Origin of the sequence: Paenactinomyces guangxiensis (genome assembly GCF_016055185.1) — a bacterium.
Taxonomy (GTDB): Bacteria; Bacillota; Bacilli; order Thermoactinomycetales; family Thermoactinomycetaceae; genus Paenactinomyces; species Paenactinomyces guangxiensis.
The window spans coordinates 57672-115342 of sequence record NZ_JAECVR010000013.1; the positions used below are offsets into that span (position 1 = coordinate 57672).

Here is a 57671-nt window from a genome sequence, read left to right on the forward strand (position 1 = left end):
AACTTTATCGACGGCACTCTGAAACATTTCCAGGACATTGGCGGTATAGGCCCCACCGATAAACAGAACGAGCAGCCAGATGATCCGCTTGCTGAATAAGCTCCAGATTGAAGTTTTAAAATAGGGTTCCGACAGGGGCTGGCTCCCCCCCAGCTTTTGAAAGTCTTCGGTTGCTTCTTCCTGAATCACCTCAACCACATCGTCATAGGTAATAATCCCGATGAGCCTGTTTCGGTTGTCTACGACAGGAAGGGCATAAAAACTATAGCGGGCCAGAATGCCTGCCACTTCTTCTTGTTCCATCTCAGCGGGTACCGAGATCACATCGGTGGTGGCAATTTCCGAAAGCCGCGTATGGGGGCTGGCTAAAATAATTTCTTTCAATGAGACAATTCCCACCAGCTCGCCGCGAATGCTGGTTACATAAATATAAGAGATAATTTCTGCTTCCAGACCTACTTTACGGATGTGCCGGAGGGTTTGTTCCCCGGACCAGTGGGCCCGGGCAGAGATATAGTCTACGGTCATCAAACTGCCGGCCGTGTATTCCGGATAGGTCATCAAATTATTAATTTTAATGCGGTAATCCTCAGGCAGTAGACGAAGCATCTTTTCTGCCTGAAGAGGATGAACGGCCAGCAGCATATCAACCACTGTATCGCTGGACATCTGTTTCAGGAGGGGAGAGGCGGCAGAATCATGCAAATGGTTCAGAATCTGATACTGCAACTCCGGCTCCAGGTATTCGAGCGCTTCAGCGGCTTCGGCGACAGGCAGGTTGGAGATCAGACCTATTCGTTCCCGCTCCTCCATCTCCCGCAGAATTTCAGACAGATCATAAGGTTGTAGTTGTTGGAGAAGATCCAAAAGCTTCTCCGGACCAGTTGAAGATAATTTGAGTGCTGAGGCAATTTCCTGTTGGACCATCGCGTAATTCATGCGTTTCCCCTCCTTCTTTTTTAATATTAAAAAAACCCACTCATGTGAGAGAGGGTTCCATAGCCAAATAGGCCCAGTTGTTGAGCCGATTTACCTTATCTCCCTCATTGAGCTTTGGCACTGAACGGCATAGGTCGGGGGACCAGCTACATTAGAAAAGACCTTCTGTCCGATCTTTCCTGCTGACCCATTGGCGTCTCTCGACATTTTTGGGCAGTAGCGTCTCTCCGATCAGGAACCTCACCTAATAGAGATAGTTGAAAAATATGTTGTTTTGACAGTGACAGTATAAACGCTGGTGTCAGCGATTGTCAATTAAAATTTGATTAAAAATCAGGTTGGAATATGAGTGGCAATAATATATTGTATGCAATCGAAATGAAAAGGGACTAAGTGAGCTTAAAATATACTATAAAAACCGGCTGATTCCATATACATGGGGGCCCTCTCGTGCACCTTAATGATAAACATGACCAGCTGTCTGCAGTGTTAAAATAAAGGGATCAAGTCATGATGATGGAAGAGGTTGAAACATGTTTACCATTATGATGATTGAAGATGACCCCAAGATCTCCCGGCTGCTTCGGGACCATATCGAAAAATAGGGTTACCGGGCAAATACTTTATCTCCATTCTCGGAGTCGCATATTACAGCGGCTCTTTTTTTACATTCCTGCTGGATTTCTGCTTAAAAAACAACCATGTCCCTTCATAAAGAATATAAAAATAAGATATAATCATTTACGGAGGGGTAAAGGATAACAACAGATAAGAAAAAGAGGTAAAACAAATTGGGGGGATCTCTATTGGAAACGGTGGCACCTGAATTTGAAAAGGTGGAGCATAAAAAATTAACCAAAGGAAGACTCCTTAAAAATGGAACTTTTATCTTGTTGGGAGCAGTGCTGGTAGCAGTCGGACTTGAAATTTTTTTGGTTCCCAACCAGGTGATTGACGGGGGAATCGTAGGAATCTCCATTATGCTGTCCCATTTGACAGGCCTGAATCTGGGGCTTTTATTATTTGTTTTGAACCTTCCTTTCTTCTTTCTGGGATATAAACAGATCGGAAAGACCTTCGCACTTTCAACTCTGTTTGGTGTCGTAATGATGTCTATTGGCACAAACGTGCTCCATCCGGTACCGGGACTGACCAGAGATCCGCTGTTGGCTGCTGTTTTTGGCGGAATCATTCTGGGGATCGGAGTCGGCATGGTGATCCGATACGGCGGCTCTTTGGACGGAACGGAAATTTTGGCGATTCTTTTCAACAAGAAACTCCCCTTCTCGGTGGGACAAATCGTATTGTTTTTAAACCTGTTCATTCTGGGAAGTGCCGGGTTGGTGTTTGAAAACTGGGATCGGGCGATGTACTCTCTGATTGCCTATTTTATTGCTTTCAAGATGATTGATACCACCATAGAAGGGTTTGATGAAACGAAGTCGGTGTGGATCATTAGTGACAGACCGGAAAAGCTGGGAGAATGCATCCTGAACCGGTTGGGACGGGGAGTTACATATTTGCGGGGAGAAGGAGCCTATACCGGTGAATATAAAAAGGTACTTTTCTGTGTCATCACCCGGCTGGAGGAGGCAAAACTGAAATCGATCGTCGAGGATGTGGACCCTCATGCCTTTTTGGCAATCGGAAATATTCACGATGTGAAAGGCGGAAGGTTTAAAAAGCGGGATATTCATTAAAGTTTTCCGTATCGTAATATACCATAAAGAATACAGCAAAAAAAAGGGCAACGTAAGTCATTGATCTTTCGTTACCCTTTTTTGATTTCTAAACAGGATTACGCTGGCTCCCCTGTAGTTTTGCCATTAATTGTGCAAACTGCCGCTGGTGTTGTTGAATCGTACTGTGATGTTGAAGCAACATCTGCCTCAGTTCCTCACTTCCGCAATCAGCAGCCAGTACGGAGAAAGAAGAAGCAGTTGCTTTTTCAAATTCCGCAGCGTCAAACAACATGTCCAGATCGTTCATAAGGGCTATCTCCTTTCTATTGCGGGAATTGATTCATCATTTGCTGAAATTTTTGAGCTGTTTGCTGTTGAACCTGGCTAATTTGAGTGAACAGTTGCTTCGCTTCTGGACTGGTACAGTTTTGGGCATAAAAGGCATATTTTCTTGCTGCTAAATCCTCTTGTTTGTAAGCATCACGGGCAATGTAATAATCTTTGGCCACGAAAGTCGCCTCCCTTATATTGGAAGTCACCCTTATTTTAGCCGGAAGATTGATAGAATATGCAGGTATCATTCGGTTTGCAGAGTATTCTCATTGACTGATTTTCACTGTTTAATAGCTTAACGCCTGACTCAGCCGCCGAACTCCTGGGAAAAACACAGCCAGGAAGCACCCGATCCCCGTTATTTATACTGGTTTGATCGCTTAGGTGTACTGGTTTGGGGGTGATACGATAACATTATTGATGTGTGATAATTGTAATCACTTTAAAAGCCGGGGATTCCAGCTTTTTTTGAATCAATCTCTAAAAAGGGTCATCCTTTCCTGAGATTTTTTCACTAATGTCCCTTAAGTTTAATTGTGACAACAACGCGAATGACAAAATAGCATTTAGTTTAAATTGATAGAACTATGAAACCGCTTTACTATAAAAGTACAGGGGGGAGTGCATAGTAGGAATGGAAAGGAGTTATATATAGATGTCGAATGAAAATAGTTCCGGTTTACGTGTGAAGATTCAGCGATTCGGCAGTTATTTAAGCGGCATGATTATGCCCAATATCGGTGCCTTTATAGCCTGGGGAATGATCACTGCTTTATTTATTCCCGCCGGATGGGCTCCTAACAAAGGTCTGGCGGAGCTGGTTAGCCCAATGATTACGTATTTACTGCCACTCTTGATTGGTTATACAGGCGGTAAAATTGTCTATGAAGGAAGGGGCGGAGTTGTTGGTGCGACTGCAACCATCGGGGTGATTGTCGGATCTGACATTCCTATGTTTCTAGGTGCCATGATTATGGGGCCTCTTGCCGGATACTTGATGAAGAAGGTTGACCAATATATTCAGCCAAAAGTAAAACAGGGCTTTGAAATGTTGGTAAATAACTTTTCAGCAGGTATTTTGGCAGGTATTTTAACAATTATTGCTTATCAAACAGTCGGACCTGTTGTTTTAGGATTAAATAAGGGTTTAGCCGCAGGAGTAGAACTGATTGTGAATGCAGGTTTACTGCCATTAGCCAATATTTTCATCGAGCCTGCAAAAGTATTATTCCTGAACAATGCAATTAACCATGGGATCTTAAGTCCGCTTGGAGCAGAACAATCAGCAGAAACAGGTAAGTCCATTTTATTCCTGTTAGAAGCAAATCCCGGGCCCGGTCTGGGAATACTGCTCGCATTTATGTTTTTCGGTAAAGGAAGTGCGAGACAAACATCACCGGGTGCAGCCATTATTCATTTCTTTGGAGGAATTCATGAGATTTATTTCCCGTACATTCTGATGAAGCCGCTGCTTATTTTAGCAGCCATTGCCGGTGGAGTCAGTGGTGTGTTTACATTAAGCCTTTTAAATGTCGGTTTAGTAGCCCCTCCTTCACCGGGAAGTATCATTGCTGTACTTGGAATGACCCCTAAAGGCGGTAATCACCTCGGTGTCCTCCTGGGCGTACTTGCCGCAGCAGCGGTTTCGTTTGTGATCGCCTCCCTGATCCTGAAAACAAGTAAAGATAAAGACGGGGATATTTCGGAAGCGGCGGAAAAAATGCAACAAATGAAAGGCAAGAAAAGCTCCGTAGCAGATTCGTTTGAAACGGGCGAAACTTCAGCACCAAAAGATTTTGATGCCAAAAATGTAAAAAAAATCATTTTCGCGTGTGATGCAGGGATGGGTTCCAGTGCAATGGGAGCATCCGTATTAAAAAACAAAGTGAAAAAAGCCGAGATTAAAGGAGTAGAGGTAACGAACACTTCCATCAGTAATATTCCTTCTGATGCAGATATTGTTATTACGCATAAAGACTTAACACCCCGCGCGAAAGAAACGCTTCCACAAGCTCATCACATCTCAGTTGACAACTTCTTGAACAGCCCTAAATACGATGAATTGATCAAGGATCTGAAGTCTAAATAAATGGCAGGGAGTCTGGTTTTGTACCAGGCTCTTTTTTTGTCTCTAATTTAAAATTGTCAACAATGGGCATGACGAAAGTGCAATAAGTCATTGTTGTTATAAGGGGTAAATCGTTTTATTCTTATATTAGCAGGGTTTTTAATTTAAAATTGGCAGCAAGTCAAACAAGGATAGGATGTCATTCATTGGTGGTGTAAAGCAGATGTATATTTCTGCAAGGGAAAGAAAAATATTAGAAGTTTTGCTTCTAAAAGAAGACCTGACAACCATTAATGACCTGGCGAAAGAATTGGCGGTCAGTCCGAGGACTGTCCACAGGGACTTAAAAGGGATCGAAGAAATACTGAAGGAATACAAGTTGCGCTTATATAAAAAATCAGGAATTGGGATCGGAATTATAGGTGATGAAAAATACAAAAGCAGGCTGCAAACATTTCTTTTTAATCTTTCCCATGTTGAATACACTCCGGAAGAAAGAAAGACGATTATTTTATCCGCTTTGCTGGATGCATCGGAGCCTGTCAAACTAGTCTCCCTGGCGAATGACTTGAATGTTACGATTGCCACGATAAGTAATGACTTAAATAAAGTGGAAGACAGAATTTCACCTTTTGGGCTTTCTCTGATCAGAAAAAGAGGTTATGGGGTAGAAATAAAAGGATCGGAAACATCCAAAAGAAAAGTGATGAGTAATCTAATTCTTGATCATCTTGACGAATTTGAATTTTTAGCCCTTATCAAGGAACGCATTCAAAAAAAATCTTCCGGGGACATAAAGACAATCACAGACAAATTATTAGGATTAGTAGATAAGAAAAAACTATTGATCATTGAGCAGAAAGTGGAAAGGATCAAAGAAGAACTGCCTTATTCCGTCGCTGACAGCGCTTATATGGGACTAGTCGTTCATCTGGCTTTGGCGGTCGAAAGAATTCAGCAGGGGGAAGAAATTGACTTTGACCAACAATACCTGGAGTCAATGAAGGGGACCAGGGAATATCAGGCAGCTGCAAAAATTGTTTCCGAACTCGAAGAGGCATTTAATATTTCAATTTCAAACGGGGAAATTGGATATATTGCCATGCACTTGATGGGAGCTAAATTGCGCAGTGACCATGAAGTTCTGCTTGAGGATACAAGTTTTCGGATTGGGATTAAGGCACAAGAGCTGATTTGCGCTGTAAGCAAAAGAATAAAGAAAAATTTGACAAAAAATGCGGAACTTTTTCAAGGATTGGTAGCTCATCTGAGACCTGCCGTTTACCGAATGAGACAAAACATGTATATCCATAATCCGTTATTACCAAGGATAGAAGCGGAATATAATGAGCTTTTTACCATAGTTGAGAAAGAAGCCAAAAGAATCTTTCCCGACTTACATGTTCCAAAAGAAGAAACGGGCTACTTGGTTATGCATTTTGTCTCCGCTCTGCTTAAAAGGGAAGAGATGACGGAAAAACAAGCGTTAGTAGTCTGTTCAAGCGGGATTGGCACATCAAAGATGTTATCAGCTAAACTTCAGCGGGAATTACCCGGCTTAAAGCCAGTCAATGTGTCCCTGTTTGAATTGGATCATATGAATCCGGACGAATATGATGTGATGATATCGACGGTTCCTTTAAAAGGTTACGAAGGAGACTATATTTTGGCCAGTCCTTTCTTATCTGATGAGGATATAGAGAAGGTAAAAAAAATGATCCAAATCGGGATGAACAGGGGGCGGATTGAACAAACTCAGACATCCACAAGGGATGGACAAATGGAAAGCAATCACTTTATGCAAGAAATTGAATCAGTAAAAAAAATCTCCACATCTATCTTTCTATTATTAAATAATTTTGTAGTAAAAGAGAGAAGTGCCTCATCAATAGAAAAATTGTTACAGAAGGCCTGTGAAGAATTGGAAGACAAAGGACTGATAAAAGAAGCAGACAATGTGAAAAACCGTTTGCTTGAACGGGAAAAAACCGGCGGACTGGGAATTCCCGGGACATCGTTGGCGTTATACCATACAAAAAGTGATGATGTCCTTTCCCCATCCTTTACTGTTTATCGTCTGCATGATCATCTGAAAACTTGTGGCATGGATGGGTCAGCAATGGAAATAACCACTATATTACTTATGCTTTGTCCTGAAAAAGCAGATGATGAAACACTGGAAATTTTAAGTTATATAAGTACGCTGATCATTCGTGACCAGGAATCGATCCGTCTTTTTGAACAAGATGACCATCGGTCCGTCATGAACTATTTAACACGGCAGCTAAAAGAATTCTTTTTAAATAAAGTGAAGGAGAAGAAGCAATGAAAAACATGCCTGTACAAATATTGACTAAAGAAAATATCCAATTAAATGCCAGTATTGCAAGCAAGGAAGATGCAATTAGAAAAGCAGGGCAAATATTGGTTGACCGGGGATATGTGGATGCTGGTTATATTGAAAAAATGCTGGAAAGAGAAAATCTTGCTTCCACTTTCATGGGGAATTTTGTTGCAATTCCTCATGGAACGGAAGCTGCGAAGGAATTAGTAAAAAAATCAGGCATTGCTATCATTCAGGTGCCGGGAGGCGTTGACTTCGGAGATGGCAATCTTGTAAAAGTTCTAATTGGTATTGCCGGCAAGAATAACGAACATTTAGATATCCTTTCTCAAATCGCGATTGTCTGCTCAGAAGAAGAAAACATTGAAAAAATTGTTAAAGCAAAAGATCCGGAAACAATTTTAAACTTATTTGAAGAGGTGAACTAATTTGTTAGCTGTACACTTTGGTGCCGGAAATATTGGAAGAGGTTTTATTGGCGAGATCCTTCACGATGCCGGATATGATATTTCTTTTGTGGATATTAATGCTGAAATGGTGGACCTGCTAAATTCCAAGAAAAAATATAAGATAGTGTTTGCTGATCAAGGCAAGAACGAACAGTTTATTACAGGAATATCGGCAATAAATAGTAAGGTTGAGCCCGATAAAGTGATCGAAAGTATTGTCCGGGCGGATCTGGTCACAACAGCTGTAGGTCCGGACATATTGGTGAACATATCTGATTTACTGGCAAAGAGTCTTAAAAGGCGTTCAGAAATAACAGACAAACCGTTAAACATTATCGCTTGTGAAAATATGATTGGCGGCAGCACTTTTTTAAAAGAGAAAGTGTATGAAAAATTATCGGATGAAGAAAAAACATTATTTAACCGGTTATATGCATTCCCTGATGCTGCGGTAGACCGGATTGTTCCCAGTCAGATAAATGATGACAGGCTGATGGTTGAAGTTGAACCATATTATGAGTGGGTTGTGGATCAATCTGCTATAAAAGGAGAACTTCCGGCTATTAGCGGGATTAAATTTGTCCCTGAGCTTGCTCCATATATCGTAAGAAAACTTTTTACAGTTAATACCGGCCATGCTGCCATTGCCTATTTTGGCTATATGAAAGGCTTTGCCAGAATAGATGAAGCAATTAAAGATAAAGAAGTGTATCACGCAGTTTCCGGTGCTTTAAAGGAAACGGGGAGAGTCATTGTATCTAAATATGATTTCGATTGGGACAGCCATCAGGACTATATAAATAAAATTCTGTTGAGATTCAAAAATCCTTACATTATAGATAGTGTAACAAGGGTTGGGCGCTCTCCTCTTAGAAAGCTTGGCAAGAATGACCGCTTGCTTGGACCGGCCTTAAGTTACTATCAGTTATTTGGGAAAGTACCGGAGAATCTTTCAAAAATCATCGCAGCTGTTTTACTTTTTGATGCAGAAGACGATCAGGAAGCGCGAGCATTAAAACATTTGATCAGGAACCAAGGCGTTGAAAAAGCCCTTAGTGAAACAGTTGAGTTGGAAGAGCAACATCCGATCATTCAAAAATCAATAGAGTATTATAAACTCCACTTGAAAGAGAAGGAGATAACCATCCGGGATTCTTCAAAGAGGCTATGAAATTTTGCTCCAAACAGAGAGTGATTATATCGTAATCATTACTGTTTATAAATAGTGATGATTACGATTTTTTATTTTTTATTAATGTCCATTCTTCCTATAATTTGATATAATTAGGAATCATTCTTAAATTCCTCTGGGTGGAAAATATGCAGGCAGGCCTGTTATGTGGAGGAATATGTTTAATCTTTTTATAAGGAGCCACCAAAACGTATGAAACAAACTGTTATCAGCCGGACGGCTGCCGATTTAATTGAAATGATTCTGAAAGCCCATCAGGTATTGCACCGGGAGCAGGATTTGTCTCCCGGAAATCCGCTGATCAATGAGACATTAACGCAACTGGTTTCCAAAGTTTGTACACCGTATACAGAGACAGACATTGCTTATGTGCTGAATCACCCCAAGCGCTGTCACGTTCAGTCAAGTTTGTATGAAAAGCTGGGCGAAGCGGAAGGGGAGATGGAGCGGTACTACGCACAGCTGTTATCAGCCATTCCGCAACCCGGGTGGCATCATCTGCGGCAGTTTCTCTACTGGGACAATTATGTAGCGCTTGTGAACAAGGAAGTGGAGAAAATAGTGACATGCCACAGCGAAATGTTAAATCACCCGGATGGTGAGGTGGCATTTGTGGGTGCCGGTTCACTTCCCTTAAGTGCCATCCTGCTTTCCCGGCAAACACAGCGAAAAGTTATTTGCATCGATCTTGATCCTGACGCTTGCATGCGGGCGGAAACACTGATTCGGAATTATCAGTTGAGTCACCATATATCTGTGATACAGGCAGATGGACGGGAGATTTCGTACCAGCCGTATTCAATCATTTTTTTGGCAAGCCTGGTATTCAAAAAAGCGGACGTGATCAGGCGGATTCAAAAAACAGCTCCCCGCGCGTTGATCGCCGTCCGTTCGGCTGACGGTTTGCACCAGATTCTCTATGAACAGGTAAATGTACGGGAACTTGAAGCACTTGGCCTTTCTCTCACCGCCCGCACTGAATCTGATCATAAGGTGATCAATTCTACCCTGTTTTTTGAAAGTTGAACGGCTTATCATAGATGTGAATCGGAATCGTGTGATAAAATGTATTACTAAGTTGATATGGCAAGTCCGACGTCTAAATATCCGGTCCATGTTCCTGGCATAATTAGTAAGTTATTGGCAATGGGTGATTCAATCTGTGGTGTCCGTTCAGCGATTTGAGGGAGGGGGGAGCCGAGAATGAAGAAGATCGGAAATGTAGTCACACCGATGTTTAACAAAAGAATCAACCCCAATGCAATGGAAACACAGTTAAAACTTTTTTATAAACATCCTTTGGTCCAAACGTTTATGCAAAATCACCCGGAAGTAACTCCTGATGTATACCGGCGTTCATTCTCGCAATTGCGGCAGTTTGTGACAGAAAGGGAAAGCTGTGAAGGTTGCCGCGAACTGGATCAATGCCCGAACATGGTGAAGGGGCATTATCCCACGCTGTATGCGTACGGTGGATATTTAGACTTGCAGATGAACGAATGCAGCAAGCTGCGGGCTTATAAAGAGGAACAGCAACGGAAAAAGCTGATTCGCTGCCATCAGATTCCCAGGGAAATTCAAACAGCAACGTTTGAAACCATTGACTATGACGAAAACCGGGACGAGGCTCTTAATCATGCGCTCGACTTTTGCTTAAAAATAGCCAATAATGAGCCGGTCAAAGGGCTATATCTATACGGGCCTTTTGGAGTCGGTAAAAGTTATATCGCCGGTGCGGTTGTAAATAAACTGGCCAGCCACGGGATCGGGTCTTTGATGATCCATATGTCGGCTTTGGCAGTAGAGATGCGGGATTCTATTTCCGGCAAAATGGTGAGCAGCAAAATAGAAACACTCAGCAATGTCCCGATTTTAGTTTTGGATGATATCGGTTCGGAAAATATTTCTCCCTGGCTGCGGGATGATGTGTTAAGTATTGTTTTCCATAATCGGATGTCAAATCAGTTGCCTACCATTTTCACCTCTAATTTAACTCTGGATGAGTTGCAAGAATACTTTTCTTACACACAAAAGAGCGGGCAAGAGCCGATAAAAGCTGCGCGCATCATGGAACGAATACGCCCGTTTGTCTATCCGATCTGTGTTGAAGGCAAAAATCGCAGATATGAAAAGTAAACTCTTTTGTGTCAAGAGATGCTACACAAATATAGTATCTCTTATTTTATCCTGTTTGTTTTTTGATTCTTCCATTAATTTATGGACGGATTGCATTTATTAAAGAAAGACTTTAGTTTTGAATGAAAAAAGCAGCTCCCGACAGGTCGGTTTATGCGGATTCGACAGGTTTATTGTTTTTTTGTAAATAACAAAAACTTTGCGAAAAAGGAAGCAACAAGAAAAGGGGACGTTGATTTCTAAAAAAATTAAAGAAAATCATAGAAGAATATGGGTTGTCAATGGAAGATATAAGAGGTATTAAATAATAAAGGGACATTTATAACTATTTTAAAAAGGAAAAATAGGGAAATTTGTCTTCATTTATGATCTTTTAGAGGAGTTAAAGAGATGAGAAATCTGAAAACATTGCTGAAAAGTGCGATTGCCAATCCTATTAATAAGTCGGAAAAGGAAAAAGTGCTGATGGTTGTGCAGACGCAAAACGATTGGCTCAAAGAGATGACGGAACGTTATTCGGACTTATATCTGGTTTCTTTTGAATGTCCCAATTGTGGTCACGTACAGACCATTGCCGACTTTAACAACCTAAAAATTTACCCCGGCAGAGCTTATAAAGATTGCATCGGAAAATATGTGAAAGATAAGGGGTGCAATTGGTCGATTGATAATAACAACCCGAAGACGACAAAGATGTTAAGCAAATGCCGGATTGTTATCACTGAAGACGGAAAGGAATATAGAGTGTTTGATTTTGCCGGGTAAAAATGCAAGTGATGTTTATTGAATTCATTTTACAAATAAAAAACCCGCCTGAATAAGGCTTTTGACACAAATCCCTTGTTGGGAATGGGGGTGTCACAAGCCTTAACACAGCGGGTTTTTTATTTTAAAGTTGCCCTGCCAAAAGCCGGAGGCCGGGTAAACGATCTCGTTAGCCGGGCGGAGATAATAGAGGAAAGATGATGAATTTACTTGAATTTTATAAGAAAATTCTGTATAATTATACTACCTCCTTTTCTGTACTTACCAAGATACTCAGCAATCAACCGTTACCATTTTCTCTAACATTGCATTATATGAATCATAGACATGGATTCACCGCTGCTGACGAATATACATCACCCGTGTTCACGTTGTTGGCTTTCTGTGCCTTGGGTGACAAGCATCCTTTTCTCCTTCGTCTCATCCGATGAACTTTACTTCAAGAAGCCCAAGGGAAAAATTCCGGGTAAGGAAGGGATGCCATATGACGGACGAAATGAAAGCGCTGGAACGCGCTATTGACGAGATAACGGAGATCGCTGTCGGTTTCGGGCTTGACTTTTATCCCATGCGTTACGAAATTTGTCCGGCAGATATTATCTATACATTTGGGGCTTACGGAATGCCCACCCGATTTTCACACTGGAGTTTTGGAAAGACGTTTCACAAAATGAAGCTGCAATATGATCTGAATTTAAGCAAGATTTATGAGTTGGTGATTAACTCCAACCCCTGTTATGCTTTTCTCTTAAAAGGAAACAGTTTAATCCAAAACAAATTGATTGTTGCCCACGTACTGGCGCATTGTGATTTCTTTAAGAATAATGTGCGCTTTTCCAATACTTCCCGTGATATGGTAGAGAGTATGGCGGCGAGTGCCGAGCGGATTCGCCGTTATGAAATCGCCTATGGAAAAGATTTGGTTGAAGAGTTTCTGGACCATGTGCTGGCGATTCAGGAACATATTAACCCCAGTTTGCTTGATGCGAGAAGCAGTAACAAACCACACAAACAAAAAGAGGTTCCGGCTCACAAAAAGCGGAAGAGCCCCTATGACGACCTGTGGGATCTGGACGGTCCGAAAGAAAGGTCCGCAGAAAAGACGCAGAAGCGCCGCTTCCCGGAACGGCCCGAAAAAGACCTTCTCCTTTTCATCATGCATCATAGCAGGGTTCTGGAAGATTGGCATCAGGACATATTGACTATTTTGCGTGATGAGATGTTTTATTTCTGGCCGCAATTGGAAACCAAGATTATGAATGAGGGATGGGCTTCCTACTGGCATATTCGCATCTTAAGGGAGCTTGACCTGACGGAAGCGGAAACAGTTGAATTTGCCAAGCTGAATGCCTTTGTTTTGCAGCCATCTACAACCTCAGTCAATCCTTATCACCTGGGTTTGAAAATATTTGAAGATATTGAGCACCGTTGGGATCATCCGACGGAACAAGAGAGGAGAGAACTGGGGCGTATTCCCGGTAAAGGGCGGGAAAAGATCTTTGAGGTACGGGAGCTGGATTCAGATATTTCCTTTATCCGCAACTATTTAACCAAGCAATTGGTAGAGGATTTAGATTTATACATTTTCCAGCGTCAGGGAACTGACTGGAATGTGACTGATAAAAACTGGGAGAATGTGCGGGATCAATTAGTGGCGAGCCGGGTTAACGGCGGGCATCCGGTTATCGTGGTCAAAGACGGGGACTATCTGCAAAACGGAGAACTGTATTTAAGGCATCAATATGAGGGAACCGAGCTGGATTTAAAATATTTGGAGCGAACCCTGCCTCATGTCTACGCCTTATGGGGGCGATCTGTCTACTTGGAAACGGTGATTGAGAACCGGCCGGTTGTATTTTGTTTTAACGGAAAGAAATGCACTCGCAGGTTTTTGTGAAAAACAGGAAAACTCCCGGGTATCAGATCCCGGGAGTTTTTTAATCCCATAAAGGTTTTGATTGATCTGCCTCCGTTTCATCCTCATTGGAAGGTGAAGTGCCGGGCTCTTCATTTGAGGGGACAGAGGAAGATTGCGGCTCGGTTTCTGGTTGAGTGGTGATCTCTTGTGTGGAGTGAACATCACCAGATGTTGTATCAGTTTGTTCAGCAGGGGAAGAGTCACATTCCTCTTCACGGCCAACGGGCGAATCCGGGTGTTCTTCAGTCGCTTCAACTGCGTCTGTATTGACTTTCGAGGAAGATACAAGAATCTCTTCCTGTACTGATTCAGCGGGTGGCAATATCTCAGGTTGTGCCGGGAGCACAGGTGACTGGGAAGTCGCGATCCAGAAAAGAGTGCCTTGAATCGATTCTGTGCTATGATCGGCTCTCTGGATGCGAATGGTAAAGCTGTTGTCGGAACGGTTAAACAAGCTGGCAAAACAGTCGGGGTGGTCGGTCATGGCTACCACGATATAAGAAGATTGGGTCGGTTGAATAAAAAAGCGCATCAGCTGCTCTTTTTCGCCCGCTTTCAGCTGGAACGAATGGGCTCCCGAAAATACTGAAGGTTGAGAAGACCATAGGAATGGGTTGAAATTCAGCTTCTCGATGCCGATCGATTTATCGGCAAGCTTTTCTCCGGTAACAGAACCGCTTTGCAAGTGGTGGGATTGAATTGCCGCATCGGATATATGAGCCGAGTGAATTTGTTGTTCTTGAATATGATGAGCCTGGATGCTCCCGCTCCGCAGTTTGGAAGAAACAACCGCTTCATCAGCCAATTTTTCAGCTGTTACGGTCCTGTCATGCAGGTGATCAGTTTGAATTGCGTTTCCGGAAATTTTAGGTGCGGTAATGATCCCGTCTGCCAGATGGTGTTCCCCGATTTGTTCAGTTCGGATGTGCCGGGAAAGGACCGATTCACTGGCCAGTTGTTGGCTGTGGACCGCTTCATCGGCTAATTTGCCGGATGTAACTGCTTTGTCTGCCAGATGGCGCTCTTCGATTTGCTCATTTTGGATATGGTGAGAAAGTACTGCTTGATCAGCCAGATGTTCATGGTGAATCGATTCACTCGCAATTTTTCGTGCGGTTACTGATTTATCCTTCAAATGATGGCTGTAAATAGATTCATCTGACAACTTGCCGGCGGTTACGGAATGATCCCCCAGATGGCGCTCCGCAATTTGTTCGTTTTGGATATGCCGGGAAAGAACGGCCTGATCGGTCAGATGCTCAGATTGAACGGATTCTGTCGCCAATTTGCCCGCCGTTACAGATTGGTCAGCCAGATGGCGCTCTCCGATTTGTTCATTCTGGATATGCCGGGAAAAAATTGCCTGATCGGAAAGATGTTCAGATTGGACGGATCCTTTTGTCAGTTTGCCGGCAGTTACAGATTGATCTGCCAGGTGGCGCTCTTCGATTTGCCCATCTTGGATATGCCGGGAAAAAATTGCCTGATTGGCCAGATGTTCAGGTTGGACGGATCCTTTTGTCAGTTTGCCGGCAGTTACAGATTGATCTGCCAGGTGACGCTCTTCGATTTGCCCATCTTGGATATGCCGGGAAAGTACAGAATGGTCGGCTATATTTTCAGTGCGAACAGATTCCTGCGCCAGTTTGCCGGCGGTTACAGATTGATCTGTCAGGTGGCGCTCTTCGATTTGCCCATCTTGGATATGCCGGGAAAGTACAGAATGGTCGGCTATATTTTCAGTGCGAACGGATTCCCGCGCCAGTTTGCCGGCGGTTACAGATTGATCTGTCAGGTGGCGGGTTTCTACCTGCCCTTGGGCGATCTGCTGAGAGTGGACGGAACCTTCGCAGAGATGCTCACGATGAACCGACTCTTTTGCCAATTTGCCGGCAGTCACAGATTGGTCTGCCAAATGCCAGTTTTGTATCTGTTCCGCTTCAATATGTTTGGAGAGAATGGCTCCTTGATTGAGATGTTGGCTCAAAATACTGTAGGAAGCGATTTTGCTGGATGATACAGCTCCTTCAGATAATTTGTTGGAGGTTACAGCAAAATCAATAATTTTATCAGTCGAGATGGATTCGGGTGAAAGTTTGGATGTTGTGATTGAATGATCGGCCAGTTTAGAGCCAGGGATTGAATTGTTGGGTATATGGTTTTCATATATACTTTCATCCTGGATATGGGACCTGCCCACGGAACCTTCTTTCAGATGATGTTCCTCGACAGACCGGGAACTTAGGTGTTTTGCCTGAATCACTTGATCCTGAATCATCTCTGATTGAATGGATTGGGGAGCGATTTTTGATTGAGTGACGGAAGCATCGGCAAGATGCTCTTCACCAATAATCTGTTTTCCGAGATGGGACCTCTCAATCGAATGCTCCTGCAGGTGTTCTCTGCCGACTGAATGAGGCGAAAGCTTGCCTGCCGTAACAGCTCCCTCAGCCAGATGCTCTTCGCCGATAATCTGTTTTCCGAGATGAGATCTCTCAATTGCGTGCTCCTGCAGGTGTTCTCTGCCGACTGAATGAGGTGAAAGCTTGCCTGCCGTAACAGCCCCTTCAGCCAGATGCTCTTCACCAATAATCTGTTTTCCGAGATGAGACCTCTCAATCGAATGCTCCTGCAGGTGTTCTCTGCCGACTGAATGAGGTGAAAGCTTGCTTGACGTGACAGATCCATTTTGAAAGTGTTGTGTTTGAATAGATTCAGCACACAGGTGGCGGGAATGAACTGCTCCTGGAGCGATTTTATCCTGGGTTACTGCCTCTTTACTCAATTTTTCTGCGGTGATCGCTCCATTCTGGACCTTGGAAGCGGAAACGGAATTAGCAGTGAGCTGGTCTGTGTCGACGGAATGCTTTCTCAAGTGTGCAGTCATAATGGAGTCATTTTGTATTTTGGTGCCGCTGATTGATTCATCAGCTAAATGTTCACCCTGAATGGAACCGGGAGACATTTTTGCGGCAGTGATGGAGCGGTCTTTCAGTTTGGCACCTGTGACGGACTGGTCCCGCAGGTGATCGTTTCCAACCGCTTGTGGCGAAAGTTTGTCAGAAGTGACAGCTCCGTTTGACAGGTGCTGACCTTGAACAGATTCTGTTTTTAAATGGCGGGAATGAATTACACCGGAAGCGATTTTTTCCTGTGTTACCGCTTCATCTTCCAATTTTTCTGAAGAGACAGCCCTGTCCTGGATTTTGGAAGTAGAGATGCAAAAATCGTCTAACTTGGCATTGTTGATAACATTATTAGCTAAATGAACCGTCTCAATGGAACCGCTGATTAATTTTGATCCGCTGATGGATTGATCAGACAGATGCTCGTTCTGAATATGCCCCACTCCCAAATGATTCCCGAGGATGGATCGCTCCTTTATTTTAGCCCCGTCAATGCTCTGATCGGCGATGTGGTCTCCGGTAATGCTACTTTCTTTCAAATGCTTTCCCTGAACTGCTTCTCTCTGAATTTTTTCACTGCTGATACAACCCGCATCCAGGTGACGACCTTTGATTGCATGTTCGGCAATCTTGGAAGAGGTGACGGAGTCTTTGGCCAGTTTGGATTCGTGGATCAGTTCATCAGTAAGATTTTCAGTGGTGATTGACCCCTTTTTTATTTTTGTTCCATCTACCGCATTGCTGGCAATTTTTTCACTTGTGATGATTGCATCTGTCAAATCGCTGGTGTAAATAAAGGGTTGAGAAGTTCCTGTTGGATTGCGCATTTTTTTGACCCTGGTCACTTTGCTTTGTGAGCTGACTGAGTTTGCCTCCGGTTCCGGTGAAACTTGTTTCTTTTCTATCGTTGTTGGACTTGTTTGGGGGATTTCTCTGGATTGTTTTAATTCTTTCTGTTTTTCTTCAAGCTTGATCAGTTCTTCCAGGATGATCTCGTCCTGCATGTTATGATAAGGTGTTTTTTTGCGGTAAGAGGTCGGTTTCTTTTTTTTCAAGATGTTCCCATCCTTTCTCTGCACATACTTCTTCATATATAGGTATATTCATCAACGCTAAACGTGGAAACTGAATAACCTAAAAATGGGTTTTTCGTAACAGTTTAGTAATCATAGGGGATTTAAGAGATTGGTATCTTTTACATAATCATAATGGGCGGATTTATGTTACTATGGTGACAGCTGGGACGAGCAGCCCAGCAAAAATCGGAAGACGCAGAGGAGGATTTGATGCTTAACACCAAAAAACTGAAGAAAGTAACTGTTACTCTGGCTGCTTCATTAATTGTTACCTTTTCGATTCCAGCCGGGATCAGCCATGCTGCAACAATAACCCCTGAAAGTCAGGCGGTAAGTTCTTCTGGTTTGTTGCAGTCGATCTTTGAACGAGTCGGACTTCAATTGGATGGAAAAGCCAGCGATGTTGAAAAAATAAAGGCAAAACCAATATCTAATTATTCTGAAGATTCGGTTAATATAACACCAGTTTCTAATCCTTCTGAAAATTCAACTAATTTAACGCCGGTTTCTAATCCAACCACAACCCCGACAACATCCCCGACCGCAGATGAATCGAACAAGGAACAGACAACAAACCTTGCCCTCGCTGACCAGATTATTAAAACCGGGGAAAAATACCTGGGGACTCCGTACAAATTTGGGGCTCCATCGGGCCAGACGAATGTGTTTGATTGTTCTTCCTTTGTTCAATATGTATACGGCAAACATGGAATTGACCTTCCGCGGACTTCCCGCCAACAATCCAAAGTGGGAACCACAGTTCCGAGATCTCAACTGCAAAAAGGTGATCTCATGTTCTTTAAAACCAGTTCTTCTGGCGGAGAAGTAGGACATGTGGGAATCTATGCAGGCGATAACAAGATTCTTCACACCTGGGGTCCGGGTGGAGTACGCTATGACAGTCTGTCTACTCCATGGTTGAAGGAAGGATTTCTGGTTGCAAAACGCGTGATCAAGTAAGGAATCAAAATTGGAAACCCTTTGCTTTCTAGGCAAAGGGTTTTTTTCTTTTTCTGGTAAGTTCAACCTCTTTAGGGTTCCAGTTTCCGCCGGCCAGCCACAATGTCGGTTTGCCCGTGGGGCCTTTAAACAATCGAAAAGCAACCAGTCCACAGGAGAAGCAAAGTTTAAGGCTGCCAACATTATCACAGGCCACACGGGTGTATACTTTGTCTAAATGTCCGATCGCATGTTTAAGAAGAGCTTCCCCCACTCCTTGCTTGCGAAATCCAGGATGGACAGCAATAAATGATTCATCAATTCCATAATTGCCAAATACAATGATTCCCGTGATTTTCTTTCCTTCAAGTGCAGCAGCGACGAATGATCCGGGCGTCGACTCATCCGGATTGAATTGCCCGAACCAGCGCAGTGCGTGATGTGTAATACGTCCATCCCCGTACTTGCGCATAAAGCGGATGATGGTCGATCGTACGTGGTCCAATTCGCGGGGTGAGAGAATGCGGATATTCATGAGACGGCACCTCCGGACGATTGCTTATATCCGCTTAGATAGAGGCAGTACTGGATCAGTCTGCGCAGAGAACATGAACGAATCTCCGGCTCATCAAATTTCATCGGTTTAGCATTGGCCTCAAAGAACCACATCCGCCCATTCTTCTCCACTCCGAGGTCGATTGACATTTCCCCTAACTTTGATAACTGTTTTGCCTCAATAAACCTGGCTATGGCAAGGCCGATTTCCTCAATTCGGCCATAAACCTCATCCTTTTGTGCGCCAAAAACCTCTGTCAATACAACGTGAATATTTTCAATCCGGCCACCCATGGGAACATGAGTTGAAATCGCTGATTTTCCTGCCACCCGTATTCCTGCCCCCGTAAAGGTCCATACACCCTCTCCATTTTTCTGTAATAACATGCGGACGTCAAAAGGGCTTCCCCTGTAAAGAGCGAGTGGAATTCCCTGTTGAATAACATAGGACCTCTTTTGACATAAGGTTTGGATTTTTGGCCACAGTGAGGCTAAAGAGAGATTGGTAAGCTTCTTTTTCCCCCGCATGGATTGATAAATCAGTTCATACCCCTGTTTTCGGCCAGTGATGCGCATCATGCCAATTCCTGCTTTGCCGGCAACAGGCTTTAGATAGAGAATCGGGTACTTCGCACTCATTTGTTGCAGCGTTCTCAGATTGTCGAGCCGCGTTGAATCAGGGACAATGGATTTAAACTCTTCTGAGGCTAACAGGTGCTTATAGAGAGTCCATTTGTCGAAAAAGGAAGGATTGAAAAGGTGGACTCCCGGAGTTTTTTGTAACTTGCGGATCGCTTCCTGAACTTCTTTGCGCTGCTCCGACTTTCGATTGGGAATCCGATTATAGATAACATTTGGCATCGGCATTTTCGCCGGAATCCAACGTGTCTTTGAAGAACGGTGATCGAGCAGGTAGCCATGCACCATCGATTCTCCTGATTTTAATCCCCCGGGTGTCAGGACAAAAACAGTAACCCCCATTGTACGGCCGGTGCGAATCAGATCGGCAAAATTGTACTGATTCCCGTGAAAAGGATGACCGCCATCCGTGGTCAAGATCGCAATAAACGGCCCTACTTTATATTGTTGCTCAGCAACCTGTTTAATTCTGGCGGGTGTATACAGAGGTGATGATTCTTTGGATGACTCGTTCCGAACAGCCATCTTCAAAGGGGTGTCAACTCCGAGGACAACAGGCAGCATCCCCGGATAGCGATGCTTCTGATAACGTTTTAACGGGACGAACACCAGAGGCTTCTCATTGCGGCCAAGCGACAGCCAACCTGCTTTCGGTACTTTCACTGAAATGCCCCCTTTAGATGAAATTTGCCAATTTCATGCTGTAATCAGTAATATATTTGGCAGATTGGCGTCCTGCTTCGCGTAAACTGGGATGCAGAAAGATATGGCGGCCCGGTTTGGCATTAATCTCAAACAACCAGACATGACCGTTGCGATCTACTCCCATATCCATGCCCAGCTCTCCGAGAGGACCGTTCACCTGCTGTTCCAATACCTTGGCGATCAGGATGGCTGTAGATTTGATTGACTCTTCCACATTTTTGGCATTTTCCTTGAATACTTTTTTTAGTAACACATCGGTGGGAATGACGAACCCGCCCGTTCGGACATGAGTGGTCACACTGCCGGACCCGGCTGCTTTAGAGCCAATGGCCACCACTTTCCACTGATCAGAACCATCTTTATGCATATGAACCCGGAAGTCTACCGGCCGGTTTTCATGTTTGATTAAACGAATCCCTTGCTGCACAAGATATTTTTTGAAACGTCCGGAATGGTTGCTGCCGAAATAATACTTTATAAGTTTTTCCAGCGAGTAGAAGCGGTGAAGTACATTTTTCGCCCCCTGGTGAAAACGGCAGAAATACCCCTCTTTGGGATGGCGGGTGATGCGAAAAATGCCTAATCCCAGACTGCCGCCACTGGGCTTGAGATAAACCATCTGGTGTTTCTCCAGCATCTTTTGCAGCGTTTGAATGGAAGGAGACAGATAGGTTTCCGGAGTAAATGAGGATGTAACTGGGTGGTTGCTCAGCCATAAGTGGACCGACCATTTATTGAAAAAGCCCTGGTTGAAAATTTGACAGTGACTCATTTCCTTTAGTCTCGTTAAGCAGGCCTGAACATAAGACAATGATTCCGCTTTACGGTTGGGAACCCGTTCGTAAACAACATCAGGGAATGGTGAAGTGCGGCGGAACCATCGCATGCCTCCGCTGGCATCCGTTTTAAAATACCAGCCGGAAACTGTTTTATTTTGCCAATCCACCATTTCGGGAGTAAAAACATAGATGAATGGTTTTTCACTGGCCCCCGCCTGTATGAAATTGCGAAACAACAGGGAACGGGACCCGAAAGGGCTGGATGGATTGCCTGTGTACCCGGTTGTGAGGATCCCGATCACGGGGCCCAGCTTTAACCGTTTGTTATAAAAGGTAGTCCTGGTTAATCCTGCATAAGGAAGATGGAGTTGGCGGGCCATATTAGGCGAAAAAATAATCCAATTTTTTTTGCTTTTGATTCGGACTACGCGGGTGATCAGCGATTTATTTCCAATTTCTACCTTGATGGATTGTCCGTTTGCGCAACCCCATTGCTCCATCAGAGGTTGACTGAGAATGATTGCTTTTGCCGGAGTTTTAGCATTGAGTTGTGTTTGGCAAATGATTGAACTCATACTGACCCTCCTAGATGACCCTTGAGTAGGGAATGGGCATAAAACATTGGAAGCTGGACCGCGCGCTGACGGATTTTCATTTCACCTGTTTTGAGAAAGATGGTTCGCCCCGGTTTGGAGTTAACCTCTAACAGCCAGACCCGTCCCTGGAGATCAATGCCCACATCAAGGCCCAATTCCAATAAAGGGCCATGATGAACCTCGATAAACGGCGGTACGGCTGAACTGACTTTTTCTATCTTTTCTAAAATGGGCGGCACTTGTTTTGCCGGATAGTGTTGGTCCAGAAAAGGACGGAGGGATGTGGCCTGGCCCCCTCCGTGAAGATTGGAGGTAACGGTGCCGGCTTTCCCGATCCGCACTGCTGTCCCGGTTGTTTCCCATTCTTTCCGCTCATTCTTCTGAACGAGAATGCGAAGGTCAAAGGGACGGCGGTCAGGGGTGAAGAGGGACAGAAATGGTTGGATAATATACCGGGTATCTTGAATAAATTGTTGTGCCCACATCTGCAATTTTTCTTCATTTTGGACCGAATGCTGAAATGGTTCGTTCGCCCGGGACCGCCCCCGCACTTCATAATGGCCACGGGGGTGGAGCGTGATGGCTGCCACCCCGCGGCCGTGGCTTCCTCCATTGGGTTTGATGAGCAGAGAACCATGACGTTTTAAAAGCCGAATGAGATCTTGCGGCGTTTGATACCGCGTTGTCGGGGGTAAGAAAGGCTTGATCACAGGACTTTGTTTGAGAATCTCATAGGTCTGGTGTTTACCGCCCAGTGCGCGTCCCAAAAGGCGAATATGCGGATCCTGGGCGATACGCTGGACGTATGGCTTATAAGCCATGTAGTGCCGGGTATCCAGATAAAAACAACGGTCGTAAATCAAAGAGGGAAGAGGTTTGATACCTGTCCCCCAACCACTGTTTGCCTCAACAAACCATGCCGGAACCGTGCGTGTTTTCCAGTCGATGTGTCTGGGGCTGAAAACGATCACCTGGATGCCCAGACCTTTCCCCACCTGGGTTAATTGTTGAAAAAAAGCAGCTTCAGAGAAAGGAGGGCGCCTGTTTTTATTTCCATAACAAACGATGATCCCCAGAGTGAGAGGGGATTCAAGCACCGTTTTCATAGCGGCTTCCTCCTACGGGGCTTTTTAGAATGTGAATACGGTGAGGATTTTTTGTGATTCAGTCCGGCTAAGAAGCAAATGTAATCAATCAGCCTGTTGACAGACGGCCGTGTGGTCAGAGTAGGGTTGGTAACGGTATCATCAGTTTTGGACGGCTTGGAATTAATCTCAATCAGCCACACTTTTCCGTTTTTATCCAGCGCCAGATCAATTCCCAATTCAGCAAAATGTCCCTCAGCTAACCGTTCAAAAGCGTTGCTGATCTCCAACGCGATTCTTCGCAGTTCAGTAATGGTTGGCTTATTGGCCACATGCCTGAGGTCGGCCAAAACATCTGCCGCTTTTCTGATTGTTCCTCCCCGGGCCAGGTTGGATACAATGTGCTGGTCATTGGCAATGCGTCCAACGGAGGAAGTGACTTGCCATTTTCCCTGCTCGTTTTTTTGTGCCAGTACCCGAAAATCAACCTGGCGGTTTTCAAATGTAACAAGATTTAAACCTTGCTGAATGAGATAGGTTTGCCGGCCGATTCTTCTGGAAAGCAGCTTTGCCATTTCTGCCAGTGTTTTGGTGCTTCGGGTCAATGTGCCGTTGGGGGTGGCCGACTGATAAACCCAGTTTCCCGCCCCTTTGATCACGCGGATAATCCCGCTGCCTAAACTGCCATTGTTCGGTTTTAGGTATAAAACGGGATACCGTTGAAACATCTCTTTTAATCGATTAACATGAAAAGGAACCGTTTCTGGAAGCATACTGCGGATGCGGTCATCTTTGATGAGAATTTGGTGCACTTGATACTTATTCAGGAATTTCTCATTAAAAATGGGAATCCGATACCGGGTTCTTAAGTATTCCAGTTTCTTTTGCAAAGATTGTTGCTGTTCCACTTTTCTGGATGTGATCCGGTTATAGATCACATCAGGAAGGGGTAAAGGTGCACGGACCCATTTCCCTTTTTCTCTGATCCATCCCTGGATCGATTTACTCTCAATCCGAACATGTTCCGGAGGAAAGACAGCGACCCGTACGCCACGGGTTTGCCCTGTTGCTGCACATTCATCTAAAAACTTGGAGATGGCACCAAACGCTTGCTCATGTTTCTCCTGCGGATGGGCGTTGATCAAGATCCCGAACAAAGGACCAAAGCGCAAGCGGAGATAGTGGGGGTCAAATTGGGCATTGATCAAAGACTGATTGGTCATCCGCAACTGTGAAGCCAGTCTGGAGCTCATCCGAATGAGATTGCTGTGGATCGGACTCAGGGCGATCATTCCGGATTCGGCGGCCGAGCCGTAGGTAACCCAGAACGGTTGCGTCTTAATTTCCAGTTTTTGTGCCAGTGAACGGCTCATTACCATGTTCACATTCCTGGGAAATTGGCGTTCAGGTAGAATTTGTATTTGTACTCGTGACAGCCCCATGACAATCCCCTTCCGCCTGAAATGACTAATTTATGGTATGTAGGCATGTATATTTGGGTGAAAAAAAAAGGCTTGCCCCCCGTTTAATTAAGGCAGGTAGAAGGAAGGTTTACGGGCTTACATAAGATGCGGTTCCGGAAGTGAGGTTGAAAAAAGTGGCTAATCCATACGATCATGCTCATGAGCTGGCAAGAAGCATCCGTGCTTCAGATGTTTATCAGCAGTTGAAAGAGATTCAGACAGAAATAAAAAACAACCCCACCCATCAAGAAATGCTAGACACTTTCCGCCGGAAACAGCAGGAGTATCAGGCTTATATGATGCAAGGTAAAGAACCCACAGCTGAGATGACAGAGCAATTGCAAACACTGATGACAGCGATTCAAGGCATTCCCGCTCTGACCAAATATTTGCAGGCCGAAGAAAGATTAGGTGTCTTGCTGAACGACATTCAGCGGATTCTCATGGAACCGGTGGATGAACTGCTGGGAAAACGGGAGGAATCATGATCGGAACGCTCTGTCTGAAGACTTACTTTCACAGAAAAATCTCTGAGGAGGGAAAGAGAAGATGAAAATTACTTTTCACGGACAATCCTGTTTTGAAATTGAGCACGAAAACCATCGTTTGGTCATTGATCCGTTCCTTACCGGAAATCCGGTGGCAAAAGCGAAGCCCGGGGATATCAAAGCTGACTATATTTTACTCACCCACGGGCACGGAGATCATGTGGGCGACACAGTGGGTATTGCCAAAAACAACAATGCTACCGTTATCGCTCCGTTTGAACTGGCCACCTGGCTGGAATGGCAGGGAGTGAAAGCATACGGAATGTCAACCGGAGGCGGCTATTCGTTTGACTTTGGCCATGTTAAATATACCCAGGCTTTTCACGGAAGCGGCTTTGTCACTGAAGACAGGGAGATCCTCTACCTGGGACCCGCGTCGGGGATTCTTCTCACTCTTGGAGATAAAACGATTTACCATGCCGGAGATACCGCCCTTTTTTCTGACATGAAACTGATTGGTATGAATAAAAAGATTGACCTCGCCTGTTTGCCGATTGGGGACAATTTTACCATGGGGCCGGAAGATGCCTTAATAGCCGCCGAATGGGTGGGGGCCAAACAGGTCATTCCCATGCATTACAATACGTTTCCCGTTATTGCACAAGACGGGCATGCCTTTGCAAAAGAGCTTGAGGAAAAAGGGATCAAGGGAACCGTACTTGAAGCTGGGGAAAGCATCACCTTATAAGAAAACTATTTGTAAATTTGCTGTAACCCGATTGTAATGTACGTCTTTTAAAATGAAATCAGGATGAAAACCCCCTTTGGTAGAGACGGCCCCGGAAACCGTCTCTCTTTTTTTTGCATAAATCGTCGGTTAAAGCCGGAAATTACAACGGTTTTTGAAAGTCATTAGACCGTCAGAAAGTACGTTAATTTATACGTAGTCCGTCTCCGTTGCTTTACGGTGTCCGTTTCCGTTTAAACCGTATGTGAAGCGGAGAAAGGCAGGTACTTATGTCAATATCGGAGAAAAGGACAGGTAAAAACGTCGTTCGTAAACGGGGTAAATCCCACGTAAGAAACCGGCACATAGAGAAGGTTTCAGACGGTTCCCACGCGCTTAAATTAACGTTTCGAGAAGCGCTAGACATATTTGTACAGGCGAAGAAGTCCGAAGGGGTGAGACCGCGAACATTAAGCGATTACCGGCAACATATGAAGTACTTAGCGGAGTTTTTGACGGAGTTTTACCCGGAGATAAACGTTATACAGGATTTAACGACGGAGATTATACACGATTATATCATTTATTTAAAAGACCGTCGTACACCATATAGCGGCATTGAAAACCGGGAGCGAGCGCAAAAGGGATTATCCGCAAATACGATTAACATAAGGTTGCGTACGCTTCGGACAATGAGCCGGACAGTCAGACAGACAATAAGGAGCAATCGGACAGCGAGCCGGACACTATGCCGGACAAGGCGGACAAGCAGACGGACAACACGGACAGCGGCGGACAGGATAACGGACAACCGCTACACAGGGAAATCGCGCCGGACAATACCCAGACAACGGAAAGCCCGCTTGCTGACCACAAGGAAAGCCCGCTAGAAGTGGCTGAACGTTTAATGAGGGAAACCGGGAAAGTACCGAGTATCAGACGGTTAGCAAAGGAAGCAGGAATAACACGACACCAGGCGGATAAGATTTTAGCACCGATGAGAAAGCGGGCAGGTTAAGGACCGGGGAAACCCGGTTATTTTTATTCCTTTAGCTTATCTCGCTGTAACAGGATATGGACGATGTAGTTACTTAGCGTTCTGGAGTCGTTTTCTGCTTCCTTTTCTAACGCTTCCCTTAACGTTTTAGGCATCGTTACTTGTACCCGTGTGTTTTCTTTGGATACCGTCATAACTAAATTCCTCCAATCCATGAAATGTTTATAAATTTCAAAATTTAACATTGCATTTAGTGTATCAGGGTGGTACACTATAATCAAGAAGCGGAAATAAATAGAAATAACGTTTTCCGCTTCAAATGTCGGAGCAAAAAGGCGGTGAAGACCGTGGGTAAATTTAAACAGCTTTCATCCGTTTTGAGTGTTGGAACTGCGGTAGCGATGACATCGTAAAAACGGATAGCGGCGAATATATTTGCCGTGATTGCGACACTATACAGTAGTTTTTGACTGTGATACTATTTAGGAAGGTTCTGCGGAGCCTTCCGCTTTTTTTATAAAAAGTCTTACTTTCGTAAGAGACAAGGAGGGTTTATATGAACGTACGATGTAAAGGCATGAATGAAATCGAAGCGTTTTTAAACGGAATTAAACCTACGTTATTACTCGCAGAACAGCAAAAGCCATTTACTACTATGTTAGCATATCCAAACGCTGAAATACATCTAATACCGAATCGCCGTCAATGTCTGTTTTTTCCGACAGAAGAAAAAATGCGGGAATGGCAGGAACGAACAGCAGGAATAACGCATACTACGCCGGAATTTCACCGGGAACTAGGGTTAACTTTAGGGTACCCGCCGAAAGCCGTTGATTTTTACGTTAGGCGGGTAAAATGCGAGCAGGAAGGCAGATTAAATGAGTTAAAACGCCTAAAATTAAAAGTTGTTGGGATGCACTATGCCGGAATATCGTGTAATGGCAGTGGGGACGATATTATACATAACGTAAGATGGTTATGGGATAGATACCGGTTAGCGGAACCGTTAAAGGTTCGGATTGATACGAGTTTTATAACGGTTGATTACCGGGACGAAAAGGTATTAACGGGGATAGCGGAAGAAACCACAGTAACGTTAGTATCGTAAATAGAGCAGTAACGAGATGAGGACGGTTAAATACCGTCTTTTTTTGTGTTTAAATCGTCCGTTAACTGTGCGGTTTCCGGTTTCTATCGGTATAGTATATTGACGGAATTAAACGAAAGGGGAAACGGCAGATATGGAAAAACAATGCGGGGTAATATGGTTAGGGGATAGAAACCGCCGCAACGCACAGCCGATAAAATACGAAGTTTTACACAGTGGGTGCTATAAAGTCGTAGGGCGTGAATTAGATAGTAGAGGGTGTTATCAAGTCCGCGCCAATGGTAGTCAAAAAATCGCGCACCGCGCAGTATGGAAGCATTTTAACGGTGAAATACCTGACGGTTTAATAATATGTCATAAATGTGATTTTGGCGGATGCGTGAATATTCAGCGCATGGAATTAGGTACGATAGCGGATAATAACCGGCAACGGTACGAACGGGGGAGACACCGGGTAATACGATACTTTGAACGGAAATAGAACGGACAGAAAACGTTATAATTTAGCGCGTTTTGACGTGTCGTGACCGATAGAAATAACGCATAAGAACCCGGAAACCGTCTCTCTTTTTTTTTGCATAAATCGTCCGGCGATGTGATAAAACGGTGCGGAAATGGAATTAAAGGGGAACATTAAATGCCAGTGATCAGGGATCAACAATTGATTAAAACAAGACGTAGAGATTCATACACTGACCACCTCTAATACAAAGGAAAAAGCAATCGGTGGAGTTACCAGAGGCTTATTAGAGGAAGGTAGTTACCTGGAAGCTGTCATTTTGGAGTTAAACAAAGAGCTAACAAGTTAACGGGTATAAGTTAAAGAATTAGTTAGCCTGACAGGACGTTTGAATAAAGCAAATTGGATTCCAATAACTGCATAAAACCCTGTGCCCTGGGTATCATAATCCTGAAAAAATTGCACAGGAGGTCTTGTCATATGGCATTAATTCCTTACGAACCCTTCCGCCATCTTGAAAACATGCGGCGGGAGCTAGACCGTTTTTTTACCGCAGATTTTCCTGCTCTAAGGACAGTTTTTGGGCAGAATTTCGGGACACCAAGTATTGATATTCATGAAACGGAAAATGAAGTTGTTGCAAGGTGTGACATCCCCGGAGTCGAAAATAAGGAGGACATAAATATCGATATTGATAACAATGTTCTTACGGTTAGCGGAACAATTAACCGAATCAATGAGGTTAAGCAAGAAAACATGTACAGACAAGAACGATTTGCCGGGCGTTTTCAGCGATCCGTGCCCCTGCCGGCCCGTGTTTCGTCAGAAGGAACAACTGCATCCTACAGGAATGGGGTCCTTGAAATTCGTATGCCAAAGTTAATAGGTGAGAATAAGAGAAGAATTGATGTTGAGTTCCATTGAAAAATGACCAGGTTGACAGATATTCTCTTAAACAAAATAGGGCGGGAAAGTTCCCGCTCTTTATGTTTTGGCCTTTATTATAATACTATGGAACTAAAGATATTTCTTCTGCTTTCATAAGATTAATGGAAACATAAATCTCCTTTTCACTTTGTACATGTAATACGCGTTGAAAAACACAGGAATTTGTTGAAGCGTATGACTCCCATCTTTTTTGCATGAACAAGCCCCCTTGAACGTAGATATGGAAATAGAAAGGAATGGGTTAAGGAGGGAGAGCAAATGTTACAGAATAAGCACAGAGTAAGAGCCATCTTCGGAATGGGCCTTTTATTCGCAGGTCTTCCGCAGCTTTCGATGGAATTAAGCGGGGAAATGGAGGCTGTTTTTTCATTTTCGTGGCTTACGGTTAGTATTCTTGCCGTTGCTGCAAACTGGCGCCGCATGCAGTACCTCAATCTGATCCGGCGGCGACGGGAAGAGGCGTTGCGCCGTATAAAGTGGCTGGAAGGCGAGCGGCAGTTGCGGAGGAGACGGGGGAGAGTATTGCGTGAACAAAAGCGGGGAATTCAAACTGTTTAGATTAAAAATGAATATCTGTTCAAAAAGGAAAAGAGGAGGTTCTATGGGGAGGAGCTTCCTTTTCTTTTTTCTGTACCTCTTTTTGTTATATAATGTTATATAACAGAAGTCGTGCAGAAAGAAGGGAAACCTGTTGCCAACGAAACATGAACAAATACTTCAATATATTGAAGGGTTAGAAGTGGGGCACAAAATTTCTGTCCGCCAGATATCCAAAGCGCTGGGTGTCAGTGATGGAACGGCCTATCGGGCGATCAAGGAAGCGGAAATGAAAGGACTGGTGAACACCATTGAGCGGGTGGGAACAGTCCGCATTGAAAAAAAGCAGCGTTCAGACATTGAGCGGCTTACTTTCGCAGAAGTGGTCAATATTATTGACGGAACGGTATTGGGCGGAAAAGGGGGCCTTCACAAGACCTTAAACCGGTTTGTGATTGGGGCGATGAAATTAGAAGCGATGATGCGCTACGTCGAACCGGGTAACCTGCTGATTGTGGGGAACCGTGATAATGTCCATCGCATCTCTCTGGAACGGGGAGCCGCAGTGCTGATCACCGGCGGGTTTGACGCGACGGATAAAGTGAAGCAACTCGCAGATGAATTAAAGCTCCCGGTGATCTCCAGCAGCTATGATACGTTTACCGTTGCTGCGATGATCAATCGGGCGATCTATGACCGGCTGATTAAGAAGGAGATTCTGTTGGTTGAAGATATGCTGGCTAAAAAACATACCCCCGCCTATCTTCGTGCGGGTGAAACCATCGCCCGTTTTCATGAGCTGGTCCGGGAAACGGCCCACAGCCGCTATCCGGTGATCGATGAATCAGAACGGGTCGTGGGAATGGTAACAGCTAAAGATGTGATGGGCTTCGCTCCGGAAGAACGGATTGAAAAAGCGATGACTAAAAATCCGATCATGGTTACTCCCAAAACTTCCCTTGCCTCTGCCGCACATGAAATGGTTTGGGAAGGCATTGAATTGTTGCCGGTTGTAAGTGATCAGCGCCGGCTGCTCGGGGTTATCAGCCGCCAGGATGTCATTAAATCACTGCAATATATGCAAAAGCAGCCGCAAGTGGGGGAGACGATCCAGGAACTAAGTTTCCGCGGCTTTGAGGAAACAGTTGACCGCCACGGGCAGACCGTTTTTCGCGGACAGGTTACTCCACAGATGACCGACTCGCTCGGAACCCTCTCTACAGGTGTCTGTACCTCTTTGATCACCGAAGCGGCTCTTCGTATGTTACGCCGTCTTCGCCGTGGGGATCTGGCCGTTCAGAACATGACCCTGTATACACTAAAGCCGATTCAACTGGAAAGTGTAGTGGAGATAAGACCGCGCATTCTTGATTTAGGAAGAAAACAGGCCAAGATGGATATAGAGATGACCTTTGACAACCAGGTGGTGGCGAAAGCCCTGTTGACGGCACATACGATTGACAGGTAGTTTTGGCCGCATAAAATGCGGTATACGCCAGCATTTCAAGGACCAAACAGATATTCAGGTTGCGAGACTGTTGACAAAGTCAAAATCAGCAGTCTTTTTTGTTCAAGAAAAATAATAAAAAGGGAAACTCTTGCAGGCAGTGGAATAAGCGGTTTTCTTAAAAGTAATAAGAAAAACAGAGTTGGTTTGCACTTTGCGAACCCCGAATTTATGGGGTTTTAAGTGATATTAAGCTTGAATTTTAAATAAAAATATAAAAAAGTGGTTTGATCCCTCTAGTGTGCGGGAATAGATATGTTTGTATACTAACTGGAGGGGTTTTTCTTGAATAAATTAAAAGTAAAAAACCTGACGAAAGTGTTTGGCCGAACGCCCAAACGGGGGATCAAACTGCTTCGTCAAGGGAAAAGCAAAGACGAAATCTTTAAGGAAACAGGTTTAACCGTTGGTGTGAATCAAGCCTCTTTTCATGTGAAAAGCGGGGAAATTTTTGTCATCATGGGTTTGTCGGGCAGCGGAAAATCGACGTTGCTTCGCATGTTGAACAGATTGATTGAACCGACGGAGGGCGAAATATTGCTGGGTGGTGAAGATCAGGAGAACATCACCACTATGTCAAAAGCAGAACTGAGAAACATGCGCAGGGAAAGGATGGGGATGGTTTTCCAAAAATTCGCTCTTTTTCCTCATCGTACAGTGCTGGAAAATGTGGAGTACGGGTTGGAGATTCAGGGAGTAGACAAAAAGTTACGCCGGGAACAAGCGTTAAAATCGCTGGAACTTGTCGGCCTGGGAGATTGGGCGGAGACCATGCCTGATCAATTGAGCGGCGGGATGCAGCAACGGGTGGGAATCGCCCGGGCATTAGCCAATTCACCGGATATTTTGCTGATGGACGAAGCGTTTGGCGCCCTGGACCCGCTGATCCGCAAAGATATGCAGGATGAGCTGTTGGAACTGCAACGAACAATGAAAAAAACGATCATTTTTATTACTCATGATCTGGATGAAGCTCTGCGGATCGGTGACCGGATTGCCCTGATGAAAGATGGCTCCATTGTACAGACAGGGACACCCGAAGAAATTCTCACCCGGCCGGCCAATGAATATGTAGAGCGTTTCACGGAGGATGTAAATCTGACCAGAGTATTAACTGCGGAAGCGATTATGCGCAAGGGTGAAACGATTATTATTGATAAAGACGGGCCTGCTGTCGCATTAAAAAAAATGCGCGAAAAAGGGGTACCCACACTGATCGTCATCGACCGGGACAAGCAGTTTAAAGGATTGATAACTGCAGAAGGAGCCAGAACAGCCACCCGCTCCGGCAAAACGCTGGAGGAAGTTTTGATCCCCGACGCAATCCGGGTGGATAAAGATATGCTGCTGAGTGATTTGCTACCATTGATGGCAGAGCAGGATTTTATTTTTCCGGCCGCGGTTATTGATAAGTCGGGAAAATATGTTGGCATGGTGGGGCGCGGCGCAATCTTTGCTGCACTGGCCGGCAACGGGGGGGATTTGTCATGAATATAGAGAAATTACCCCTCGCTGATTGGATCGATGCGTTGATTGAATGGATGCAGATTTATTTTAAACCCTTATTTTCCGTGATTAGTGGCACGATTGAGCCGACTGTTGATTATTTTCAACGATTGTTAACCCTTTTGCCGCCGATTGGAACGATTGTACTCATCACGCTCCTTACCTGGTGGATCACTCGTTTCCGCGTGGCTCTCTTCTCGTTAGCCGGACTTTTACTTATTTATAATCTGGGATATTGGGAAGAGAGTGTTGAGACAATCGCGCTGGTCTTAACATCCACCATCATTTCCATCGTGATCGGGATTCCATTCGGTCTGTGGACGGGGCGAAGCCAGCGAGTCCAGCAGGGGGTCAATCCCTTGCTCGATTTTATGCAAACCATGCCTTCGTTTGTTTATCTTATCCCCGCCGTGTTCTTTTTCTCGCTGGGCACCGTCCCCGGAGTGATTGCATCGGTTATTTTCTCTATGCCTCCGACGATCCGGCTTACCGCTCTGGGTTTGCGCCAGGTTTCCCGGGAACTGAAAGAAGCGGCTGATGCTTTTGGTTCGACATCGCTGCAAAAATTGCTGAAAGTGGAGATCCCCCTGGCAAAGCCGACGATCATGGCCGGGGTTAATCAGACCATTATGCTTTCCCTGTCGATGGTTGTGACAGCTTCGATGATTGGAGCGGGCGGATTGGGCAGTATCGTGCTTGAATCCATTACCCGTTTGAAAGTAGGAAAAGGGTTTGAGAGCGGACTGGCAATCGTCATTATTGCTATTATCCTCGACCGCCTGACGCAGAACATGGGAAAAAGGAAAGAGAATGGTTCCCGCAAGTCACGAAAGTGGATCGGCGGAATGGTTCTCGTAGCCGTCATCTCTTTAATCACAGCAAGTTTTTTCCAAACAACCGGAGTTGAGCAGAAGAAGAAAATCACTCTCACTTATGTAAACTGGGTGTCTGAAGAAGCAAGTACTCATGTGGTCAAAAAAGTGCTGGAAGATCAAGGGTATAAAGTGGAGTTACAAGAGGTGGAGCCCGGACCGATGTGGGACGGAGTTGCCAAAGGTTCGGCAGATGCGATGGTTGCAGCCTGGCTTCCCACTGCTTCCAAACAATATTACGACCGCTACAAAGACGAAGTGGTCAACCTGGGCCCCAATTTAAAAGGGACCAAACAGGGTCTGGTCGTTCCGGATTATGTAACGATAAATTCATATGAACAGCTAAATGCTTATAAAGAAAAATTTGATAACAAGATTATTGGCATCGATCCCGGTACGGGTACCATGCTGTTTGCCAAAAACACGATTAAACAGTACGGCCTGGATATGGAACTGGTTGAAGGATCTGATGCGGCAATGACGGCGGCCCTGGACCAAGCGATCAAACAGAAAAAGTGGATCGTGGTGACCGGTTGGACTCCCCACTGGATGTTTGTCAAGTACGATCTGAAATATCTGGAAGATCCAAAAGGGACTTTCGGGCCGGAAGAAGCAATTTACACCATTGTCCGTAAAGGGCTGAAAGAAGATATGCCTGAAGCCTATCAAATTTTAGACCGTTTCTACTGGACTGCCAAAGATATGGAAGAAGTTATGGTTCAGGTTGAAGAAGGAAAAACACCGGATGAGGCGGCAGCAAACTGGGTGGCTGAACACCAGGATCAGGTCAAACAGTGGACCGCCGGACTGAAACAGAACCAATAGCTGACAAAAACCAGGCACAATGCTTTCTTTTCATCCTGCATATTGTCCCGGACATCAATCCGGGCTTTTCTTTTGCCCAAAAGATTCTCTCTTCTTCACCGGCATTGGCGTTTCCGGGCTTGTCTGATATATTTTTACATAAAAAATGGGCTTCGCAGGTGATTCTGTTGAAAAACACAAACATTCTTATGATCGAAGATGATCCGGAGATTAATAGACTGATCAGCAAATATTTAGCAAAAGAAGGATATACGTTAGTTCAGGCTTTTGACGGTAAAGAAGCTTTAGAGAAGTTTGCACAGAGCCATTTCAGTTTAATCATTTTAGACCTGATGCTTCCTGTGATAGACGGATTAGAGGTGATGAGGAGAATAAGGGAAGTAAGCACCGTTCCTATTCTGCTTTTGACTGCGAAAAGAGAGGATACGGATAAAGTGATTGGCCTGGGGGCCGGAGCAGATGATTATATTGTAAAGCCTTTTTCTGTATTTGAGCTGGTTGCCAGAGTGAAAGCACATCTACGCCGCTATATCTACTTTAATCACCATGGAAGCATTCCCGGGGGAGGCAAAAACATAATTGTTCATGGAGATTTAAAGCTGGATACGGAAAACTGCACCTTAACCAGGCGGGGTGAGCCAGTGGATTTGACTGCAAAGGAATATCACATTTTAAAGCTGTTTTTAAGTTATCCCCAGCGGGTGTTTACCAAAGAACAGCTATTCAATCAGGTCTGGGGAGAAGAATTTATGGGGGACGAAAATACGGTCATGGTTCACATCAGCCGTTTGCGGTCCAAAATTGAAGATTCTCCCGACAAACCGAAGTATATCAAAACGGTATGGGGATTCGGTTATAAATTGGGTGACGGGAAATGAGTATTTGGAGTTTGGGACTGATCGGCATGATCTTTTTAACTTTCGTTGCTCTCTATATGAAGATGAGAACAGATCTCAGTGAAATCACATCCACTGTAAAAAAGATCATTCATGGCAACATCAATCATCGGATTCGTCTGCAAACGGGAAATAAGTCGATTCAGCGTTTGGCCCGGCATCTAAATGATTTATTAGACCAATATCAACATGTACTGGTAAAGAGCAAAACAAACGAAGAAATGAGGAAAAAATTCATTTCCAATATGTCCCATGATTTGATCACACCCCTCACCTCCCTCCTGGGATATATTGAAGTGTTAAAGAAGGACCCGGATCTCAGTGAGCAGGAAAAGCGGGAGTATATAGATATTATTGACAAGAAAGTTCATTTCTTGTATGAATTCATGGAACAATTTTTCCAACTATCCAAACTGGAAGCAAAGGATGTAGCTCTCCGGATAGAAAAGATCAATCTTTCACAGATTGTCAGACAGACTCTGCTTTTTTACTATGATGAGTTTGTAAAGATGGAAACAGAACCGGTGATTTTGATTCCGGAACAAGATCTGTTTGTTTTAGGGGATCTGCAGGCAACCAAACGGATTTTAAACAACTTAATTTCCAATCACTTAAAATACGGGGCGGATGGGGAGCAATTTGGAATCCAACTGCGGGAAGAGGACAGGCAAGTATGGGTGGATCTTTGGGACAATGGGCGTGGGATCCCGGAACATGAATTGGAACATATTTTTGAGCGCCTTTATACTCTTGAACGCTCACGCAACAAAAAACTTCAGGGAAGCGGTCTGGGGCTGACAATTGTGAAACAGCTGGTTGAATATCAAAATGGAAAAATCATGGTTAACAGTATTCCATATGAAAAAACGATTTTTTCTTTCAGCTTGCCCAAACCGTCTTAAGGTTTTTGTAAGATTTGTTTAAATGAAATGAAAGGAGTATGCCTTATGATTTGGACATACTCCTTTTTGCTTGAAAAATTTGAAGGATAGGGTGAGGTCATGTGGAAACAGTGCTGCAAACCCGTCATTTAACCAAGCAATACCAGGGAACGACGGTTGTCGAAAACTTAAATATGAGTATAAACAGAGGGGAGATTTACGGCTTTTTAGGTCCAAACGGGGCGGGAAAAACGACAACCATCCGCATGATAATGAGTTTAGTGAAGCCGACAGGCGGAGAGGTTTATCTGTTTGGTGAAAAGATAACAAGCAATAACATTTCTTTGTTTCAGCGGATTGGGGCCATGATCGAGTATCCCGGGTTTTATATGAATTTAACCGCAGTTGAAAACCTGGATATCCATCGCCGAATGATGGGGATTTATGATCATAGAAGCGTGTACGAGCATTTGAAACTGGTCGGGCTTCAAGAAGCAGGTGATAAAAAAGTAAAGCAATATTCATTGGGAATGAAACAACGTCTTGGAATTGCAAGGGCATTATTGCATCATCCTGAATTTCTCATCCTGGATGAGCCGAGCAACGGATTGGATCCCAACGGTATTGTGGAGATCAGGGAACTGTTGCTGGAATTAAGCCGTAAACGGGAGATCAGCATTTTAGTTTCCAGCCACATATTGAGCGAAGTTCAACATCTGGCATCAAAAATTGGCATATTACACAAAGGAAAATTAGTTGAACAGTTGGATTTTAAGGAATTGCAAAGCCGCAACCGCAACTACATCTTTTTAAGAGTAACTGATAGCAGGAAAACAGCTTATCTATTGGAACAGAAAATGAATATTCATGATTACACAATCATAGAAAACGGGGTTTTTCGGGTGTATGAACGGCTGGATGAGACGGAGGTTGTGAACCAAATCCTGGTTAGCCACGGGGTTGGGGTAAAGGAAATGAAATTATCTGTCGATTCGTTAGAAGATTATTATTTAAAGCTGACAGGGGGAAACAAGCATGGTGAATCTGTTGCGATGTGAGATGTTAAAGCTGAAAAAATCTTATTTTCTTCTCATCGTAGTGGCCGGAGGACTGATTATGCCGGGACTTATGCTGCTTGGCCGCCTGGCGGCAAATGAAGGGCCGCGAGAGTGGAGGGAGTATTTTGGCAACATTGAAATGGCGATGTTTCTATTCCTGGGAACTATTTTGTTCGCGTTGGTTTCAAGCTTTGTTTTTACAAGGGAATATACAGAGAAAACGGTTAATTTTTTGTTTACGTATCCCATCCATCGCATGAAGATTTTCTTTGGAAAATTAATCATCATTTATATTGTGATCACTTCCATCTATTGTATCCAATTTTTAGCCACTCTGGCTACCGGGGCCTTTCTCATGGAAGATACGCTTACCTCTCAAATATTGAGATCACAGATCAAGGCAAATGTGTATTCTCTTTTGTTTCAATTTGCCCTTGTCCCGATCTTTACCCTGTTGGGTTCAGTTTACAAAAATTTAATTATACCGATTGTGACCGCCTGTATTTTCACAGCGACTAATTTATTATTAATTTCTTCAAGTTACAAGGAGTATTCTTCCTTTTTTGCGCCCGGTCTTCCAGTGCTTGCCTTAAAAAATACCACGATTAGCTTTACGCCAATCGTGATCATATCTTCAAGTATCTTCTTCTTCTTTTTAGCCGCGAATTTCATTTATCTTACAAAAGCAGATATACATCAATAGTTCCGGCAATAATCGTTACCCGAAAGCCGATTGGGCGGTCATGGAGTTCATCGGCTATGCTTATATTGCCGGCTTTTCTTCCAGAAAATGCCGGATTATTTTCCTCTTTACTGTGAAAGTGTGTGTCTAAGGGCTCCCGATCGGCGCCTGGCGAGGAAGTAAAAGTGGCCGCTCCAAAAACTGCACAAGGGGCTCGGCAAAAGAGGCAGGGAAGGGAATTCAAAGAAGAATTGCGTTGCTTTTTTCCTTGTTCCGTTTTTTCCATTCGGTCGGTCGCCAAAAGGTCGCTCCCCAGAGTTCTGCTTCCCCAGCATGATGAAAACTTTCATCCCAGGGTTGTGTCGCCCCGGTCATTAGGGTTTTCTGTGCGTAAGCTGCAGGAAATAACGGCGATGTTTTACCCCATAATACAAGTTGATCACACCAAGGGCAAAAATAAGGAAAATGAAAGTATATCGAAGCCAGGAGCCCCCTGGAGTTGTCAGCTGAAGGATGGCGATGGAGACAAACATGATGCCCATGCTGATGTTCATGCGCGCTTGATAGATCCGCCTGGAAATCCCCTTTGTGCGGCGGGACATCATGCTGTGAAAAAATGTGCCGAAAATGGTGATACAGATGACGGACACCAGTAAAATCGTGACGGCCTGCATGAGAAACCTCCTAATAGATAAGCGCCTGCATCTTTAAAAAGACGAAGGCGCAACATGTACCGTTAAGATTGATGATGTTCTGAATTTTGCTCCTCGGGGATAAACCAACATCCCATGGATGTTCGGTCGATGTGGACCGCCATGTTTCGTTCTGCGATTTCTTTCTCGATCAGGCTGGCAACTTCTTGCGTTTCCGCGAAGGCAGAGTAACCGTTTATCAATTTTTCTATCTTAGCGCGGGCGATGGCCTTGCGGTTAATAATCATGGTGGTTCCCCCTTTCTATACTCATGATACCCTAAAGAAACCCGGGATGCGACTATTTGTCTGAATCTGACACACCTTCGTCAGAAATCTCCTCTGCTTTGACCCAGATTTTCAGGTTGGAACGGTAAAAAGAAAGGTATTTGACGTGAATTTGAAACTTTACCTTTTCCTCTTCATCGATGGGAATCGGCTGTTTCTCCAGGACAAGTGCCACCAGGTCGGGGTTGCTGCTCATCCATTCCATTGATTTTTCAAGAAATGGTTCCATCATTTCTTCCACTTTTGCTTTGATGGCTTCGGCCCCAACCGCCCGTTCGCTGTCAACCTCTACTTGAATCTTTTTGATTTTCTCGTTCTCTTTCTGTCGATAAGTTCCTTTTTCTGTCATATTTGCTAATTCTTCATGCAGTTTCATAATCTCTTTATGTTTCTGGTTGTTGGCATAATAAATGGCATCTCGTTCACGATACAGGCTGTCGATTTTTTTGGCGTACAGAAAAAGCATAAACCCGCCCCCAACGAAGATCCCCAGCAAAAACATGACCAGTGCGCGGCTGTTTTTTTTCAATCCCCGGATGACTCCGCTCGCCATGTTAGATTTCCCCTTGAATAAGCCAGCGGACTAAGATGGTTCCGGTGTGGGCTCCGATAAAAGCACTCACGATAAAGATTAATTGTTGGAAAGCCTGGTCCAGTTGACCGCCCAAAATATTAACTTCAAACGTCTTAATCGTATCAAAGGTTCCACCGATTGCAGCCACCATTGCCCAGATTTTTAGTTGTTCGGCCAGGCGCAGCATTCGCCACATCGGGTAGTCATCAGTGATAAATGCGCCAATTCCGCCCAGTACGACTCCCCCAAGTACAACTCCCAATGCGATCAAAAAGTCTAAAATGGTTGTCGCCCAGAATTGCTGCTCCATCGTACAACCCGCCTTTTTACTTATCTGCTTCTATCATTATGACAGCCCGTATGGAAATATGTGGACATGTTGGGACTGAGAAGATATGTTCGCTTTCCCGTGAATCCGTTATAATAGGAAGGAGAAGAGGGAGGCTCGGACGGATGGGTGACAAATCGTTTGTGCATCTTCATGTACATAGTGAATACAGCTTGCTTGACGGTGCTGCCCGGATTGAAGAATTGGTGCAAGCAGCAAAAGAGCAGGGGATGAAGGCATTAGCGATCACTGACCACGGAGCCATGTACGGAGTGGTTCCTTTTTATAAAGCATGCCTTAATGAAGGGATCCAACCGATTATCGGCTGTGAAGTTTACTTGACCGGCGGAGACTATCGGGAGAGACCTTCCTTGCGTGAACAGAAAATTTATCATCTGCTTCTCCTGGCTGAAACAGATGAAGGATATAAAAACCTGATGCGCCTGACCAGCGAGGCACACTTGCACGGATTTCACTACAAACCCCGTATTGACAAAAGTCTGCTTCGCCGGTATTCACGGGGGCTGATAGCCACCAGTTCCTGTCTGGCCGGAGAGATCCCCCAGGCGATTCTCAATGATCAAATCAGCCATGCGAAACGGCTGGCGGAAGAATATAGGGATATTTTTGGGGCAGAGAATTTCTTTTTTGAGTTGCAGGATCATCAGATGCGGGAGCAGCAAAAAGTGAACCGCCAGTTAATCGCTTTGTCCAAAGAGATGGGCATTCCCCTGATCGCAACCAATGATGTCCACTATACCGCCAGGGAAGACCATGAGGTGCATGATTGCCTTCTTTGCATCGGTACGGGAAGAAAACTGGCTGATGAAGACAGGATGCGCTTTCCGTCTGATCAGTTTTATCTGAAATCACCGGAAGAGATGGGGCAACTTTTTTCCTGCGTTCCGGAAGCACTGCACAATACGGTGAAAATTGCTGAGCGATGCCGGGTGCAAATTCCGCTGGGGAGGCGTTTGTTGCCGGAGTTTCCCGTTCCCTCGGGGATGACAGCCAAAACCCATTTGCGCGCCAAGTGTTATGAAGGTGCCGAACAACGGTACGGAACTCTTTCGGAAACGGTTAAACAACGCCTTGAATATGAGCTTTCCATCATCGACCGGATGGGATTTAACGATTACTTTTTAGTGGTCTGGGACTTTGTCCGGTTTGCTCATGAACAGGGGATTGCAGTGGGGCCGGGCCGGGGATCAGCGTCCGGAAGCCTGGTTTCCTATGTGCTGAAAATTACCGATGTTGATCCGATCCGTTATCATTTATTGTTTGAGCGTTTTTTAAATCCCGAGCGGATCAGTATGCCGGATATTGATATTGATTTTAACTATGAGCGGCGGGATGAAGTGATCCGGTATGTCATGGAGAAGTACGGGAAGGATCGCGTTGCCCAGATCATTACCTTTGGAACAATGGCTCCGCGTGCTGCTGTGCGCGATGTGGGACGGGTGATGGGAGTCCCGTACAGGGAAGTTGATCAAGCGGCCAAAATGATTCCCGGCAGCCCCGGCATGACTCTGGACCGTGCCATCCAAATGGAACCGCGCCTCAAGCAACTGTATAACAATCCCCGGACAGGCCGGTTGCTGCATACAGTCAGCAAAGTAGAAGGAATGCCGCGCCATGCTTCCACCCACGCGGCCGGAGTTGTTATTTCACAGGCTCCCCTTACTGAATATGTCCCCTTGCAGGAAGGAAGCGGAGGAGTGGCTTTAACCCAGTATCCGATGGAAGTGCTGGAAGAGATCGGCCTGTTGAAAGCAGATTTCCTGGGTCTGCGCAATTTGACGGTCATCGAACGTGCACTTGAGTTGATCCGGGAGCATCACGGGGTGCATATTTCTTTTGAGGGCTCCAATTATGACGATCCGGCCACTTATGAACTGTTATCCGCCGGGGATACCACTGGTGTGTTTCAGCTGGAGTCGGCGGGAATGCGGAAGGTATTGCGGGAATTGAAACCGTCTACGTTTGAGGATATTATTGCCGTTCTGGCTTTATACCGTCCCGGCCCGATGGAGCAAATTCCCCGCTTTATCCGGGCTAAGCACGGACTGGAAAAAGTAACGTTTCCCCATCCTGATCTGAGGGAGATTTTACAAAATACGTACGGGATTATTGTTTATCAGGAACAAATCATGCAGATCGCTGCAAAAATGGCCGGTTTTTCTTTAGGGCAAGCGGATCTGTTGCGCCGGGCCGTCGGAAAAAAGAAGAAAGATTTGTTGTTGGAGCAGAGAAATGCCTTTGTCGAAGGATGCCTGAAAAAGGGTTACGATGAGGAAACAGGCCGGCAGGTATATGATCTGATTGTACGGTTTGCCGACTATGGATTTAACCGCAGCCACTCAGCCGCATACGGAGTACTCGCTTACCAGACAGCCTTTTTAAAGGCCAACTACCCGCTGGCTTTTATGTCTGCACTGCTCACAACTGTAGTGGGAAGCCAGACAAAGCTGGCCGAGTATATTGATGAGGCCCGCCGGATGGGGATTCAAGTTCTTCCGCCTGATGTGCAGAAGAGCGGTTACACGTTTACAGTGGAAAAAGATTCGATCCGCTTTGGCCTGGCTGCTGTGAAAAATGTGGGCACTCTCGCGATCCAATCCATTTTGCAAGCACGGGCAGAAAGGCCGTTTAAAGATTTGATGGATCTCTGCGGGCGGATTGATCTTCGCGTTTGCAACCGCCGGGTGCTGGAATCGCTGATTCAATGTGGGGCGATGGATTCTTTGTCGGGCCATCGCGCCCAGAATCTGGCCATCCTGGATGAAGTGATGGAAAAAGCCTCCAACGGGCGGAAGGCTCGTTCCAAACATCAGTTAAGTTTATTTGCAGACGGGGAAGAGGCGGATCAAAGTACACTGTCAGATGTGAGGATATCTCCTTATACGCAAAAAGAAAAGCTGGAATATGAACGGGAACTGCTGGGGCTTTATCTGTCCGGGCATCCGCTGGATGACTTTCTCGATGTGATCGAGCGCGAGACCACACACCGCATCAGCCGGCTGGCAGAGTGTGCCGACCAGGAACAAGTGGTGATTGCCGGGCTTGTTACAGGTGTAAAAACGATTCAAACAAAAAAAGGGGAACCGATGGCGTTTGTCATGGTGGAAGATCCGGGCAGCCAATTGGAAGTTATCGTGTTTCCGCGTGTCTTTCAGCAGGCCCGCACCCTTTTGCAGACAGACTGTATGCTGTGGATTAAAGGCACAGTGAATACCCATGAAGAGGGGCCAAAGCTGATCGCGAATTTCATTCGGGACCTCTCCGCTCTTCCGAAGCGGCCGGAAGTGAAGATTGAGAAGCAGCCATCACCGCTCCGGTCAGCCGCTTATATTCGCATTGCACCCGGACATGAACAACCGGAAACTCTGGTTGCGTTGAAAAAAGTGTTGCTTTCCCACCGGGGATCAACACCTGTGCATTTGTTTTATGAAAGGAGCAAAAAAGTGCTGGCCCTGCCCGTTGAAAAATACGGGATTTCACCTTCGGCAGAATGTATTCGGCAGATTGAGGCAATCTTAGGATATCGGACCTTTCGCTTGAAAAAGATGTGACATGTCCATTAATTACTCGCATATAATCAGGAAAATGGGCTTCCAACCATAAGAAGGTGAGAATCAGTGTTTTACCAGCATTCCGTTGAACTTCTGGAGCAGCGCGGTGTGAAAATTGAAGACATTGCCTCGATTGTTCTTCAATTGCAGCTTCCATACAACAAAGAATTGACCATTGATGACTGCACGGACAGTGTTCATGCGGTTTTGAAAAAGAGAGAAGTGCAGCATGCGATTATCACCGGAGTTTCTCTGGACATATTGGCGGAAAAAAAACTGCTTCCCCAGCCGTTTCAAACCATTATGGAAATCGATGAGCCGCTCTATGGCGTCGACGAAATCGTGGCTCTAAGCATCACCAATGTTTATGGAACGATTGGGCTTACCAGCTTTGGTTATCTGGATAAAAATAAGATTGGCATCTTAAAAAAACTGAATAATCATGAGCAGGAGATCCACGTTTTTCTGGATGATATTGTTGCAGGCATTGCTGCGGCTGCTTCAGCGCGAATTGCCCACCAGCATCCCGATCTTGACCGGTATGTGGCAGATCGCAAGCAATCCTGCAAAACGTGAACTGAAAAGCTTACCAACTTCGGTAAGCTTTTTCAGTGACTTGAATCGCCACTGTTGATCTTATCGCCTGTCAATTCTATTCCGAAAAGTATAAAAAGGGGAAACATATCCTTCCTTCTTTGGATGATAAGGTTTATACTCACTAATAGCGGAACTTCATTTTACCGTTATGAACTTATTTTTTCTGAACAGGACGGAAGGGGAGTTAACCATGAAAAAAATATTTGCCGCTTTAGTGCGGCATAGTGATTCCCGGCACATCTATGATCCCGTTTATGAGGAAAGTTATCTGGTACAGGGGGAAAATAACCGGCTTACCATTACCAGAGGATATAAATTGGAGAGCACCCTCCTTCTTTCAACAGAAGATCTTGATCAGGCTGTACAAGTTTTGAGACCCGTTTTTGAACGGTTCAGGTTGAACATTGAGGTCTATTTAAATAAGGTAAAAGAAAATACATACTGGCGTTTTTATGAAGTTTCGTATGGTGTGGATATTAAAGTAATTTACACCTCTGCTGTTGACGGGACAAGTGCTGCGGCTGAATCCTGCCGGTGGGAAGTATGGATGGGGGATGATTTAAGTTTTCACACAAACGACAAAGCTGAAGCCGGATTGTATATCAAAGGGCTGATATCGGAATATGAACCCTGGTGGGAGAGGGAGTTTCGTAAGCTGTATGAACAAATAAAATCGGAAGAACATAAAAAATAGTTTTTTTCCGGAAAAATATTGCAAGGATGTTTTAATTTTTTGCTACAGGGAATATTTCTATAGAGCTTTAAAGCGCCATGGGCTGTCCTATAGTGAGAAAATAGTTGCAATATCAAATTAACTGTAAAAAAGGTGTGATGGAGATGGACATCTTTTTGGGGATTGTAGTATTAATTGCCGTGTTCATCATTGCCATCATTGGAATTGTCATACCGGATACGAGGAAAAAGAAAACGGAAGGAGAACACCATCATCACATTATTAAACATGCTGAGGGTGGTGGCGGTGAGAGCAACTGACAGAAGAAAAAGGGGGGATCCTCTGGAATCTCCCTTTTTCTTCTGTCAGTTTGATGGATCTTTTTTCAAGGGGACAAATCCAGAAATCTGCTTCGGATTTCTTTGGTGGGAATCATGCAACTGTCTTGCTTTCCAAAAAATTGATACCGATGTTTGGCGACCCATCGATATACGATATTACGCAGCGGGCGGGGGACGATGATAAAAAAGTAGAGGAACTTCCACCATCCATCCAGCTTTCTGCAAATGCGAAGGACCGCAGTTGAATGAGTAAAGCACCCATCTTTATCAATAAGGACGATGGAATCCAGGTCGGCAGATTGAAGACCGTTGGCAGACAGCAAGGATTGCCCCGTTTCAGATTGCAAAGAAGCAAAATGAAACTCCCCGTGTGGATCATGGCGAATCACAAGATTTACCCATTTATTGCAAAAATTACACACACCGTCAAAGAGAATGACTGCTCTGTCTGTGTCCAACTGATGAGGTTGCATTGGCTTCGCCCCTCTTCATCTGATCATTGTATTTGGAGGCAGCTAACGAATCGCTACCTTCAGCATACCTCTTTTTCTCCCTGATAACAATTAACCTGACCTTAAATAAATAAGAAGCGGTGCACTCCGCTGTTTTGGGTTTTCGGCGAGACGGCCCGGAAGACAGTTGGAACCCGCTCGCGAATCATCTATAATATTTCCGTAGAAGAAATGAAAACCGAAGGTGATTGAATTGTCTTTTGGACAAATTGAGAGTCAGCCCCAGGCCATACATTTTTTGCAAATGGCTTTAGCTGAAGATAAAATCGCTCATGCTTACTGTTTTTACGGACCCGGCGGGTCAGACAAAAAACAGGCGGCCCTCGAACTGGCAAAAGCTCTTAACTGCGAAACGAAGAAAAATGACGCCTGTGACCAATGCCGCTCCTGCAGACAGATTGAACATGGAAATCATCCTGATGTGATTACCATCGTACCGGACGGGGCTTTTATCAAAATTGATCAAGTTCGCTCCTTGCAACAACATTTCCGCTACAGTGCCCCTCAAAAGGTAACCAGGGTTGTGATCCTTGAGCAAGCGGAAAAAATGAGGCTGGAAGCGGCCAACAGCCTGCTCAAGTTTTTGGAGGAACCTGTTTCTCCGATGGTTGCGATATTGATCTCCGAAAATATTCAAGTAATTCTGCCCACCATTTTATCCCGCTGTCAAAAAGTCCGCTTTGTGGAAAGTTCTCCGTCATTAAAAGCTAAGAGATTGGAATACCGGGGAGTTCCGGCAAATACGGCACGTATACTGGCCCATTTGCCTGTTGAAACGGCAGATCTGCCGCAATGGCATCCGGAAGAAATCCAGGCCCTTTTCAGACAGGTGATTGAGTGGAGCAAACAGATCCTGACCGGCCGGCCGGTGGCCCTCACTGCCATACAAAGTGACTGGCTTCGGGCAGAAGCGGAGAAGCAACGTCTTCCCGTTGTATTAGATCTCTTACTCCTGTGGTTAAGGGATTTGGCTCAATACAGCTTAAACCGTACGGACTATGTATTTCAGGATTGGCGTCAGGATATAGAGGAACAGGCACTGAAGTGGAAGATCTCACGTTTGTTGCTGGGGATGGATAATGTAATGATCGCCCGGCGATTGCTCGTGAAAGGCAACCTTCAGCCCCAGGCCGTATTGGAACAAATGGTACTGGCGATGCAGGAGGAGAAATTAAGCACGGAAAATGGCTGGCAGCTTATTTAGGCCGGCCATTTTTTTGTGAGAAAGTCCGAATCTCCGGGCAGGTTATTGTCAACCAGACAGGGAATTTCGTAATACAAAAGTTTCTTTTCATGACTTAAATCCTTTTGGTATAATATTTTTTATTAGTGGTCAGACCACTTGGAAAAGAGGCGATCTTACTTGTCCAGCTTGCGGGAAGAATCTTTGAAGCTACATCGGGAGTATCAGGGAAAATTATCGGTACAAGCAAAAGTCCCTGTGAATAATGCACATGATCTTAGCTTGGCTTACTCTCCGGGAGTTGCCGAGCCGTGCCGTGACATTCATACTGATCAGGAAAAAATTTATGATTATACCATGAAAGGTAATTTGGTGGCTGTTGTCTCAGATGGAACAGCTGTACTGGGGCTGGGAAATATCGGCCCGCATGCCGCTATGCCGGTGATGGAAGGAAAAGCCGTTTTATTTAAGTCATTTGCAGGAGTCGACGCCTTTCCGCTTTGTTTAAATACAACAGAAATTGACAAAATCGTGGAAACCGTGAAATGTTTATCACCAACTTTTGGTGGTGTGAATTTGGAAGATATAGCCGCCCCCAATTGCTTTATCATTGAGGAAAGGCTGAAGAAAGAACTGGATATTCCGGTTTTTCATGATGATCAGCACGGAACTGCAATTGTAACACTGGCAGGCCTCATCAATGCTCTTAAAGTTGTCGGGAAAAAAATGGACCAGATTCGTGTCGTTGCCAGCGGTGCGGGAGCGGCAGGAATTGCTATTATTAAGCTGCTCCTCAGCATGGGTGTGCGCGATGTGATTATGTGCGACAGCCGTGGTGCCATCTATGAAGGGCGGCCCTACGGCATGAATGCAGTGAAGGAAAAGATTGCACAAGTAACCAATCGTGATCGGTTACAGGGAGATTTAGCGGAAGTGATAAAGGATACGGATGTATTTATCGGCGTGTCGGTTGCGGGTGCCGTTACTCCGGAGATGGTACGTTCGATGAATTCTGATCCAATTATCTTTGCTATGGCAAATCCGGTTCCGGAAATTATGCCGGAAGAAGCGTTTGCGGCAGGGGCGAAGGTGGTTGGTACAGGCCGTTCCGATTATCCCAATCAAGTCAACAATGTGCTGGCATTCCCGGGAATTTTCCGGGGGGCTCTGGACGTTCGTGCCCGCGGAATCAATGAGCAGATGAAAATTGCTGCCGCTTATGCGATTGCCGATCTCATTGAGGAGCGTGAACTGCGGCCCGATTATGTCATTCCTGCTCCTTTTAATCCAAGAGTAGCCCCGCGGGTAGCAGCCGAGGTCGCGCGTGTGGCGATGGAGACGGGTGAAGCCCGAATTCAGGTAAACCCGCAGCAAATATATGAGAAAACGATACAACAGACGGCAACATATACACGTTGATTGTTTCAAATAAAGGTGGCACATGGACAGTATGGTTTCTGACACTGGCTCAAGTAAATTTGCAACCATTTTAAAAAGAATTAACCAGCTTATCGAAGCGGATGGATTGGGCCCCGGCGACCGTCTGCCCTCAGAAAGGGAGCTATCTGAGCGGCTTCAAGCGGGTCGTTCTTCTATTCGTGAAGTGTTACGCTCACTGGAGTTGCTGGGATTGATCCGGACCAGAAGGGGAGAAGGGACTTTTTTAGAGCCTTATCACTCTCATCATCTGGTTGATCTCCTGGCAGGTTATATTCTGCGTGATTTAAAATCACGACAAGACCTTGCAGAGATGCGGGCGCTATTGGAAATGGGGGCTGTCCGGCTGGCTGTGAAACGGGCAAAAAAGAAGGATGTGGACGAGCTGGAAAAGAAGGTTGTCCGCATGAAGCAGCTGGTCGAACAAGAGAAGGACCCGGGAGCAGAAATGAAAGCATTTCACGAACGGATTATCAAAATGGCCGACAATTATTTATTAACGAGGACCTGGTATCCGATTGTTCACTATGGCGAAACCCTTGGAATCACCGAACATCTAAACAAATGCATTATGCTTGAAAAAGCGTTACAATATTACTTGGAAATTATTCATGCAGTTAAACATCGCCATGAACAGCAAGCGGTCTCATTGATGGAAAGAATTTGGCAGTATGTGCAAGCAAAGCAGGAAGAGTAGCCGATTCTGTAAAGTTACATTGCAGGAGAAGATGAAATTAAGCTATAATGTCTGCGAGTTGAGCAAATATTTATAGATGAAGTTTTACCGGTAAACTTGTCCTTATGATGTATAGATCTTAAACGGCCACAGATATCAAGTCCATTTGCCCAGTTTACACTCAGATGAGGTGTTATTGTGTTAAAGGATCTGTTTCGCAAACAGCGTAAGTATGCAACGATTCCTTCAGAACAGGCAAAAAAAGAGATTCCGGAAGGAATTATGCAAAAATGTCCCCGATGCGGGACGATTATGATTACAAAAGAGTTGGAGAAAAATTTAAAGGTATGCAAGTCATGCGGCTATCATTATTCCTTGTCTGCCCCGGAGAGAATCCAATCATTGGTAGATGAGGGGCGTTTTTTTGAATATGATGCAGACATGCTGTCCGAAGATCCGCTTCATTTTCCTGATTATAAGAAGAAACTGAAGTCGGATATAGAAAAAACAAATTTAAAGGAAGCAGTGGTTACCGGAGAGGGAACCATCGGCGGTTTCCCTGCGGTAATAGGCGTGATGGATTCCCGTTTTCGTATGGGAAGCATGGGTTCCGTGGTAGGAGAAAAAATTGCCCGTGCTGCTGAAAAAGCGGCGACTAAAGGGTATCCGTTTATCCTGTTTTCTGCCTCGGGTGGAGCCCGGATGCAGGAAGGGGTCCTTTCCTTGATGCAGATGGCAAAAACAAGTGCCGCTCTGGAGAAATTGCACCGCGCTAAAGTGTTGTTTGTCTCTGTGCTTACCAACCCGACAACTGGCGGTGTTTCAGCCAGCTTCTCTTCTCTCGGGGATATTAATATTGCTGAACCCGGTGCGTTAATCGGCTTTGCCGGAAGACGGGTGATTGAGCAAACCGTGCGCCAAAAGCTTCCCGAGGATTTCCAGACGTCGGAGTTTTTATTGAAACACGGACAGCTGGATCAAGTTGTTCCGCGCCATGAATTGCGTGAGACATTGATCAGGATTTTGGAGTTTCACGCATATGGGAGGGAACCACAATGAAGAGCAGTTACTTGCCTTTTGAAAAGCCGCTGGAGGAATTAAAGGATAAAATTACAGAGCTTAAAAAGTTTTCTCAGGAAAAAGGCATTGATTTATCTGAGGAAATCGTTACGCTGGAAACGAAAGCCGCCCGGCTGGAAGAAGAAATTTACGGCAATCTCACCACCTGGCAAAAAGTGCAGATTGCCCGCCATGCAGGCCGTCCAACTACTTTGCACTATATTCATACGATTTTTACCGATTTTATGGAGTTGCATGGAGACCGGCTGTACGGAGATGATCCTGCGATCGTTGCGGGAATTGCCAATTTGGATGGCCGTCCGGTCACAGTAATCGGACATGAGCGGGGTACGGATACCAAGGATAAAATTGCGCGCAACTTTGGCCTTCCTCATCCGGAAGGATACCGAAAAGCGTTGCGTCTCATGCAACAGGCGAATAAATTTGGCCGTCCGATCATTTGCTTTATCGACACCCAGGGGGCGCACCCCGGCGTTGAAGCGGAGGAACGCGGACAGAGTGAGGCGATTGCCCGCAATTTGCGAGAGATGGCCGGGTTTACTGTTCCGATCATCTGTATTGTTACAGGTGAAGGAGGCAGTGGCGGTGCGTTGGCGATCGGTGTGGGAAACCGGTTGCTCATGCTGGAACATGCCTACTACTCAGTGATTTCTCCCGAGGGCGCTGCCGCCATTCTGTGGAGAGATGCGGGTAAGGCTCAGGAAGCAGCCGATGCTTTAAAAATTACTTCCGCCGACCTTAAAGAGCTTGGAGTTGTGGATCAAATTATCCCTGAACCGAAGGGTGGTGCTCATAGAGACCCCCGGCAACAATCGAAAAACATCAAGGAAGCGATTCTGGAAAACCTACATTCACTTTTAAACATGACACCTGAAGAATTAAGGGAAGACAGATACCGAAAGTTTGCCAACATCGGCCAATATACGACAGTTGTGCCATCATAGAAACCGCATTTGTCGGTTTCTCTTTTTGTCCCGTATGGACGTTTTTTGTCCCTGTGGGTTAGCATAATTTACAACAGAGGTGATTCAATGATGAAACGGATTGCGGTATTGACAAGCGGCGGTGATGCCCCGGGAATGAATGCAGCGGTGCGTGCAGTCGTGCGAAGCGGGCATTATCACGGTTTGGAGGTTTTTGGTGTTTATCGGGGATATAACGGTCTGATTCAAGGTGATTTTAAAAGTTTAACTCTGGGATCGGTTGGAGATATTATCCACCGAGGTGGTACGATTTTGCATAGTGCCCGTTGTGAAGAGTTTCGCACAGAGGAAGGGCGGCAAAAAGCGATTCAACAATTGCACAAATTTCAGATTGAAGGGTTAGTCGTGATCGGTGGGGACGGCTCCTTCCGGGGAGCGAAAAAGTTATCCGCATCGGGATTTCCGGCGATTGGAATTCCGGGAACAATTGATAATGATATCCCCGGAACCGATTTTACCATCGGCTTTGATACGGCAGTAAATACGGTAATTGAATGTATTGACAGAATCCGTGATACGGCCAGCTCTCATGAACGCACCTATGTAGTGGAGGTAATGGGCAGAGATGCAGGTGATATTGCCCTCTGGGCCGGTGTTGCCGAGGGAGCTGAGTCCATCCTGATTCCGGAAGCCCCCTATGAATTGAGCGAGATTATCGAGCGGTTAGAGCGATCCAGACACCGTGATAAGAAGCACAGTATTATTATTGTTGCTGAGGGTGTTGGCAGTGGTGTTGAAATCGGAGAGCAAATCAAGCAGAGAACGGGCTGGGAGACAAGGGTGACTGTTTTGGGGCATATTCAGCGCGGGGGTTCACCGACCGCGTTTGACCGTGTACTCGCCAGCCGAATGGGAGTGAAAGCGGTTGAACTCCTTCTGGCCGGAGAACGTGATAAAATGGTAGCAATTAAGGACAACGAGGTGATAGGCATCGACTTTGATGAAGCATTTTCCCAAAAGCACCAGCCGAATCTGGCACTGTATGACCTGGCGAAGATCTTATCTATTTAATTTTGGTTTGAAGGGATGAAAAGAGGATGTTGCGCAAAACCAAAATCGTTTGTACCATTGGTCCGGCAAGTGAAGATGTAGAGACATTAAAACAGCTGATCGAACATGGAATGAATGTAGCGCGGCTCAATTTCTCACACGGTTCCCATCAAGAGCATGGAGCCAGGATTCAAAATATCCGGCAAGCGGCCTGGGAAACAGGAAAAACCATCTCTATTTTGTTGGACACCAAGGGCCCGGAGATTCGTACCGGCGACTTAAAAGATCCTTCCGTCGATCTGGTCGCCGGTCAGCAGATTACGCTGACTACTGAACAGATCTTGGGAGATGCCGGGCGCATTTCCGTTTCGTATACCGGGTTGCCAGGGGATGTTTATCCTGGTGCTACCATTTTGATTGACGATGGCTTGATCGGCTTAACTGTAGAGCGGATCGAGGGCACGGAGATCATTTGTAAGATTGCCAACGGGGGGACGCTGAAGAGCCGCAAAGGAGTAAATATCCCCGGAGTACAAATTAATTTGCCGGGAATTACGGAAAAAGATGCCCAGGATATTCTGTTTGGGATTGAGCAGGGAGTCGATTTTATCGCCGCTTCCTTTGTGCGAAAACCACAGGATGTATTGGAAATTCGTAAGCTTTTAGAAGAACATCAGTCCGACATTCAAATCATATCGAAAATTGAGAATGAGGAAGGGATCGATAATTTAGAGGCGATCCTGGAAGTATCGGATGGCTTAATGGTGGCCCGGGGGGATTTGGGGGTGGAGATCCCGGCGGAAGAGGTACCACTGGTACAAAAAGAAACAATTAAAAAATGTAATCGCCTCGGAAAACCCGTCATCACGGCAACGCAAATGTTGGACTCCATGCAGCGAAACCCCCGCCCCACACGTGCGGAAGCCAGTGATGTCGCAAACGCGATTTTTGACGGCACAGATGCAATTATGTTATCGGGCGAAACAGCTGCCGGTAAATACCCGGTTGAAGCGGTCAGTACGATGGCCCGGATCGCTTTGCATACGGAAACAGCTCTTGGCTATCATGAATTACTAAAGCAGCGCGCCCGTGAAATCGGTAACAGCATCACAGACTCCATCAGCCAGGCAGTTGTACATACGGCTCATCATCTGGATTGTACTGCAATCCTGACGGCAACGGAACGCGGCTATACGGCACGCATGGTTTCTAAATACCGGCCCAAAGCACCCATCGTAGCAGTAACACCCAATGAACGGGTTTTGCGAAAACTGACACTGGTCTGGGGGGTATACCCGGTGATGGGGGGGCGTGCGGTGACAACGGACGAGATGTTTCAAACTGCGATTTCCGCATCTCTGGCCAATCAGTTTGTCAGTCAGGGAGATCTGGTTATTATTACTGCCGGAGTGCCGGTTGGGGAATCCGGAACAACAAACTTGATGAAGGTGCATGTGATCGGCGGGGTTTTAGCCCAGGGACAAGGGATTGGAAAGCAGGTGGTCACCGGACCCGTTGTTGTCGGGTTTACCGCTGAAGAAATACGTGACAAAATGGTTGATGGAGCGATCATTGTCACACGCAGCACAGATAAAGATATGATTGACAGCTTTGAGAAGGCAGGGGCTGTGATCACGGAAGAGGGGGGACTTACGTCACACGCGGCTGTCGTTGGGGTAAGCCTGGGGATTCCTGTAGTGGTCGGAGTAGAGAAGGCTACCAGCTTATTGGCGAATGAAACCATGGTTACAGTGGATGCCGACCGGGGACATATTTATTCGGGACGAGCCAATATTTTATGAATTGGCGGTGCAGTTCACGAGCAGGTAACGGGAAAAGCGCCGGAAGATGCCGGCGCTTGCATTTTAGCAGGAATGTTTGAAGACCCTTATAATAAACCGAGACGGGGATAAATCCACCAACGCAATTTTTTGCGTCTTTGTTTTCTTTTTCTCAGCTTCACTTTTACTGGCACTCCTTTCTTTGATGATTCCGCTGTTTTACCATATCCGAGAACAGGTTTTGCTTTTATTTTACCCCGACAATGAAAGTTTGGCTATTCTCATTATGTGAGAAGGAACTCTAAAATATGTGTCTGAACCGCCTCTGCACCACAAAAGCTTTTGTTATAATAAGAATAAATTTGTTTTCAAGGTAATAAGCAGTCATTTTCGTTTTGTCTGCAGCAAAGAGCGGTGGAGGTATAATGATGACGACAACAAACCATACGAATTATACCACAGAAACACATTTGCGGGTACGTTATCAGGAAACGGACCAGATGGGTGTGGTTTATCATACGAATTATCTTGTTTGGTTTGAAGTGGGCCGGTCAGATTTTATCCGCGAACAAGGATACTCTTATCAAGAGCTGGAAGAAAAGGGAATCCTGTTGCCTGTTGTTGAAATTAACTGCAAATATTTATCTCCCGCCAGATATGACCAGGAGGTTGTGGTTACCACCCGGCTGGCTGATTTTTCCGGCGGGAAAATTATTTTTGAATATGAAGCAAGAAAAAAAGAGGATAATCAATTGCTGGTAACCGGTGTAACCAAACATTTATGGGTAAACAAAGAAATGAAATGGGTAAATATTAAACGCCTGTTTCCCGATTTGTTTGCCAAACTGAATGCAGTCTGTACAAAGAAAGAAGCTGAGACACATTGTTCTGGTTAATCGTAAGCGTGATCATTGTGATCCCTGTCATTGAACTGTGGGGGCTCATTACAGTCGGTTCCTGGATTGGAGCCTTTCCAACGATCCTGCTCGTCATCGCTACAGGTGTGATCGGGGGATATTTAGCGCGCAGGGAAGGGATCCATACCTATCGCTTATTTATGATTCAGCTCAGAAACGGGGAATTGCCGGGGGATACACTACTGGACGGCGCCTGTGTTCTCGTTGGCGGGGTGTTTCTGTTAACACCCGGTTTCTTTACAGATATTATCGGATTCCTCTTGTTGTTCCCCTATTCAAGAGGAATCATAAAATTATTTCTCAAGCGATGGTTTAATAAAAAGATTCGCAATGGAAATTTTATCTGGAATCGGAGACGATAAAAAAAGATCTCTCCATCCCGGAAAGATCTCCTGTGCTCACCTGTTCTTAAACGGACGGGTGTTTTTGTTTGGGGTAATCCTTTTTGCCGACAATAAATTTCCAGATATCCCGAAGTACATTGGCACGGTGTAAAGCGAGCAAAATAACTACAGTGACCGGACCGATGATTAACCCCAAAAAGCCAAACAGTTTCAGCCCCACAAACAGGGAAATTAGGGTGAGGAGCGGGTCTAATCCGACATTGCTGGCAACCAGTTTCGGTTCCAAAAACTGGCGAACGACGATGATCACTCCATATACAATCGACAGACCGATTCCCAACTGGACATTACCGGTCAGGAATAAATAAATGATCCATGGGACGAGTACGGCTCCCACTCCCAGATAAGGAAGTAAATCGACTAAACCGATGACAAAGGCGAGGGTAAAAGCATAGCGCACATTTAAAACAAGCAATCCTAAAAACATGATTACTGCGGTAATCGAAATCAAAGTAAGCTGTGCCCGGATAAAGCCAAACAATGCTTTTTTCATATCCCTGATCACAAGCCCGCCTGTCACCCGCACTCGTTCCGGAATCACTTGTAACAGGTTTTGCCGGAAGCGCGGCCAATCCAGTCCGATAAAAAATGCGGCAAGTGTAATAAAGATGAGTACTGTCAAGAAGTAGGGCAAATCGCCCAAAAATGCCCCGATTCCGGACAGAATGCCGGTGATCTGTTCGGTTCCTTTATTGGCGATAATTCCGATATTCTCCTGAATACTTGCTGAGATTCGTTGCTGATGTTCCGGATTTTTCTCCAGATAGGCTTGAACAGTATCAATTATCCGCTTAATGTCGGTATTTTCCTTGGTAAAATCAATGAAGATCTGGCCGGCCTGGCCCAGAAATGATGGTAAAAACTCCGCTAAACGGGTCAGTTCCACAACAATTTCCGCGACCAGAAAGATGACTAAAGAAAAAATAAGCGTGAGCAACAAAAAAAGTATGATTGTAACTCCCGCCCAGCGCGGAAGCCGAAATCGCTTTTCCAGCCACTGTACCAGAGGTTCAATCAACATGGCGATTGCCCAGCCCAGGATAAACGGATACAGGAGGGGTAGCGTAAAGTCGATGAGAAAGTAGGCAGCAACTACAATGAGAATGACAGTAAATGCCCGGGTAGTTGGCCCAACCCAGTGACTGTTGAACATTCGCTTAAGACCTCCCAAGAGTTATTTACAAGGATTATTATACCATTTTTCACGAAGCGGGTTTATGTTTATCCTTTCACATGTTAATATTGTTTTTCTATCATAAATTAATAAAATCATCTGGGATGCGAATTTACTTTAATTATGATAAAATAAAACAAAACATTTATAGAGGCAAAAATATGGCTGAACATTGTTTTTATATGAAAAACTGTTTTTATTATATAAGGCCATGTAAATATACAATAGAATGAGGTTACAACTTTTTAAAATTTGTGTAAATACGAACAAGCACTGCCTTTTTAGTAAAGTTGCTTTATAATAAAGATAGAGAATGATGATTCATTCATCAGCCATGGCCTTTAGATATAAAATTCTATAGAGCTTTCTCTTGCTCAGAGTATCCCTCTTCATACAGAGCTTGTTGCACTGATCCGGCTGTATTGAGGTCCAACCGTTTGTGGGCAACCGCCTGCAAGCTGCATGGACAAAATGCCAGCTTTTACATTGATGCAACAGGTTCGTTTATACAGACTTGATGTAAAGGAGCGATCATATGACAGTGGCAAAAGGTTTAGAGGGTGTTGTAGCCCTTACATCCGAAATCAGCTCGATTGTGGATGGGGTCCTGACTTACCGGGGTTATAATATCGATGATCTTGCCGATCAATCTACGTTTGAGGAAGTTGCTTTTCTTTTATGGTTTGGGCGCCTTCCCTCCAAAGCTGAATTGGATCAATTACATCAAGAATTGGATCAACATGCAGCTTTGCCAGATGTTTTGCTCCAGCAAATGAAAGCGTATCCTAAAAATGTCCATCCGATGTCCGTTCTCCGTACAGCTGTTTCGTCTCTAGCTTTATATGATGAAGAGGCAGATGATCAAAGCAGCGAGGCAAATCGCAGAAAGGCCGTGAAGCTGACGGCGAAAATTCCAACTATTATTACCGCTTTTGCACGTATTAGACAGGGGCTGGAACCGGTGCAACCGAAAGCGGGACTGGGATTTGCCGGAAACTTCCTCTATATGCTTAACGGTGAGGAGCCGAGTGAAGTCGCTGTAAAAGCACTTGATAAAGCACTGGTTTTACATGCCGACCATGAATTAAATGCATCTACCTTTGCGGCCCGGGTGACCACCGGCACACTGGCAGACATGTATTCTGCGATCACGGCAGCGATCGGTGCGTTAAAAGGTCCTCTTCATGGGGGAGCCAATGAGCAAGTGATGGCAACTCTGGAACAAATCGGTTCTATCGACCGCATCGAATCGACGATTCAAGCGAAACTGGATAACAAGGAAAAAATTATGGGTTTTGGACACCGCGTTTACAAAGATGGAGATCCCAGGGCCAAACATTTGCGTGAAATGTCCCGTCAGCTGTCCCAGCAAAAAGGAGATACCCTGTGGTATGACATGTCAGTGAAAA

Annotated in this window: 56 protein-coding genes, 1 pseudogene and 1 riboswitch (2 of these 58 cut by a window edge); of the genes and pseudogenes, 40 read left to right on the top strand and 17 right to left on the bottom strand. The window is 45.1% G+C overall.

The features are described from left to right. Positions 1-939 carry the 5' portion of a magnesium transporter gene (mgtE, locus tag I8U27_RS12860; protein ID WP_374057932.1) on the bottom strand. 414 nt of this gene lie to the left of the window's left edge, so 939 of the gene's 1353 nt are visible here — the first part of the coding sequence; it begins with the start codon at positions 937-939; its stop codon lies beyond the left edge, outside the window. Positions 940-1032: 93 nt separating this feature from the next. Next, a riboswitch (M-box (ykoK) riboswitch) is annotated at positions 1033-1198 on the bottom strand. Positions 1199-1754: 556 nt separating this feature from the next. Here mgtE and I8U27_RS12865 point away from each other — a divergent pair. Then, entirely contained in the window at positions 1755-2639 is an 885-nt protein-coding gene (locus I8U27_RS12865; protein WP_181752588.1) for a YitT family protein, read from the top strand. A gap of 88 nt (positions 2640-2727) precedes the next feature. Here I8U27_RS12865 and I8U27_RS12870 read toward each other — a convergent pair whose 3' ends face one another. After that, a complete protein-coding gene (locus I8U27_RS12870; protein ID WP_181752478.1) occupies positions 2728-2928 on the bottom strand; it encodes a spore coat protein in 201 nt (66 codons plus the stop codon). A 16-nt stretch (positions 2929-2944) separates the two neighbouring features. Further along, entirely contained in the window at positions 2945-3130 is a 186-nt protein-coding gene (locus I8U27_RS12875; protein ID WP_181752479.1) for a hypothetical protein, read from the bottom strand. Between the two features lie 479 nt (positions 3131-3609). Between I8U27_RS12875 and I8U27_RS12880 the strand changes: the two genes are divergently transcribed. The 8 genes from I8U27_RS12880 (at position 3610) to I8U27_RS12915 (ending at position 13805) form a co-directional block, all read left to right on the top strand. Beyond that, on the top strand, positions 3610-5043 hold the full coding sequence (locus I8U27_RS12880) for a PTS mannitol transporter subunit IICB (RefSeq protein WP_181752480.1): 1434 nt from the start codon (positions 3610-3612) through the stop codon (positions 5041-5043). A 202-nt stretch (positions 5044-5245) separates the two neighbouring features. Beyond that, the gene (locus tag I8U27_RS12885) at positions 5246-7351 is read left to right on the top strand and encodes a BglG family transcription antiterminator (protein ID WP_181752481.1); all 2106 of its coding nucleotides are present in this window, start codon (positions 5246-5248) and stop codon (positions 7349-7351) included. Between the two features lie 5 nt (positions 7352-7356). After that, positions 7357-7794, top strand: a complete 438-nt coding sequence (locus I8U27_RS12890) for a PTS sugar transporter subunit IIA (RefSeq protein WP_181752590.1) — start codon at positions 7357-7359, stop codon at positions 7792-7794. Between the two features lies 1 nt (position 7795). Continuing rightward, the gene (locus tag I8U27_RS12895) at positions 7796-8986 is read left to right on the top strand and encodes a mannitol-1-phosphate 5-dehydrogenase (RefSeq protein ID WP_181752482.1); all 1191 of its coding nucleotides are present in this window, start codon (positions 7796-7798) and stop codon (positions 8984-8986) included. Between the two features lie 213 nt (positions 8987-9199). Further along, on the top strand, positions 9200-10033 hold the full coding sequence (locus I8U27_RS12900; RefSeq protein ID WP_181752483.1) for a nicotianamine synthase family protein: 834 nt from the start codon (positions 9200-9202) through the stop codon (positions 10031-10033). 177 nt (positions 10034-10210) lie between these two features. Further along, on the top strand, positions 10211-11143 hold the full coding sequence (gene dnaI, locus I8U27_RS12905; RefSeq protein WP_181752484.1) for a primosomal protein DnaI: 933 nt from the start codon (positions 10211-10213) through the stop codon (positions 11141-11143). A 390-nt stretch (positions 11144-11533) separates the two neighbouring features. Continuing rightward, positions 11534-11908, top strand: a complete 375-nt coding sequence (locus I8U27_RS12910; protein ID WP_181752485.1) for a VVA0879 family protein — start codon at positions 11534-11536, stop codon at positions 11906-11908. Between the two features lie 484 nt (positions 11909-12392). Beyond that, complete coding sequence (locus I8U27_RS12915) at positions 12393-13805, top strand: SpoVR family protein (protein ID WP_181752486.1); 1413 nt, start codon at positions 12393-12395, stop codon at positions 13803-13805. A 40-nt stretch (positions 13806-13845) separates the two neighbouring features. On the opposite strand, the gene I8U27_RS12920 is transcribed toward I8U27_RS12915, so the two are convergent. Next, complete coding sequence (locus I8U27_RS12920; protein ID WP_181752487.1) at positions 13846-17787, bottom strand: WIAG-tail domain; 3942 nt, start codon at positions 17785-17787, stop codon at positions 13846-13848. A gap of 231 nt (positions 17788-18018) precedes the next feature. Between I8U27_RS12920 and I8U27_RS12925 the strand changes: the two genes are divergently transcribed. Beyond that, on the top strand, positions 18019-18768 hold the full coding sequence (locus I8U27_RS12925) for a C40 family peptidase (RefSeq protein ID WP_181752488.1): 750 nt from the start codon (positions 18019-18021) through the stop codon (positions 18766-18768). Between the two features lie 28 nt (positions 18769-18796). Here the strand turns inward: I8U27_RS12925 and I8U27_RS12930 are convergent, their stop codons facing one another. Genes I8U27_RS12930 through I8U27_RS12950 form a run of 5 tightly spaced genes read right to left on the bottom strand, consistent with a single transcriptional unit; the run spans position 18797 to position 24548 of the window. Beyond that, positions 18797-19282: a GNAT family N-acetyltransferase gene (locus tag I8U27_RS12930; protein ID WP_181752489.1), complete on the bottom strand. Its 486-nt coding sequence runs from the start codon at positions 19280-19282 to the stop codon at positions 18797-18799. Then, on the bottom strand, positions 19279-20604 hold the full coding sequence (locus I8U27_RS12935) for a YheC/YheD family endospore coat-associated protein (RefSeq protein WP_181752490.1): 1326 nt from the start codon (positions 20602-20604) through the stop codon (positions 19279-19281). The genes I8U27_RS12930 and I8U27_RS12935 overlap by 4 nt, the downstream gene beginning before the upstream one ends. 13 nt (positions 20605-20617) lie before the next feature. After that, positions 20618-22000, bottom strand: a complete 1383-nt coding sequence (locus I8U27_RS12940; RefSeq protein WP_181752491.1) for a YheC/YheD family endospore coat-associated protein — start codon at positions 21998-22000, stop codon at positions 20618-20620. Next, positions 21997-23127 (bottom strand): YheC/YheD family endospore coat-associated protein, encoded by a 1131-nt coding sequence (locus I8U27_RS12945; RefSeq protein WP_181752493.1) that lies wholly within the window; start codon positions 23125-23127, stop codon positions 21997-21999. Before I8U27_RS12945 ends, I8U27_RS12940 begins: the two co-directional genes overlap by 4 nt. Then, entirely contained in the window at positions 23124-24548 is a 1425-nt protein-coding gene (locus I8U27_RS12950; RefSeq protein ID WP_181752495.1) for a YheC/YheD family endospore coat-associated protein, read from the bottom strand. Before I8U27_RS12950 ends, I8U27_RS12945 begins: the two co-directional genes overlap by 4 nt. Positions 24549-24703: 155 nt before the next feature. Between I8U27_RS12950 and I8U27_RS12955 the strand changes: the two genes are divergently transcribed. The 4 genes and pseudogenes from I8U27_RS12955 (at position 24704) to I8U27_RS20680 (ending at position 26802) form a co-directional block, all read left to right on the top strand. Further along, a complete protein-coding gene (locus I8U27_RS12955) occupies positions 24704-25057 on the top strand; it encodes a YlbF family regulator (protein ID WP_181752497.1) in 354 nt (117 codons plus the stop codon). A gap of 61 nt (positions 25058-25118) precedes the next feature. After that, positions 25119-25805: a metal-dependent hydrolase gene (locus I8U27_RS12960; protein ID WP_181752499.1), complete on the top strand. Its 687-nt coding sequence runs from the start codon at positions 25119-25121 to the stop codon at positions 25803-25805. A gap of 269 nt (positions 25806-26074) precedes the next feature. Next, a pseudogene (locus I8U27_RS21385) lies at positions 26075-26473 on the top strand (phage integrase SAM-like domain-containing protein); the annotation flags it as partial. Between the two features lie 59 nt (positions 26474-26532). Next, positions 26533-26802 (top strand): hypothetical protein, encoded by a 270-nt coding sequence (locus tag I8U27_RS20680; protein WP_232345474.1) that lies wholly within the window; start codon positions 26533-26535, stop codon positions 26800-26802. 23 nt (positions 26803-26825) lie between these two features. Here the strand turns inward: I8U27_RS20680 and I8U27_RS12970 are convergent, their stop codons facing one another. Next, positions 26826-26975: a ribbon-helix-helix domain-containing protein gene (locus I8U27_RS12970; RefSeq protein ID WP_181752503.1), complete on the bottom strand. Its 150-nt coding sequence runs from the start codon at positions 26973-26975 to the stop codon at positions 26826-26828. 176 nt (positions 26976-27151) lie between these two features. Here I8U27_RS12970 and I8U27_RS21390 point away from each other — a divergent pair, with 176 nt between their 5' ends. From I8U27_RS21390 to I8U27_RS13025, 12 genes are all read left to right on the top strand, one after another. Then, positions 27152-27244: a hypothetical protein gene (locus tag I8U27_RS21390; RefSeq protein WP_374057933.1), complete on the top strand. Its 93-nt coding sequence runs from the start codon at positions 27152-27154 to the stop codon at positions 27242-27244. A gap of 93 nt (positions 27245-27337) precedes the next feature. After that, positions 27338-27889 (top strand): hypothetical protein, encoded by a 552-nt coding sequence (locus I8U27_RS12975; protein WP_181752505.1) that lies wholly within the window; start codon positions 27338-27340, stop codon positions 27887-27889. 133 nt (positions 27890-28022) lie between these two features. Continuing rightward, positions 28023-28370, top strand: coding sequence for an HNH endonuclease signature motif containing protein (locus tag I8U27_RS21395; RefSeq protein WP_181752507.1), 348 nt, complete (start codon positions 28023-28025; stop codon positions 28368-28370). 459 nt (positions 28371-28829) lie between these two features. Then, on the top strand, positions 28830-29273 hold the full coding sequence (locus tag I8U27_RS12985; RefSeq protein ID WP_181752509.1) for an Hsp20/alpha crystallin family protein: 444 nt from the start codon (positions 28830-28832) through the stop codon (positions 29271-29273). 282 nt (positions 29274-29555) lie between these two features. After that, positions 29556-29855, top strand: a complete 300-nt coding sequence (locus tag I8U27_RS12990; RefSeq protein WP_181752511.1) for a hypothetical protein — start codon at positions 29556-29558, stop codon at positions 29853-29855. 130 nt (positions 29856-29985) lie between these two features. Beyond that, positions 29986-31302 (top strand): DRTGG domain-containing protein, encoded by a 1317-nt coding sequence (locus tag I8U27_RS12995; protein ID WP_309506151.1) that lies wholly within the window; start codon positions 29986-29988, stop codon positions 31300-31302. A gap of 324 nt (positions 31303-31626) precedes the next feature. Next, entirely contained in the window at positions 31627-32832 is a 1206-nt protein-coding gene (locus I8U27_RS13000; protein ID WP_181752515.1) for a quaternary amine ABC transporter ATP-binding protein, read from the top strand. Further along, positions 32829-34544 carry an ABC transporter permease/substrate binding protein gene (locus tag I8U27_RS13005; protein ID WP_181752517.1) on the top strand — a complete coding sequence of 572 codons (1716 nt, stop codon included), beginning with the start codon at positions 32829-32831 and terminating at the stop codon, positions 34542-34544. Before I8U27_RS13000 ends, I8U27_RS13005 begins: the two co-directional genes overlap by 4 nt. Continuing rightward, positions 34514-35422: a response regulator transcription factor gene (locus I8U27_RS13010; protein WP_309506150.1), complete on the top strand. Its 909-nt coding sequence runs from the start codon at positions 34514-34516 to the stop codon at positions 35420-35422. The genes I8U27_RS13005 and I8U27_RS13010 overlap by 31 nt, the downstream gene beginning before the upstream one ends. Continuing rightward, complete coding sequence (locus tag I8U27_RS13015) at positions 35419-36342, top strand: sensor histidine kinase (RefSeq protein WP_198065877.1); 924 nt, start codon at positions 35419-35421, stop codon at positions 36340-36342. The genes I8U27_RS13010 and I8U27_RS13015 overlap by 4 nt, the downstream gene beginning before the upstream one ends. A 101-nt stretch (positions 36343-36443) precedes the next feature. Next, complete coding sequence (locus I8U27_RS13020) at positions 36444-37379, top strand: ABC transporter ATP-binding protein (protein WP_181752519.1); 936 nt, start codon at positions 36444-36446, stop codon at positions 37377-37379. Further along, entirely contained in the window at positions 37357-38082 is a 726-nt protein-coding gene (locus tag I8U27_RS13025) for an ABC transporter permease (protein WP_181752522.1), read from the top strand. Before I8U27_RS13020 ends, I8U27_RS13025 begins: the two co-directional genes overlap by 23 nt. On the opposite strand, the gene I8U27_RS13030 is transcribed toward I8U27_RS13025, so the two are convergent. The 5 genes from I8U27_RS13030 to I8U27_RS13050 form a co-directional block, all read right to left on the bottom strand. Further along, on the bottom strand, positions 38057-38347 hold the full coding sequence (locus I8U27_RS13030) for a hypothetical protein (protein WP_181752524.1): 291 nt from the start codon (positions 38345-38347) through the stop codon (positions 38057-38059). The genes I8U27_RS13025 and I8U27_RS13030 overlap by 26 nt on opposite strands. A gap of 88 nt (positions 38348-38435) precedes the next feature. Beyond that, positions 38436-38735, bottom strand: coding sequence for a YtpI family protein (locus tag I8U27_RS13035; protein WP_181752527.1), 300 nt, complete (start codon positions 38733-38735; stop codon positions 38436-38438). A gap of 62 nt (positions 38736-38797) precedes the next feature. Next, the gene (locus I8U27_RS13040; RefSeq protein WP_181752530.1) at positions 38798-39001 is read right to left on the bottom strand and encodes a hypothetical protein; all 204 of its coding nucleotides are present in this window, start codon (positions 38999-39001) and stop codon (positions 38798-38800) included. Between the two features lie 52 nt (positions 39002-39053). Continuing rightward, a complete protein-coding gene (locus tag I8U27_RS13045; protein ID WP_181752532.1) occupies positions 39054-39593 on the bottom strand; it encodes a hypothetical protein in 540 nt (179 codons plus the stop codon). Between the two features lies 1 nt (position 39594). After that, entirely contained in the window at positions 39595-39924 is a 330-nt protein-coding gene (locus I8U27_RS13050) for a YtrH family sporulation protein (protein ID WP_181752535.1), read from the bottom strand. A gap of 143 nt (positions 39925-40067) precedes the next feature. On the opposite strand from I8U27_RS13050, the gene I8U27_RS13055 reads away from it, so the two are divergent. The 4 genes from I8U27_RS13055 to I8U27_RS13070 all read left to right on the top strand — a co-directional run bounded on the left by I8U27_RS13055 (position 40068) and on the right by I8U27_RS13070 (position 45104). Next, entirely contained in the window at positions 40068-43514 is a 3447-nt protein-coding gene (locus I8U27_RS13055; protein WP_181752537.1) for a DNA polymerase III subunit alpha, read from the top strand. 66 nt (positions 43515-43580) lie between these two features. Beyond that, the gene (locus I8U27_RS13060) at positions 43581-44090 is read left to right on the top strand and encodes a phosphatidylglycerophosphatase A family protein (RefSeq protein WP_181752539.1); all 510 of its coding nucleotides are present in this window, start codon (positions 43581-43583) and stop codon (positions 44088-44090) included. A gap of 211 nt (positions 44091-44301) precedes the next feature. Next, positions 44302-44805: a hypothetical protein gene (locus tag I8U27_RS13065; RefSeq protein ID WP_181752541.1), complete on the top strand. Its 504-nt coding sequence runs from the start codon at positions 44302-44304 to the stop codon at positions 44803-44805. A gap of 143 nt (positions 44806-44948) precedes the next feature. Beyond that, on the top strand, positions 44949-45104 hold the full coding sequence (locus I8U27_RS13070; protein WP_181752543.1) for a hypothetical protein: 156 nt from the start codon (positions 44949-44951) through the stop codon (positions 45102-45104). A 65-nt stretch (positions 45105-45169) separates the two neighbouring features. Here the strand turns inward: I8U27_RS13070 and I8U27_RS13075 are convergent, their stop codons facing one another. Further along, a complete protein-coding gene (locus I8U27_RS13075) occupies positions 45170-45598 on the bottom strand; it encodes a thiol-disulfide oxidoreductase DCC family protein (protein ID WP_181752545.1) in 429 nt (142 codons plus the stop codon). Positions 45599-45830: 232 nt separating this feature from the next. Here I8U27_RS13075 and holB point away from each other — a divergent pair, with 232 nt between their 5' ends. The 9 genes from holB (at position 45831) to I8U27_RS13120 (ending at position 55046) form a co-directional block, all read left to right on the top strand. After that, on the top strand, positions 45831-46841 hold the full coding sequence (gene holB / locus I8U27_RS13080) for a DNA polymerase III subunit delta' (RefSeq protein WP_181752547.1): 1011 nt from the start codon (positions 45831-45833) through the stop codon (positions 46839-46841). A gap of 159 nt (positions 46842-47000) precedes the next feature. Then, the gene (locus I8U27_RS13085; protein ID WP_181752549.1) at positions 47001-48239 is read left to right on the top strand and encodes an NAD(P)-dependent malic enzyme; all 1239 of its coding nucleotides are present in this window, start codon (positions 47001-47003) and stop codon (positions 48237-48239) included. Positions 48240-48270: 31 nt separating this feature from the next. Then, positions 48271-48954, top strand: coding sequence for a FadR/GntR family transcriptional regulator (locus I8U27_RS13090; RefSeq protein WP_181752551.1), 684 nt, complete (start codon positions 48271-48273; stop codon positions 48952-48954). Between the two features lie 177 nt (positions 48955-49131). Beyond that, complete coding sequence (accD, locus tag I8U27_RS13095; protein ID WP_181752553.1) at positions 49132-49992, top strand: acetyl-CoA carboxylase, carboxyltransferase subunit beta; 861 nt, start codon at positions 49132-49134, stop codon at positions 49990-49992. Then, positions 49989-50957 carry an acetyl-CoA carboxylase carboxyltransferase subunit alpha gene (locus I8U27_RS13100; RefSeq protein WP_181752555.1) on the top strand — a complete coding sequence of 323 codons (969 nt, stop codon included), beginning with the start codon at positions 49989-49991 and terminating at the stop codon, positions 50955-50957. Before accD ends, I8U27_RS13100 begins: the two co-directional genes overlap by 4 nt. 90 nt (positions 50958-51047) lie before the next feature. Beyond that, positions 51048-52007, top strand: coding sequence for a 6-phosphofructokinase (pfkA, locus tag I8U27_RS13105; RefSeq protein WP_181752557.1), 960 nt, complete (start codon positions 51048-51050; stop codon positions 52005-52007). Positions 52008-52033: 26 nt separating this feature from the next. After that, complete coding sequence (gene pyk, locus I8U27_RS13110) at positions 52034-53788, top strand: pyruvate kinase (protein WP_181752559.1); 1755 nt, start codon at positions 52034-52036, stop codon at positions 53786-53788. A gap of 407 nt (positions 53789-54195) precedes the next feature. After that, the gene (locus I8U27_RS13115; protein ID WP_232345476.1) at positions 54196-54663 is read left to right on the top strand and encodes an acyl-CoA thioesterase; all 468 of its coding nucleotides are present in this window, start codon (positions 54196-54198) and stop codon (positions 54661-54663) included. Further along, positions 54651-55046 (top strand): FxsA family protein, encoded by a 396-nt coding sequence (locus I8U27_RS13120; RefSeq protein WP_181752563.1) that lies wholly within the window; start codon positions 54651-54653, stop codon positions 55044-55046. Before I8U27_RS13115 ends, I8U27_RS13120 begins: the two co-directional genes overlap by 13 nt. Positions 55047-55092: 46 nt before the next feature. On the opposite strand, the gene ytvI is transcribed toward I8U27_RS13120, so the two are convergent. Then, entirely contained in the window at positions 55093-56241 is a 1149-nt protein-coding gene (gene ytvI, locus I8U27_RS13125; protein ID WP_181752565.1) for a sporulation integral membrane protein YtvI, read from the bottom strand. Positions 56242-56797: 556 nt separating this feature from the next. Here ytvI and citZ point away from each other — a divergent pair. Then, positions 56798-57671 carry the 5' portion of a citrate synthase gene (gene citZ, locus I8U27_RS13130; RefSeq protein ID WP_181752567.1) on the top strand. The gene runs 239 nt beyond the window's last position, so the window shows 874 of its 1113 coding nt (coding positions 1-874); its start codon is at positions 56798-56800; its stop codon lies off the right edge, out of view.

Excerpts from the sequence above, each read along its gene's own strand:
- I8U27_RS12870 (WP_181752478.1), bottom strand. The coding sequence starts at position 2,928 with ATGAACGATCTGGACATGTTGTTTGACGCTGCGGAATTTGAAAAAGCA.
- I8U27_RS12880 (WP_181752480.1), top strand. The coding sequence starts at position 3,610 with ATGTCGAATGAAAATAGTTCCGGTTTACGTGTGAAGATTCAGCGATTC.
- I8U27_RS12885 (WP_181752481.1), top strand. The coding sequence starts at position 5,246 with ATGTATATTTCTGCAAGGGAAAGAAAAATATTAGAAGTTTTGCTTCTA.
- I8U27_RS12890 (WP_181752590.1), top strand. The coding sequence starts at position 7,357 with ATGCCTGTACAAATATTGACTAAAGAAAATATCCAATTAAATGCCAGT.
- I8U27_RS12900 (WP_181752483.1), top strand. The coding sequence starts at position 9,200 with ATGAAACAAACTGTTATCAGCCGGACGGCTGCCGATTTAATTGAAATG.
- dnaI (WP_181752484.1), top strand. The coding sequence starts at position 10,211 with ATGAAGAAGATCGGAAATGTAGTCACACCGATGTTTAACAAAAGAATC.
- I8U27_RS12910 (WP_181752485.1), top strand. The coding sequence starts at position 11,534 with ATGAGAAATCTGAAAACATTGCTGAAAAGTGCGATTGCCAATCCTATT.
- I8U27_RS12915 (WP_181752486.1), top strand. The coding sequence starts at position 12,393 with ATGACGGACGAAATGAAAGCGCTGGAACGCGCTATTGACGAGATAACG.
- I8U27_RS12925 (WP_181752488.1), top strand. The coding sequence starts at position 18,019 with ATGCTTAACACCAAAAAACTGAAGAAAGTAACTGTTACTCTGGCTGCT.
- I8U27_RS12930 (WP_181752489.1), bottom strand. The coding sequence starts at position 19,282 with ATGAATATCCGCATTCTCTCACCCCGCGAATTGGACCACGTACGATCG.
- I8U27_RS12940 (WP_181752491.1), bottom strand. The coding sequence starts at position 22,000 with ATGAGTTCAATCATTTGCCAAACACAACTCAATGCTAAAACTCCGGCA.
- I8U27_RS12945 (WP_181752493.1), bottom strand. The coding sequence starts at position 23,127 with ATGAAAACGGTGCTTGAATCCCCTCTCACTCTGGGGATCATCGTTTGT.
- I8U27_RS12950 (WP_181752495.1), bottom strand. The coding sequence starts at position 24,548 with ATGGGGCTGTCACGAGTACAAATACAAATTCTACCTGAACGCCAATTT.
- I8U27_RS12960 (WP_181752499.1), top strand. The coding sequence starts at position 25,119 with ATGAAAATTACTTTTCACGGACAATCCTGTTTTGAAATTGAGCACGAA.
- I8U27_RS20680 (WP_232345474.1), top strand. The coding sequence starts at position 26,533 with ATGCCGGACAAGGCGGACAAGCAGACGGACAACACGGACAGCGGCGGA.
- I8U27_RS12970 (WP_181752503.1), bottom strand. The coding sequence starts at position 26,975 with ATGACGGTATCCAAAGAAAACACACGGGTACAAGTAACGATGCCTAAA.
- I8U27_RS12975 (WP_181752505.1), top strand. The coding sequence starts at position 27,338 with ATGAACGTACGATGTAAAGGCATGAATGAAATCGAAGCGTTTTTAAAC.
- I8U27_RS21395 (WP_181752507.1), top strand. The coding sequence starts at position 28,023 with ATGGAAAAACAATGCGGGGTAATATGGTTAGGGGATAGAAACCGCCGC.
- I8U27_RS12985 (WP_181752509.1), top strand. The coding sequence starts at position 28,830 with ATGGCATTAATTCCTTACGAACCCTTCCGCCATCTTGAAAACATGCGG.
- I8U27_RS12990 (WP_181752511.1), top strand. The coding sequence starts at position 29,556 with ATGTTACAGAATAAGCACAGAGTAAGAGCCATCTTCGGAATGGGCCTT.
- I8U27_RS13005 (WP_181752517.1), top strand. The coding sequence starts at position 32,829 with ATGAATATAGAGAAATTACCCCTCGCTGATTGGATCGATGCGTTGATT.
- I8U27_RS13015 (WP_198065877.1), top strand. The coding sequence starts at position 35,419 with ATGAGTATTTGGAGTTTGGGACTGATCGGCATGATCTTTTTAACTTTC.
- I8U27_RS13025 (WP_181752522.1), top strand. The coding sequence starts at position 37,357 with ATGGTGAATCTGTTGCGATGTGAGATGTTAAAGCTGAAAAAATCTTAT.
- I8U27_RS13030 (WP_181752524.1), bottom strand. The coding sequence starts at position 38,347 with ATGGAAAAAACGGAACAAGGAAAAAAGCAACGCAATTCTTCTTTGAAT.
- I8U27_RS13035 (WP_181752527.1), bottom strand. The coding sequence starts at position 38,735 with ATGCAGGCCGTCACGATTTTACTGGTGTCCGTCATCTGTATCACCATT.
- I8U27_RS13040 (WP_181752530.1), bottom strand. The coding sequence starts at position 39,001 with ATGATTATTAACCGCAAGGCCATCGCCCGCGCTAAGATAGAAAAATTG.
- I8U27_RS13045 (WP_181752532.1), bottom strand. The coding sequence starts at position 39,593 with ATGGCGAGCGGAGTCATCCGGGGATTGAAAAAAAACAGCCGCGCACTG.
- I8U27_RS13050 (WP_181752535.1), bottom strand. The coding sequence starts at position 39,924 with ATGGAGCAGCAATTCTGGGCGACAACCATTTTAGACTTTTTGATCGCA.
- I8U27_RS13055 (WP_181752537.1), top strand. The coding sequence starts at position 40,068 with ATGGGTGACAAATCGTTTGTGCATCTTCATGTACATAGTGAATACAGC.
- I8U27_RS13065 (WP_181752541.1), top strand. The coding sequence starts at position 44,302 with ATGAAAAAAATATTTGCCGCTTTAGTGCGGCATAGTGATTCCCGGCAC.
- I8U27_RS13070 (WP_181752543.1), top strand. The coding sequence starts at position 44,949 with ATGGACATCTTTTTGGGGATTGTAGTATTAATTGCCGTGTTCATCATT.
- I8U27_RS13075 (WP_181752545.1), bottom strand. The coding sequence starts at position 45,598 with ATGCAACCTCATCAGTTGGACACAGACAGAGCAGTCATTCTCTTTGAC.
- I8U27_RS13090 (WP_181752551.1), top strand. The coding sequence starts at position 48,271 with ATGGTTTCTGACACTGGCTCAAGTAAATTTGCAACCATTTTAAAAAGA.
- I8U27_RS13100 (WP_181752555.1), top strand. The coding sequence starts at position 49,989 with ATGAAGAGCAGTTACTTGCCTTTTGAAAAGCCGCTGGAGGAATTAAAG.
- pfkA (WP_181752557.1), top strand. The coding sequence starts at position 51,048 with ATGAAACGGATTGCGGTATTGACAAGCGGCGGTGATGCCCCGGGAATG.
- pyk (WP_181752559.1), top strand. The coding sequence starts at position 52,034 with ATGTTGCGCAAAACCAAAATCGTTTGTACCATTGGTCCGGCAAGTGAA.
- I8U27_RS13115 (WP_232345476.1), top strand. The coding sequence starts at position 54,196 with ATGACGACAACAAACCATACGAATTATACCACAGAAACACATTTGCGG.
- ytvI (WP_181752565.1), bottom strand. The coding sequence starts at position 56,241 with ATGTTCAACAGTCACTGGGTTGGGCCAACTACCCGGGCATTTACTGTC.